General features: G+C 42.4%; 50 protein-coding genes (1 of these 50 cut by a window edge). 28 read left to right on the forward strand and 22 right to left on the reverse strand.

Annotated elements, in window-relative coordinates; genetic code table 11:
- The first annotated feature begins 175 nt into the window (after positions 1-175).
- The 10 genes from KZA12_RS00725 (at position 176) to KZA12_RS00770 (ending at position 10,843) form a co-directional block, all read left to right on the forward strand.
- Positions 176-913 (forward strand): SDR family NAD(P)-dependent oxidoreductase, encoded by a 738-nt coding sequence (locus KZA12_RS00725; RefSeq protein ID WP_218688881.1) that lies wholly within the window; start codon positions 176-178, stop codon positions 911-913.
- A gap of 222 nt (positions 914-1,135) precedes the next feature.
- A complete protein-coding gene (locus tag KZA12_RS00730; protein ID WP_218688882.1) occupies positions 1,136-2,980 on the forward strand; it encodes an NAD(P)/FAD-dependent oxidoreductase in 1,845 nt (614 codons plus the stop codon).
- 70 nt (positions 2,981-3,050) lie between these two features.
- Positions 3,051-4,160 (forward strand): DUF1365 domain-containing protein, encoded by a 1,110-nt coding sequence (locus KZA12_RS00735; RefSeq protein ID WP_218688883.1) that lies wholly within the window; start codon positions 3,051-3,053, stop codon positions 4,158-4,160.
- A 167-nt stretch (positions 4,161-4,327) separates the two neighbouring features.
- Positions 4,328-4,870, forward strand: a complete 543-nt coding sequence (locus tag KZA12_RS00740; RefSeq protein ID WP_218688884.1) for a heme-binding protein — start codon at positions 4,328-4,330, stop codon at positions 4,868-4,870.
- Positions 4,871-5,106: 236 nt separating this feature from the next.
- Positions 5,107-6,525, forward strand: coding sequence for a cyclopropane-fatty-acyl-phospholipid synthase family protein (locus KZA12_RS00745; protein WP_218688885.1), 1,419 nt, complete (start codon positions 5,107-5,109; stop codon positions 6,523-6,525).
- A gap of 31 nt (positions 6,526-6,556) precedes the next feature.
- On the forward strand, positions 6,557-6,967 hold the full coding sequence (locus KZA12_RS00750; protein ID WP_201622438.1) for a DUF2177 family protein: 411 nt from the start codon (positions 6,557-6,559) through the stop codon (positions 6,965-6,967).
- A 381-nt stretch (positions 6,968-7,348) separates the two neighbouring features.
- The gene (locus KZA12_RS00755) at positions 7,349-7,900 is read left to right on the forward strand and encodes an acyl-CoA thioesterase (protein ID WP_201622439.1); all 552 of its coding nucleotides are present in this window, start codon (positions 7,349-7,351) and stop codon (positions 7,898-7,900) included.
- Positions 7,901-8,229: 329 nt separating this feature from the next.
- Positions 8,230-9,342 carry a cation diffusion facilitator family transporter gene (locus KZA12_RS00760; protein WP_218688886.1) on the forward strand — a complete coding sequence of 371 codons (1,113 nt, stop codon included), beginning with the start codon at positions 8,230-8,232 and terminating at the stop codon, positions 9,340-9,342.
- An 85-nt stretch (positions 9,343-9,427) separates the two neighbouring features.
- On the forward strand, positions 9,428-10,180 hold the full coding sequence (locus tag KZA12_RS00765) for a DUF2059 domain-containing protein (RefSeq protein WP_256932763.1): 753 nt from the start codon (positions 9,428-9,430) through the stop codon (positions 10,178-10,180).
- Between the two features lie 90 nt (positions 10,181-10,270).
- Positions 10,271-10,843: a DUF2059 domain-containing protein gene (locus KZA12_RS00770; protein WP_201622441.1), complete on the forward strand. Its 573-nt coding sequence runs from the start codon at positions 10,271-10,273 to the stop codon at positions 10,841-10,843.
- A gap of 133 nt (positions 10,844-10,976) precedes the next feature.
- Here the strand turns inward: KZA12_RS00770 and dps are convergent, their stop codons facing one another.
- Positions 10,977-11,459: a DNA starvation/stationary phase protection protein Dps gene (dps, locus tag KZA12_RS00775; protein ID WP_201622442.1), complete on the reverse strand. Its 483-nt coding sequence runs from the start codon at positions 11,457-11,459 to the stop codon at positions 10,977-10,979.
- Positions 11,460-11,855: 396 nt separating this feature from the next.
- Positions 11,856-12,275, reverse strand: a complete 420-nt coding sequence (locus tag KZA12_RS00780) for a GFA family protein (RefSeq protein WP_201622443.1) — start codon at positions 12,273-12,275, stop codon at positions 11,856-11,858.
- A 310-nt stretch (positions 12,276-12,585) separates the two neighbouring features.
- Here KZA12_RS00780 and uvrB point away from each other — a divergent pair, with 310 nt between their 5' ends.
- From uvrB to KZA12_RS00805, 5 genes are all read left to right on the forward strand, one after another.
- The gene (gene uvrB, locus KZA12_RS00785; RefSeq protein WP_201622444.1) at positions 12,586-14,700 is read left to right on the forward strand and encodes an excinuclease ABC subunit UvrB; all 2,115 of its coding nucleotides are present in this window, start codon (positions 12,586-12,588) and stop codon (positions 14,698-14,700) included.
- A gap of 106 nt (positions 14,701-14,806) precedes the next feature.
- On the forward strand, positions 14,807-15,292 hold the full coding sequence (locus KZA12_RS00790; protein WP_218688887.1) for a hypothetical protein: 486 nt from the start codon (positions 14,807-14,809) through the stop codon (positions 15,290-15,292).
- A 153-nt stretch (positions 15,293-15,445) separates the two neighbouring features.
- The gene (locus KZA12_RS00795) at positions 15,446-16,498 is read left to right on the forward strand and encodes a histidinol-phosphate transaminase (protein WP_373416556.1); all 1,053 of its coding nucleotides are present in this window, start codon (positions 15,446-15,448) and stop codon (positions 16,496-16,498) included.
- Positions 16,499-16,761: 263 nt separating this feature from the next.
- Positions 16,762-17,814: a histidinol-phosphate transaminase gene (locus KZA12_RS00800; protein WP_227677168.1), complete on the forward strand. Its 1,053-nt coding sequence runs from the start codon at positions 16,762-16,764 to the stop codon at positions 17,812-17,814.
- A 235-nt stretch (positions 17,815-18,049) separates the two neighbouring features.
- On the forward strand, positions 18,050-18,430 hold the full coding sequence (locus KZA12_RS00805) for a hypothetical protein (protein ID WP_256932764.1): 381 nt from the start codon (positions 18,050-18,052) through the stop codon (positions 18,428-18,430).
- Positions 18,431-18,570: 140 nt separating this feature from the next.
- Here the strand turns inward: KZA12_RS00805 and KZA12_RS00810 are convergent, their stop codons facing one another.
- Complete coding sequence (locus tag KZA12_RS00810) at positions 18,571-18,957, reverse strand: hypothetical protein (protein ID WP_218688888.1); 387 nt, start codon at positions 18,955-18,957, stop codon at positions 18,571-18,573.
- A 313-nt stretch (positions 18,958-19,270) separates the two neighbouring features.
- Between KZA12_RS00810 and KZA12_RS00815 the strand changes: the two genes are divergently transcribed.
- A complete protein-coding gene (locus KZA12_RS00815) occupies positions 19,271-20,254 on the forward strand; it encodes a hypothetical protein (RefSeq protein WP_218688889.1) in 984 nt (327 codons plus the stop codon).
- A gap of 163 nt (positions 20,255-20,417) precedes the next feature.
- Here the strand turns inward: KZA12_RS00815 and KZA12_RS00820 are convergent, their stop codons facing one another.
- On the reverse strand, positions 20,418-20,933 hold the full coding sequence (locus KZA12_RS00820) for a hypothetical protein (protein WP_201622448.1): 516 nt from the start codon (positions 20,931-20,933) through the stop codon (positions 20,418-20,420).
- Positions 20,934-21,342: 409 nt separating this feature from the next.
- On the opposite strand from KZA12_RS00820, the gene recJ reads away from it, so the two are divergent.
- The gene (gene recJ, locus KZA12_RS00825; protein ID WP_218688890.1) at positions 21,343-23,193 is read left to right on the forward strand and encodes a single-stranded-DNA-specific exonuclease RecJ; all 1,851 of its coding nucleotides are present in this window, start codon (positions 21,343-21,345) and stop codon (positions 23,191-23,193) included.
- Between the two features lie 158 nt (positions 23,194-23,351).
- Here the strand turns inward: recJ and KZA12_RS00830 are convergent, their stop codons facing one another.
- The 7 genes from KZA12_RS00830 to KZA12_RS00860 all read right to left on the reverse strand — a co-directional run bounded on the left by KZA12_RS00830 (position 23,352) and on the right by KZA12_RS00860 (position 31,223).
- Entirely contained in the window at positions 23,352-24,155 is an 804-nt protein-coding gene (locus tag KZA12_RS00830; protein WP_227677169.1) for a trimeric intracellular cation channel family protein, read from the reverse strand.
- A 43-nt stretch (positions 24,156-24,198) separates the two neighbouring features.
- A complete protein-coding gene (locus tag KZA12_RS00835) occupies positions 24,199-24,786 on the reverse strand; it encodes a trimeric intracellular cation channel family protein (protein WP_201622522.1) in 588 nt (195 codons plus the stop codon).
- A gap of 101 nt (positions 24,787-24,887) precedes the next feature.
- The gene (locus KZA12_RS00840; protein WP_218688891.1) at positions 24,888-25,997 is read right to left on the reverse strand and encodes a multidrug resistance efflux transporter family protein; all 1,110 of its coding nucleotides are present in this window, start codon (positions 25,995-25,997) and stop codon (positions 24,888-24,890) included.
- 95 nt (positions 25,998-26,092) lie between these two features.
- Positions 26,093-26,815 (reverse strand): 7-carboxy-7-deazaguanine synthase QueE, encoded by a 723-nt coding sequence (gene queE, locus KZA12_RS00845; protein ID WP_218688892.1) that lies wholly within the window; start codon positions 26,813-26,815, stop codon positions 26,093-26,095.
- Between the two features lie 452 nt (positions 26,816-27,267).
- Complete coding sequence (dapD, locus tag KZA12_RS00850; RefSeq protein ID WP_201622452.1) at positions 27,268-28,089, reverse strand: 2,3,4,5-tetrahydropyridine-2,6-dicarboxylate N-succinyltransferase; 822 nt, start codon at positions 28,087-28,089, stop codon at positions 27,268-27,270.
- Positions 28,090-28,287: 198 nt separating this feature from the next.
- Positions 28,288-29,238, reverse strand: a complete 951-nt coding sequence (locus tag KZA12_RS00855) for an alpha/beta fold hydrolase (RefSeq protein WP_218688893.1) — start codon at positions 29,236-29,238, stop codon at positions 28,288-28,290.
- Between the two features lie 197 nt (positions 29,239-29,435).
- Complete coding sequence (locus KZA12_RS00860) at positions 29,436-31,223, reverse strand: amidohydrolase (protein ID WP_256932765.1); 1,788 nt, start codon at positions 31,221-31,223, stop codon at positions 29,436-29,438.
- 189 nt (positions 31,224-31,412) lie between these two features.
- Here KZA12_RS00860 and KZA12_RS00865 point away from each other — a divergent pair, with 189 nt between their 5' ends.
- The 8 genes from KZA12_RS00865 to KZA12_RS00900 all read left to right on the forward strand — a co-directional run bounded on the left by KZA12_RS00865 (position 31,413) and on the right by KZA12_RS00900 (position 40,515).
- Complete coding sequence (locus tag KZA12_RS00865) at positions 31,413-32,594, forward strand: FAD-dependent oxidoreductase (protein WP_218688894.1); 1,182 nt, start codon at positions 31,413-31,415, stop codon at positions 32,592-32,594.
- 261 nt (positions 32,595-32,855) lie between these two features.
- Positions 32,856-33,836: an arsenosugar biosynthesis radical SAM (seleno)protein ArsS gene (gene arsS, locus KZA12_RS00870; RefSeq protein WP_218688895.1), complete on the forward strand. Its 981-nt coding sequence runs from the start codon at positions 32,856-32,858 to the stop codon at positions 33,834-33,836.
- 59 nt (positions 33,837-33,895) lie between these two features.
- Positions 33,896-36,073: an FAD-dependent oxidoreductase gene (locus tag KZA12_RS00875; RefSeq protein WP_218688896.1), complete on the forward strand. Its 2,178-nt coding sequence runs from the start codon at positions 33,896-33,898 to the stop codon at positions 36,071-36,073.
- Between the two features lie 4 nt (positions 36,074-36,077).
- On the forward strand, positions 36,078-36,923 hold the full coding sequence (locus KZA12_RS00880; RefSeq protein WP_218688897.1) for a DUF547 domain-containing protein: 846 nt from the start codon (positions 36,078-36,080) through the stop codon (positions 36,921-36,923).
- A gap of 20 nt (positions 36,924-36,943) precedes the next feature.
- Positions 36,944-37,528, forward strand: coding sequence for an HAD family hydrolase (locus KZA12_RS00885; RefSeq protein WP_218688898.1), 585 nt, complete (start codon positions 36,944-36,946; stop codon positions 37,526-37,528).
- 155 nt (positions 37,529-37,683) lie between these two features.
- Complete coding sequence (locus tag KZA12_RS00890; RefSeq protein ID WP_373416557.1) at positions 37,684-38,502, forward strand: TIGR04283 family arsenosugar biosynthesis glycosyltransferase; 819 nt, start codon at positions 37,684-37,686, stop codon at positions 38,500-38,502.
- Between the two features lie 132 nt (positions 38,503-38,634).
- The gene (locus tag KZA12_RS00895) at positions 38,635-39,342 is read left to right on the forward strand and encodes a TIGR04282 family arsenosugar biosynthesis glycosyltransferase (RefSeq protein ID WP_218688899.1); all 708 of its coding nucleotides are present in this window, start codon (positions 38,635-38,637) and stop codon (positions 39,340-39,342) included.
- A gap of 87 nt (positions 39,343-39,429) precedes the next feature.
- Positions 39,430-40,515 (forward strand): methyltransferase domain-containing protein, encoded by a 1,086-nt coding sequence (locus tag KZA12_RS00900; RefSeq protein WP_218688900.1) that lies wholly within the window; start codon positions 39,430-39,432, stop codon positions 40,513-40,515.
- Between the two features lie 146 nt (positions 40,516-40,661).
- Here the strand turns inward: KZA12_RS00900 and mtnP are convergent, their stop codons facing one another.
- The 3 genes from mtnP to KZA12_RS00915 form a co-directional block, all read right to left on the reverse strand.
- A complete protein-coding gene (gene mtnP, locus KZA12_RS00905) occupies positions 40,662-41,558 on the reverse strand; it encodes an S-methyl-5'-thioadenosine phosphorylase (RefSeq protein ID WP_218688901.1) in 897 nt (298 codons plus the stop codon).
- Between the two features lie 69 nt (positions 41,559-41,627).
- Positions 41,628-41,897: a DUF4031 domain-containing protein gene (locus tag KZA12_RS00910; RefSeq protein WP_201622462.1), complete on the reverse strand. Its 270-nt coding sequence runs from the start codon at positions 41,895-41,897 to the stop codon at positions 41,628-41,630.
- A gap of 219 nt (positions 41,898-42,116) precedes the next feature.
- Positions 42,117-42,557 (reverse strand): CopD family protein, encoded by a 441-nt coding sequence (locus KZA12_RS00915; protein ID WP_201622463.1) that lies wholly within the window; start codon positions 42,555-42,557, stop codon positions 42,117-42,119.
- A 252-nt stretch (positions 42,558-42,809) separates the two neighbouring features.
- Here KZA12_RS00915 and KZA12_RS00920 point away from each other — a divergent pair, with 252 nt between their 5' ends.
- Positions 42,810-43,637, forward strand: a complete 828-nt coding sequence (locus KZA12_RS00920) for a hypothetical protein (RefSeq protein ID WP_256932766.1) — start codon at positions 42,810-42,812, stop codon at positions 43,635-43,637.
- Positions 43,638-43,901: 264 nt separating this feature from the next.
- On the opposite strand, the gene KZA12_RS00925 is transcribed toward KZA12_RS00920, so the two are convergent.
- The 3 genes from KZA12_RS00925 to KZA12_RS00935 form a co-directional block, all read right to left on the reverse strand.
- Entirely contained in the window at positions 43,902-45,209 is a 1,308-nt protein-coding gene (locus tag KZA12_RS00925) for a lytic murein transglycosylase (RefSeq protein ID WP_218688902.1), read from the reverse strand.
- 273 nt (positions 45,210-45,482) lie between these two features.
- Positions 45,483-46,445: a c-type cytochrome gene (locus KZA12_RS00930; RefSeq protein WP_218688903.1), complete on the reverse strand. Its 963-nt coding sequence runs from the start codon at positions 46,443-46,445 to the stop codon at positions 45,483-45,485.
- Positions 46,445-47,836: a cytochrome c gene (locus KZA12_RS00935; protein WP_201622466.1), complete on the reverse strand. Its 1,392-nt coding sequence runs from the start codon at positions 47,834-47,836 to the stop codon at positions 46,445-46,447. The genes KZA12_RS00930 and KZA12_RS00935 overlap by 1 nt, the downstream gene beginning before the upstream one ends.
- A gap of 428 nt (positions 47,837-48,264) precedes the next feature.
- Here KZA12_RS00935 and KZA12_RS00940 point away from each other — a divergent pair, with 428 nt between their 5' ends.
- Together KZA12_RS00940 and KZA12_RS00945 are read left to right on the forward strand one after the other, a co-directional pair.
- Positions 48,265-50,547, forward strand: coding sequence for a PhnD/SsuA/transferrin family substrate-binding protein (locus KZA12_RS00940; RefSeq protein ID WP_218688904.1), 2,283 nt, complete (start codon positions 48,265-48,267; stop codon positions 50,545-50,547).
- Positions 50,548-50,641: 94 nt separating this feature from the next.
- Positions 50,642-51,298 carry a response regulator transcription factor gene (locus KZA12_RS00945; protein WP_201622468.1) on the forward strand — a complete coding sequence of 219 codons (657 nt, stop codon included), beginning with the start codon at positions 50,642-50,644 and terminating at the stop codon, positions 51,296-51,298.
- A 155-nt stretch (positions 51,299-51,453) separates the two neighbouring features.
- Here KZA12_RS00945 and KZA12_RS00950 read toward each other — a convergent pair whose 3' ends face one another.
- The 5 genes from KZA12_RS00950 to metG form a co-directional block, all read right to left on the reverse strand.
- Complete coding sequence (locus KZA12_RS00950; RefSeq protein WP_218688905.1) at positions 51,454-52,248, reverse strand: ABC transporter ATP-binding protein; 795 nt, start codon at positions 52,246-52,248, stop codon at positions 51,454-51,456.
- 59 nt (positions 52,249-52,307) lie between these two features.
- The gene (locus tag KZA12_RS00955) at positions 52,308-53,207 is read right to left on the reverse strand and encodes an ABC transporter permease (RefSeq protein ID WP_201622470.1); all 900 of its coding nucleotides are present in this window, start codon (positions 53,205-53,207) and stop codon (positions 52,308-52,310) included.
- Positions 53,208-53,671: 464 nt separating this feature from the next.
- Positions 53,672-54,700: an ABC transporter substrate-binding protein gene (locus KZA12_RS00960; RefSeq protein WP_201622471.1), complete on the reverse strand. Its 1,029-nt coding sequence runs from the start codon at positions 54,698-54,700 to the stop codon at positions 53,672-53,674.
- Between the two features lie 87 nt (positions 54,701-54,787).
- A complete protein-coding gene (locus KZA12_RS00965) occupies positions 54,788-55,852 on the reverse strand; it encodes an ABC transporter substrate-binding protein (RefSeq protein ID WP_218688906.1) in 1,065 nt (354 codons plus the stop codon).
- A gap of 323 nt (positions 55,853-56,175) precedes the next feature.
- On the reverse strand, positions 56,176-57,671 hold the 3' portion of the coding sequence (gene metG, locus KZA12_RS00970) for a methionine--tRNA ligase (protein WP_218688907.1). The gene runs 607 nt beyond the window's last position; 1,496 of the gene's 2,103 nt are visible here — the last part of the coding sequence; the start codon falls outside the window, past its right edge — the gene reads right to left on this strand; the stop codon is at positions 56,176-56,178.

Genomic DNA, 57,671 nt, shown 5'->3' on the forward strand with positions numbered 1-57,671 from the left:
TTACCTGCAAAGTGACTACAATAACGACACCTTCACTCAAGATTAATTGGCTATGATAAACCATACTCACATTAGCAATAAAGGTTGCGACTAATTAGCTATTGAGCCCCGCTGGCTTGACCCTTAACGGAAGGTAGGGTGATTATCTTAACCGCCCACTAACAGGAAAATTATAATGACTGACTCTCGCAATAAGCTTAACATCGTTATTACTGGTGCCACTTCTGGCATAGGTAAGCAGTTAGCAAAAGATTATCTTAGCTCAGCTCATAGGGTCTATGCTGTTGGGCGTGATGAGGAGTCCTTGGCCGAGCTTAAAGACTTAGGGGCAGTAGCTATTGCTCTCGATTTGATGGATCGGCAAAAGGTAATTACCGCTTTTGCAGAAATTGAGCAAATCGATTTAGCAATTTGTGGGGCGGGTACTTGTGAGTATTTGGATATGCCAAACTTCGATAGTGAAGTATTTATGAAGGTCATGTCGGTGAACATGGGCACCTTATCGCATGCTATCGAAGGGGTTATACCGAAGCTTATTACCTCAAAAGGGCGCTTAGTCGGTATCGGCTCAGCCTCCGCTTATGTGCCTTTTGCCCGAGCAGAAGCTTATGGTAGCTCAAAGGCTGCTATTCACTATCTAATGAAAACCTTGCAAATTAGTCTAGCACCGTACGATGTTGCTGTGAGCCTAGTAGTGCCAGGTTTTGTAGAAACGCCTATGACTAAGCAAAACGATTTTCCAATGCCGTTTTTGCAAACCCCAGAACAGGCCAGTCAAGCTATTCGAGCCGGTATTAATAAAGGCGATGAGGTTATTGAATTCCCTAAAAAACTAACCATCCCCCTAAAAACTTTAGGCACACTGCCCGATATGGTTTGGCAGCAAGTCAGTCAAAAGCTTAATAAAAAATAACTCGCGGATGACAAGTTTGTTAGCTCACCTTATTACTGTAGTGCTCTAACTGCTAATAAATGCCGCGATAAATTTTACCGCTATATTTTCTCTTTTAAACCCCTGTAACTTCAGTCTTTAAAAGATTGAAATATAGCTTTTATTATAGCCATAGTCTTAGCAAGTCAAAACCAGCCAGCTTAGCTAGAGTGGTAAATTAAAGACAATCAAGGAAAAGTCCGTATGTCGTTTATCGGTGGTAAAAGCAACTCTAAAAAAAACAAGCTTAATAAAGCGGCTCCCATAGCAGCGCCAGATAAACAGGGTAAGTCGTCAAGCGCCATAGCTAGCAGCAATAATAGAGTCAGTAACACTAGCTCAAAAAAGCGTGTAGCCATCATTGGCTCTGGGGTTTCAGGGCTGACTTGTGCTCACTATTTGGCCAAGCTGCATGAAGTAACTATATTTGAAGCTAGCGATTATATCGGTGGTCATGTCAATACTATCGATGTCGAGTTGCAAGCAGGCAAGAAGTCGAAGCAAGTAGAAAAAAGTGCAATTGATACGGGTTTTATTGTCTTTAATGAGCGCACGTATCCGAACTTTTTTCGTTTACTGCATGAGTTAAAGGTGCCTTTTCAAGCTACTGATATGAGCTTTTCGGTAAAAAACACCGCTCTAAATTTTGAATACAATGGCCATACTGTTAATACTTTATTGTCACAACGAAAGAACGTATTGAATCCTAAGTTTTGGCGCTTTATAAAAGATATATTGCACTTTAATAAGCATGTGCAGCAGCTACGTAAAGACTTTGAGAGCGCCCGCATGGCAGGGCAAGATATTAATCAATACACTGAGCAAACTCTTGGTGATTATCTAGCCAGTAAACGTTACGGCAAGTTATTTACTGATAACTACCTACTGCCTATGGTGTCAGCGATTTGGTCAACTAGCTTAGAGGAAGTAGCTGACTTTCCTTTAGTGTTCTTTGCGCAATTCTTCGATAATCATGGCTTGTTAGATGTGGTCAATCGCCCACAGTGGTTCACCATAAAAGGGGGCTCTAAACAGTATGTCAATAAGCTTATTCCACGCTTTATAAAAGCTGGCGGCACAGTGCGGATCAACACCCCAGTACAGTCAGTAACTCGTCAAGACGGTAAAGTTGCTATCGTTATAAACACGGTCTCTAATAGTGAAAGTGATACCGCCAGCACTAATATAAAAGCTAACAAGGACATAAACCGTCCTACTGCTAATACTAGTGAAGCACAAGCCCTTATATTCGATGAGGTGATCTTTGCCTGTCACGCTGATACAGCGCTACGCTTGTTAGCTGATGCTAGTAATATCGAGTCCGAAGTATTGCGTCACTTCCGTTTTACTAGCAATACGGCAGTACTGCATACCGATAGCAGTATATTACCAAAAAGACCGTTAGCTTGGGCGAGCTGGAACTACCTGCTTGAGAAGCCAGCCGATGAAAACCGTCAGCTAGCTAGCAGACCAGCTACTAAACCGGTTCTGACTTATCACATGAATATCTTGCAGCGTTTGACTAAGCAGCACAATTATTTGGTGACGCTTAATCCTGCGACCTTAGATACTTCCTTAAATAAAGGTATTGATGAGGCGCAAGTGATTAAGACTATTGATTATAGCCATCCGGTCTTTGACAATCCTATGATCGCGGCGCAAGAACGATGGGCACAAATCTCTGGCAATGGCTCACATAGCCACTTTTGCGGTGCGTACTGGTTTAATGGCTTTCATGAAGATGGGGTACGCAGCGGCCTACGAGTCTGCCAGTCACTAGGCAGTACTATCACTATCGAAGATGAGGTAGATGCTAGTCACTTACCCGATGCTGAAAGCGCTCACACGCCCTTTCGTTATCAAGACTTACCTATCAAGGCAGACAAGTCAGCTCGTAAGCTCAGCAAGCGTCAAGTGGTTACTGCGACTACTAACCAAGAGCTAAATGACTATATAGCGGCTCTAAAACCTACTGCCGATAAGATGATTGAACAGAAAAAACAAGGTTTGCTGGCCCGCCTTATTAATAAAAAAGCTCTAGCTAAATAAAAGATTTGGCCAAATACAGGTCAGCCCACTTACAATATAAGCTAATAATATCGCTATAAGAGAGAGTTTTATGTGTGCTGATACCTTCTATGCCTCTGATACTGTACTAGACAATAACAGCTGCTTAGACTCGGCTCCTAGTTTGCCTCATTTACTGTTTCATGGCACTACATGGCATAGTCGGCTACTCCCTAGTGTGCACAAATTTGCTTATCCGTACCGCTATTGGGGGGTCAATATCAGTGCTCTGGCAGCAGGACAGCCATTGCCGGAGGTAGGCTTCTACACTGACCCAACAGCAAAGCTTGACTCTGTAAAGTATAGATTACTAAGCCGTCGGCTGTTTACTAATAGCAGACTAAACGTATTAGCCTTATTTTCAGCAAAGCACAGCGCTATCCAACAGTTTTGTCCTAGCGATTATTTACATCAGCCGGACAACGAAGAAGCGCAAGTCGAGCAAGATAAAAATAAGCGTAAAGCTCGGCGTTATATTAACCGTGATAACAAAGTGTCACTGCAAGCTGCCAATGAGCAGCTATTAGCCCGCTTAAATGCGGCATTTATTGAGCAGACGGGTAGTGCCCCTACCGGTGATATGCTGGGCTTAGTGGTGTGTCGTAATGCGGGTTTGTACTTTAGCCCAGTGAATTTTTATTTAGGTTTTGATGAGCTGCAAATACCGAGTCATTTATTGGCTGAAGTATCTAATACTCCATGGGATAAGCGTCACTATTATGGATTTTTATTACAAGGTGCAGATAGCGAGTTCTGTCATGACAAAAACTTTCATGTGTCACCTTTTAATCCTATCGATCAACAGTATTGCTGGCAAGTTTCCATAAAAAACACTATCAATGATATCAAAAACAGTACCCTGAAAAATACAGCGCCCCGTACTAACGCTGACCCTCAAGCCAATGAGTCGCTATTAGGCGGTTTGCAAGTTCGTATCGCTATTAATATCAGCGATGTGCGTGGTGAAGTATTGAAGACGGGTATTAAGATGAGCGGAGTACCGATGAGTGCGCCTGCTGTTCGGGCCAGTTTGGCTAAAAACCCTCTAATGAATATCACCTCGCTAACTCGAATATATTGGCACGCCCTTAAACTCTATGCTATCAAAAAAGTACCTTATGTCGGCTATGATGAAAAGTTGGCTGATAGTAAACAGCGCTAAACCATAAATCTACGACTATTATGTGTAACCAGCACAGGCTATTTGTTAGCAGCACTTACTTTAGTTACATTTTTGATAATTAAAACTAAACAGTTATAAGGTATCCTTTTATTGCGTTCTCATTTACTTGTGCTTTTATATCAATAAGCAATAATCCTAGGATTTTTATGACCCTTTTATCAAAACTACCTAAGCATTTATCTAAAGCTTTATTCGCTGCAGCTGTATTAGCTAGTGCAATGAATGTGGTAGCAGCAACTACAACTACAAGTGCCAAATCTAAATTAGTATTACAACAGTCAAATATTTCATTAGCCTTAGCCAATCAGCTGGTTGAAGCGACTATGGAAGCTTGTCATGCAGAAGGTAAGTCTGCGGTAGTAGCAGTCGTTGACCGTGCTGGCAATCTAATTGCCTTGCAACGTGATGATAATGTTGGTCCGCACAATACTGATGCAGCTATTCGTAAAGCCTATACTGCTCTATCTACTAAAACCGCTTCACGTACTTTGGCTAACAATGCTCGAGCTAATCCAGATTCAAGTAACTTAAATACGGTCCATGACTTGCTACTTATTGGCGGCGGTGTACCGATCAAATTTGCTGGTGAAGTAATCGGCGCTATCGCTGGTGGGGGCGCAGGTGGTGCTGTACAAGATGAAAGCTGTGCCTTACAAGGTATCGAAAAAGTTTTGCCAAACCAAAAATAGTAAAGCGAGCACTGATTATCTATAGGCTCAATGGTGAGACACAATTGAATCACTATAAAAGATTAGGGTAGACGAGTGGTAATTACTCTTAGGGTGATTACCACTTATTTTTACTCCCTTTATAATTATTGATTACCTTTGTTTTATAAGCATTTTTTTATACTTCCTTTAGCATACTATAGCTTTGTACTAAGCTGTATTAATGCCTAGCCAAACTTAGACAGGATACTAGTCATATGCCAGCAAGCCCTACAAATCGTACGCCCACTTCAAGACTAGGTAAGCTCAATGCCCGTTTAAGCCAGACCGTTAATGATAGCGCTGTCCTTAAGCCTATGCTGAAGCCGGTAAGTCTTAGTGTTAATTACTTGGCTAGAAAGGCGATATTTCAGGCATTAAAACATCTGCAGTTTGGTAGTTTGACTCTCATCGAAGATTTTGAGCAAGGGGTGCCTAATAGCCAAACTTTCGGCAGTGCTGAGGCGCAAGCGGTGACTGATACTGTCGCTACCTTAAACAGCTCGACGGTTGGCCGTCATCCATTGCAGGTGACCTTAACGATCCATGATAGCAGTGTCTATCGTCAACTGTTATTCGGTGGCTCTATTGCTTTAGCTGACAGCTATATCAATGGCGAATGGGATACTGAAGATCTGACTGGCCTTGTAAGATTAGCGGCTCGTAACTTGGCAGTACTCAATAAGCTTGAAAGCCGCTTTGCTGGGGTTAGCAGGACGTTTGAGAGGGCGAAGCATCAGCTGCGTAATAATGATGAGTCAGGTTCAAAGTCAAATATTTTAGCCCATTATGATTTGGGCAATGCTATGTACGAGCGTTTCTTAGATGATACGATGATGTACTCATCCGCTGTATATCCAACGCCTGAGACCTCGTTAGCTCAAGCACAGCAGCATAAGCTGGCGTTGATATGCCAACGGCTGCAACTCAGTGCGGACGATCATGTAATTGAGATCGGTACGGGCTGGGGCGGTTTTGCGATTTATGCTGCGCAGCACTACGGCTGTAGAGTAACGACGACGACTATTTCTGATGCGCAATATCAAGAAGCGCAACGACGGGTGCAGCAAGCAGGACTAGAGGACAAAGTCACTCTGCTCAAGCAAGACTATCGTGAGCTGACTGGGCACTATGACAAGCTAGTGAGTATTGAGATGATAGAGGCAGTAGGGCATGAGTATTTACCTACGTTTTTTGCCAAATGTAATGAGTTGCTTAAGCCTACTGGCTTGATGGTGCTGCAAGCCATTACCTTTAATGATCAAAACTACCAAGACTACTTAGGTTCAGTAGATTTTATTCAGACTCATATCTTCCCTGGCGGTTGCTTATTATCGAATCAAGAGCTGAATACTCAGTTTACTGAACAGACTGATATGGTCATCAAGCAATTACATGACTATGGCTTTGACTATGCTTACACTTTGCGCGATTGGCGAGCAGCCTTTATGGATCAGCGTCAAGAGATCAAAGCGCTTGGCTATGATGAAGCCTTTATCCGCTTATGGGAGTTTTATTTCTGTTACTGCGAAGGAGGCTTTTTGGAGCGCACGATTGGGGTAGTACAAGTGACGGCGGTTAAACCTAATAATATTGACACTATGCATCTGTCTGCTCTAACCGCTACTGATAATTGACACTAGGCTGTCATCATATAAGGATATTATTATGGGTTACTTATTTATTTATCTTGCGGCGGTCGCCATCTTTTTGGGCATTGATTTCGTTTGGCTAACGACGATGAAAAGCGCGTTCTATGAACAGCGTATTGGTCATTTGTTAGCTGATGAGCCTAATATGATGGCTGCTGGTGTGTTCTATCTGTTCTATGTCCTAGCGCTGTGCATCCTCATCTTATATCCGCAGATTAAGGCTCAAGCTTCTATTGGCCATATTTTCTTATTAGGCGGCTTGATTGGACTGATGGCTTATGGTACATACGACTTTACTAACTTAGCTCTATATAAAGGCTTCACTCTCGATACAGCATTAGTCGACTTTGCTTGGGGTGGTATCCTAACGGGCACGGTCAGTGCGGTTGTGGCATGGTTGGCCTATCACTTCAATTGGTTAAACTAAATAGTGTTTTTAATAATTATATAGTGCTTAGCGCAGGCTAAGCAGTGGTAGCAGCGGTTAAATAGTTGTATGATGGGAAATTCTTTACTACACTCTTAAATAAAATAAGCGTAGCTCAAGGAACTGAGTTACGCTTTTTCTATGCAGTGTGCGCTAACGTTAGTCTGGTTTTATAGCGAACAGTAAAATTAAAACTTAGTGATAATAGCAGCACTGCTGGCAAGTAGTTTATGGTTAGCCTTATTCAATATTGCCAAAGTTGCAGAGCTGTCAAATCAATATCTATTCACATTGCTAAGTTTTCAATCAGCTACAAGCTAGTAATAAAGCCAAGCTAAACTGCGCCCATCTGAGCCTACCTAAACCTCCCTAAGGACTGCTATGCCACAATACAACACCTCATCTACTGCCAAAAAAGCGCCCCTCAATCACGAACTTTACATGTCAGTATTAATGACCCCTGATATGGCTAACTTCATTGGTAATGTCCACGGGGGCGACTTGCTAAAGATGCTTGATCAGGTGGCTTATGCTTGTGCCAGCCGCTATAGCGGTAGTTATGTGGTTACCTTATCAGTCGATCAAGTTATGTTCCGTGAGCCTATCTATGTAGGTGAGTTAGTGACTTTTGCCGCTAGTGTCAATTATGTCGGTAGAACATCGATGGAAGTAGGGATTCGGGTAGAGTCTGAGGATGTGCGAGCACGTACTATTCGCCATACTAATAGCTGTTATTTCACTATGGTTGCTATCGATGATAACGGTAAACCTACCCCTATACCGCCGCTAGATATTAAAAATCCGATGCAGCAATGTCGTTTTGATGCCGCCTTAGATCGTAAACAGCTGCACATGCAAAATTCAAGTCGCCCTAGCTGTGATATCTCTAGCATGGTTGGTGAACTAGCGGTCAATCATGAAAATGGTAATTAGTCCCATACTGAGTTCAGTAATGAGTCCAAGACTAAAATCGATAGTGACTGATATCCTAAGAGGATTAGTAGCCTACTACTAGTAATAGCCTACTAACAGCCAAGCGGTGTAAGCTTGGCTTATTTAGCTAAGCATTCACCGTTAGCTACTTATACTAATAAGCATTTAGCAATAAATGCTTGCTGATAGACAGGGCTAGTTCGCCCTCTCAAATCACCAGCATCAACTACGAGTCACTAAAAAGTTACTGATAAAATTTGCCACTTATTTTAGGCTAAAGCAACTATAAAGCTTAGTTTGTCTTATCACCATACTTTATTGAGTCTAGCATGAGTCTAAAACCATCAGTCGCCAAACCGCATTTGCATACTAATAATACCGCTGTAACCCATAACGCTCGCGGCGTAGGCGGCATCTACTCTAATAAAGAGTCGGATAACGCCAGCATTACTGATAATACCTCTAACGATGCTCCCAATAACAAGCAACGGCATTCAGGCTCAGTAATCACCGTATTGATCGCTATTGGTGCCAACTTATTGATCGCTATTGCCAAATCATTTGCCGCTTTTATAACGGGCTCCGCTTCTATGATTGCCGAAGCGGCGCACTCATGGGCGGATACCGGTAACGGGGTATTCTTACTTATTGCAGAAAAAAAGGCGGTAAAACCTGCCGATACTAGCCATCCGCTAGGCTATGGAAAAGAGTCGTATGTCTGGTCAATGATAGCGGCCTTTGGCGTATTTATGGCCGGCTCTATTGTCTCTATTTATACGGGTATTAGCGAATGGAATGCGGCCGAGACCGAGACCAATTATACTGTCGCCTTCGTGATTTTGGCAGTCGCCTTTGTACTCGAAGGGTTTTCATTGCTGCAAGCTTATCGACAAAGCAAAGAGCATGGGGCAGCGATAAACGTTAGCGCTATTGATTATGTTATCGATACTTCTAATCCTACTTTACGTGGGGTATTCTTCGAAGATTCAGCGGCAGTCATCGGTCTGCTGATTGCTGCAGCAGCGATGGGGATGCACGCTTATACTGGTAGTCCGATTTGGGATGCTTTAGGTTCTATTATCGTGGGTATATTATTAGGGGCAGTGGCGATATTTTTGATCAGCCGTAATCGGGATTTTTTGGTCGGTTATAGAGTATCAGACAGTATTCATCAGTATGTATTAGACAAATTATTAGTGTCAGACGACGTTGAAAGTGTCTCTTATTTGCATTTAGAGTGGGTCGGGCCGAAGAAGATATTTATGGTCGCCGCGGTAAACTTCGTTGGTGATCAACATGAAGATAGCATCGCTCATAAGTTTGAAACTATAGAAAACCAATTCCGAGCCAATCCTTTATTTCAAGAGGCGATCTTGACCTTATCGGTACCCAACGCTAAGCCTTTATGTACAAAAGAGGTTGAGCTGCTGCAGCACCGATAAAACCAATTATTTATACTAATAGTCAGTTTATTAGCTGCAAAGCAGGCAAATAATTTCAGTTAAACCATCCAAACGAGAGAGTGATATGAGCCCTAGAACTGAGCAGGCACAAGACCTTAGCCTTGATTATTCGCCAGTAGTTGCTAGTCCTGTGACTACTTCATTGCCATCAGCAAAATCAGCATTCAGATCAGCATTGCTAGTGTCAATAGGGGTAGCTTTTGCCAGTACAGCAGTTATGACCCCAGCCTATGCTGAATTGATTGTTCATGATCAGCCCAGTCAAAAGATCAATAGCGTAGGGCAAAACATGGGCTCTCAAGTTTATATTCCTCAAGTTAGCAATAATCGACCGCCCTCAGACACTTCTATTATTAAGCTGATGCAAGTGATGCATATTGATGAGCAAATAACTGCCATCATCAATGGTCAGCAAGCAGCTATTGATATTATCAACAGCCAAGCCGCTAATGCCAAGCAACCAACAGCGGGTGATAAATTAAATAAGCGTCAGCGTGAACTACAGACTAAGATTCAGGGGATTTTAGGTCAGTATACTAAGATTATGGGCGAGGGTATTGATCAGGCCACTGATGCTGAAACTATGACCCAAGCTTATATCACTGCTGCAAAAGCTTACTATAGCCAAGCCGAAGTTGATGCGCAGATTAAGTTTTATGATACCCCAGTCGGTCAAAGTATTTTGGCCAAGCGGCCACAAGTAACGGCCGCCTTTTTGCAACAGTCACTGCCCAATGAGAGAGATATGAGTGCTACTAAAGAGCAGCTTAGTCAATTAATACCGCAAATGAAGCAGATAATTAAAGATATACTGTAGCAAGTGCTAACTAGTTTGTGCTTAACTAAAAACAGCACAAGCTAAGAATTAACAGCCAATAATAGTCAGATATAAAAGCAAGGAAATACTATGAAGTCCTTACTAAGAAATAGCGCAGTCGCTCTCTCATTGACAGTAAGTGCGATGACGGTGATGGCAGTACCAACGCTGTCTGCACAAGCTGCTGTCCCAACCGAAGCCTCTTTATTAAAGCTAATAAAAGTCACTAAAGTGGTCGAAATGATGGATGATATGACTAGCGAAAGCAGAGTGACTGAGCAAGTTATGCAGGGATTGTTAGCAGCGATGCCCAAGGATGATTTGAATGAAAATCAGCGCCAGCAGTTCGATAATATTGTGAATAAGTATAGCAAAGAGATAGCTAGTAGCTTTGACATGCAGAGCTTTAATCAACAAATTATGGGTTTTTATATTGACTCTGCTAAGCAGCATTTTAATCAACAAGAAGTCGATGCTCAAATTACTTTTTATAGTAGCGCTATAGGTCAGAGCATCATTAACAAACAGCCAGCTATTATGGAAGACTACTTAGCAAAAGTAACTAGCCAAGTTATGCCTACTATTATGAAGACTAGTATACAAAAAACTCAGGATATCATGCCGCGTATGGCTGCAGATATTAAAGCACTAACTGCTAAATAGTAAAGCCAGTAAGTTCTATAGCCAGTCATTATATAAAATACAAAAAAAGGTTATCAATGAAGATAACCTTTTTTATTGTCTACGCTTTATTCTAGGTCAGTTATTGATGAAATAAGCGCCCATTAAAATAAAGTTATTTTTTTGGAGCATTAGCACCGATGAACCAAGCATCTTTATCTACTATACGACTAACTTCAGTCAATAAGTCAGCAGTATCTTCATCACCAGCATCACCCGCTGCATCAATACCTTCACGTAAAGTTTTAGCAACTTGCTTATAACGATTAGTCAGTTCACGTACATGCTGATCAACGTCAGTAATATCAGTAGGGTAAGTCTCTAAAATAGAATCTTCAACCACACGTTTAGAGATACCATTGGCCTTACCGCCTAGAATAACAATACGCTCAGCAACAGTATCAAAGGCTTCAGTCAAACGGCTATAAGTATCATCTAGTAACTGATGCACACCAATAAAACCATTACCTTGTAGATTCCAATGACATTGTTTGCTATCCATACTTAAGTCAATTAAGTTGGCTAAGTTAGCATTCAATAAGTTAATCATTTTTTCTGCAGTTGCGTCGTCTATTCCACTTGCGTAACGTTCTCTCATTTTAAGCTCCACTATTTATTAGATTATTAGAATTTAAATTATTATAGGTTGTCATTTTAACTCAACAAAGACGCTAAGATAATGCTCACTTTTGATAATTGCAGTAAGCAGCTAGTAATAGAATGCTTTGTTGTCATTGATTAATTCAGTACTGATAATAGCAGCTTGTATCGATGATTAAACCCCTAAGCGTTAGGAGTTAGTTAGTGGTCGTGTAATGACTTTGTTAACCGTGAAAAGCTTTGTAAATTTGACGGCCAACTTATAGATACTATGTAATCAAAGTAAGCCGATCAAGGTAATAAAATCAGCTAAGAACAGCTGGTTAATTAAAATACATAAGGCTTAATATATAACCCTTAAACTTATGAATAATTTTAGCTGCCAATCAGTCTCTTAATCCTGTGGTCTAATGCCTTTATCAGCGAACTTATCAAATAGTTGCTGTTGAGTGAGGTTTTCGGTGTCGTTAGCGAACTCGTAGTAGGCTGGCTTTTGATCGACAAATATTTGACTGGCAAAATCGAAGTTCGGATGATCTTGGAATAAGCCTAAAGATAGTACATAGCCTTCAGCACCGAGCTGATGGTAATACAAGTTAGTACCACATTTATTACAAAAGGCGCGCTCTGCCCAAGCTGAGGATTGATAAACGGTCATCGACTCTTGACCGGTAAAAGTGACTTCTGAATTACTATGTACGGCCATTAGAGGACCGCTACCCCAACGTCGGCACATACTACAATGACAAGCTTCAAAAGTATTGATGTCTTCTAACTCTACAGTGATGCTACCGCACAAACAATGGCCTTTCATAATGTATTCCTTGCTGGTTATTAAATAATAATGGCCTCTAAAATATAACTCACTTTTTAAGCGCTCCTTTTGTAATATAGCACCTATACGACGCTAGTACGCTCTAGTTATTGTTTACTATTAGTGACGCTGATTTTAATATTAATAGCGTTTAAAAGTTAGTATTAACCGCCCTTACTAGTCACTATTAACAAGCTTTAAACAGTACGCTATTTATATACTTATAATCCTGATAAACGCTATAAACTACCTTTAAAAATAATGCCTTAGCCCCCACATTGTTATAAACCTATTGACGAAGAAAGACCTTATGCGTATGCCCGAACCGCGTTCATCGCGTCAGTTAAATCAATTAGCCACTCAGTTGCAAGGCGAAGCTGAAATTGTTGGTGTTAATGCGTCAGGAACGCAGATATCGAGTCGTGCCTTTGAGATGGTTACCGACTTTGAGCCAGCAGGAGATCAGCCACAAGCGATTGAAAAGCTGGTAAAAGGTATTAATAGTGGCATGAAAGAGCAGCTATTATTAGGAGTAACCGGCTCTGGTAAAACCTTTACGATGGCAAAGGTCATCTCTGAATGCCAGCGTCCCACTATCATTATGGCGCATAACAAGACGTTAGCGGCGCAGCTATATGGTGAATTTAAGGCGTTCTTTCCTAATAATGCTGTCGAGTATTTCGTCAGCTATTATGACTACTATCAGCCGGAAGCTTATGTGGCGGCTAGTGATACTTTTATCGAAAAAGACAGTGCCATCAACGATCATATCGATCAGATGCGTCTATCGGCGACGCGCGCCCTGCTAGAGCGCCGTGATGCGATCATTGTAGCTTCGGTATCTTGTATTTATGGTCTGGGTGATCCAGAAAGTTATCTAAAAATGCTACTGCATATCGTAGTTGGCGATATGATTGATCGTACAGCGATGATTAAGCGTCTGGTTGAGATGCAGTACACTCGTAACGAGCTGGACTTTGGCCGCGGTACTTATCGTTTGCGCGGCGAGATCTTAGATATCTATCCAGCAGAGTCTGAACAATTGGCCGTGCGAGTGCATTTATTCGATAATGAAGTGGAAAAAATATCTTGGTTCGATCCGCTCACTGGTAAGACGGTGCGTAGCGTGCCCCGCATTACCATCTATCCTAAATCGCATTATGTGACGCCACGCAATAAGCTGGAGGCCGCCAGTCATACTATTCGTGCTGAGCTTGAGCCACGTTTGGAGTATTTCCGTCAGAACAATAAGCTAATCGAAGCGCAACGTCTCAAAGAGCGTACCCAATACGATTTAGAGATGATTCAGCAGCTTGGCTACTGTAACGGTATCGAAAACTACTCACAGCATCTATCGGGTCGTCCACCCGGAGAGGCACCGCCGACGTTGTTCGATTATATTCCAGACGATGCTTTATTGTTCCTCGATGAGTCGCATGTGACTGTATCGCAAGTAGGGGCGATGTATAAAGGCGATAGATCACGTAAAGAAAACTTGGTCAATTATGGCTTCCGTCTGCCGAGTGCTATGGACAATCGGCCGATGAAGTTTGAAGAGTGGGAGCGCATCAAGCCGACGACTATCTTTGTCAGTGCCACACCTGCCGCTTATGAGCTTGAGCATAGCGAGCAAGTGGTGGAGCAGTTGGTGCGCCCGACGGGTCTGATTGATCCTGAGATTGAGATTCGTCCAGTACTGACCCAAGTCGATGATGTGTTATCAGAAATCACTAAGCGCAGTGCCAAAGATGAGCGGGTATTGATCACTACTTTGACTAAGCGTATGTCAGAGGATTTGACGAGCTACCTAAAAGAATACGATATCAAAGTCGCTTATCTACATTCCGATATCGATACCGTCGAGCGTACGCAGATTATCCATGAGCTGCGTACTGGTGTTCACGATGTGTTAGTTGGCATTAACTTGCTGCGTGAAGGTCTTGATATGCCTGAAGTATCGCTGGTAGCGATCTTTGATGCGGATAAAGAGGGCTTTTTGCGCTCTGAGCGCGCCTTGATTCAGACTATTGGTCGTGCGGCGCGTCATCTAAATGGTAAAGCCATTCTCTATGCCGATCGTATTACCCCAAGTATGGAACGGGCCATTGAGGAGACTGATCGTCGCCGTGAAAAGCAGATCGAGTTTAACCTTGAGCATAATATTACGCCGAGGGGCGCACGTCGTAATGTCACTGATAAGATTGATACTGGTGAAGACCTCGATGCTAATGATAACCAAGCGATACCGGTTAAGAGTAATCTGCCTGACGTCGATATTAGTATCTTACGCAGTCCTGATTTGCTCGCAAAAGAGATCAATCGTTTAGAGAAGCTAATGAAGCAATTCTCACGTGATCTTAAGTTTGAGGATGCAGCGAAGACTCGTGATAAAGTGCTTGAGCTTAAAGCGCATTTAATACAGTAGCATTAGAGTTTAGAAAAGTAGGGCGGGTTGCGAAAGTGACCCGCTTTTTTGTGCTATCTTTATTTATTTGGCAGCTGTATTTCGTTATTTTAAAAGAGTAAAAACAGTGAATATAAATATCAGTTATTTCTTAGAAGAACAGGGTTGGAGTTATTGTTGGCTATATGCCAATGGTGATTGGTATAAGATTGTGATAACTCACTCTTTTAACGATCCTATTATAGAATGTATTGATGCTTTAATTGAGCTGATGAGAGGTGATAAAACAAGTAGTTTTAATTGGCATGGCGAGCCTGGAGGGGTAAGAATAATAATAGATGAAATATCGACACAGCAAAATTACGTTTGGCTAAAGGTAGTAGAGTTCAACGAGGATTATCTGTTTCATACTAAAGAGCTAATTACACAAAACAAAGAAGCTGTTATGGAGTTTCAAATCGCTAAAATTCAATTAGTCCGAATGTTTTACTATGAGTTCAAAAAAATATCTGAGCTTATGAAAGATAAATATTTTGCACTCAATAGGAAACATGAGTTTCCTTTCAAACATTTTTTGGAATTTGAGACTATTGCTTTAGAATATATGAATTGATGTGGTAAGTTATAACAGCTTGTTTCGGTGCGCGCGGCACACCCTACGACTAGCCTAAAGCGTCAGCCTACGATAAAGTTAGCCTTATATCAGCAATGCTCCTAATCAAATTAAATCCCATAACCTACCAAAAACTAAGACGGATTATTCATCGTGCATACTAATCATTTACTAGAGTTAAACTCTAATGAGAACTCACTAGGCATGTCAGCTTGTGCCAGACAAGCTATCATCGACTCTTTAGATATCGGCTTTCGTTATCCAGACGATCAGCGTGCTAAATTAATTAGCAAAATCGCTGAGATAAATGGCGTAGCAGAAGACCAAGTGTCTTTAGGTAATGGCTCAATCGAAAACGTCGGCACCGTAGTACATATGCTGCAAGATAAAGCCTTAAATACAGCTCAGCAGTTACAAGTTGTAGTGCCTGATCCAACTTTTGACTGTGCACAGCGCTATGCAGAATCTATAGGAGTAGCCGTAGTAAAAGTGCCGCTGACTGCTGATGATTACCAACTAGATTTTCACAACCTGCAACAAGCTGCCGAAGAATTTGAAGGTATTAGTCTATTTTATCTTTGCAATCCTAATAATCCAACCGCCACTATCACGGCAACAGCAGAGTTAAAAGCTTGGGTGGAGAATGCCCCTGATAATCACTATTTTTTATTAGATGAAGCTTACTCAGAATATATTACTGACCCAAGTTTTGAGAGCGCTATCGAGTGGGTCAAGCAAGGGCTATCTGACAATATTATTGTAGTCCGTACTTTCTCAAAACTATGTGCGCTAGCGGGTATGCGTATAGGTTACGCTATTGCCAATGCACCAACTACGGCTGCTATCAGCTCATTTGTGTCGTTGGACAATACTAATTTAGCCGGTGCGGTTGCAGTGTTAGCAACGTTAGAGGACCAAGCTTTCTTACAGCTAAGTTTGCAGGTTACCAATCAATCGCGTCAAATGATTGAGACTGAGCTACAGAAGCTAGGTCTGCGTTATTTGCCTTCACAAGCCAATTTTATCTTCCATGAAATCAAAGGCGATGTAAAAATCTATATCGATAGAATGAGAGAAAACGGCATCTTAGTGGGGCGAGAGTTTTTGCCTATTACTGGCTACAGCCGCCTGACACTTGGCACTGCTGATGAGATGCAAGTATTCGTCAAAGTATTACAATCTTTTCGGCAAAAGGGCTGGGTCTAATAATTGTTTTAGAAAGTAGCACTCTTAAAAGACTGATAGGTTAAAACAGGGTAAGAGAACTTAAAAAGGTGAGTTGCATATTTGTAGCTCACCTTTTTTGTGCTCTGCTAAGTGGTTGAAAAATATTGATTTTTGCTTATCGGGATTAATAACTAATTTTTAGGTAATACAACACTTGTATTCATACCAAATGCTCCTTAATATGATATGAAATAATATTGTTAAGCTCATAAACCAATAACAAATTAGGCGGATCATATATTGTGCATACGAATAATCCCATAGAGCTAAATGCTAATGAAAACTCACTAGGCATGGCAGATTCTGCTAAACGAGCGGTTACAGATTCTTTAGGTTCGGGTTTTCGATATCCGGATAATCCAAGTGCTGCTCTGATTAGCAAAATTGCCACTCTTCATGGCGTGGCAGAGAATCAGATCTCACTAGGTAATGGCTCAACTGAAAATATTCGAGCTATCTTACAGATGCTGCAACACAGAGCATTAGAGGAGGGCAGAAAGTTTCAAATGGTGATTCCTGTACCAACGTTTGATTGCGCCGAAATGTATGCAGACTCTATTGGCGCACTTGTAGTAAAAATACCATTAACAGCCGAAAATTATGATTTAGACCTGCAAAGATTGCAAGAAGCTGCCAATGATTTTGACGGGATTAGCTTACTTTATCTTTGCAACCCTAATAATCCGACAGGGACGATTACATCAACGGCAAAGCTAAAAGATTGGGTAGGTAATGCACCCGATAATCACTACTTTTTATTGGACCAAGCTTACTTAGAATACGTCACAGACCCAAGCTTTGAGAGTGGGATTGAGTGGGTAAAACAGCAGTTATCTGATAATCTTATTGTCATTCATACTTTCTCAAAGCTATATGCGTTAGCGGGTATGCGAGTCGGCTATGCCATTTCTAACCCGCAAGCTATTGAAGATGTTGAAGCCTTTATGTCGATGGATAACACCAACCTGTCAGGTGCAATTGCCGCTATTGCAACGTTAAATGATGCAGAGTTCTTAGCGCTAAGTTTGCGCACGACCAATCAATCGCGTCAGATGATTGAAAGCGCATTGGACGAGCTTGGTCTTCGCTACTTACCCTCACAGGCCAATTTTATTTTTCATGAAATAAAAGGCGATTTGAAAACCTATATCGATAGAATGCGAGAAAATGGTATCAAGGTTGGTCGCGAGTTTCCTCCTGTTAAAGGTTTTAATCGCTTGACGCTTGGCATACCTGAGGAGATGGAAGTATTTATCGAAGTGCTAAAGTCATTTCGTAAAAAAGGCTGGGTTTGATTGGATGCTTTCTGCTATTAGCAAAGGACAAATAACTTATATTAGCTTTTGCCTACAGGCTATATTTTACTAAGCATAAACGCAGTTTTACATATTAGCTGTTAAAAAATAATAGACTTTCAAATACTATATAATAGACTCTCTCATACTATAAATGAGTGCCAATTAAAACTGATTTAGAGTGTCAGAACCTTACTTAACCTGTTAAATTTTGAACTATAAGGATATAACTATAATGGACGTTGCCTCGTTATTTAAAAAAGGTATAGAGAAACAATTACTTGATGTCGATGACTATATTTTTAAGCCTGAACGCATAGATATGGTTATTGATAAAGGCGATCTAAGCTGTGTGCTCAATAGTGATGGTAGTGTTAATATCTTTTACACTAAAGATGGCATTACCGATGTAAGAGCAGCCGCTCGTAAGCATCCTTTTACTAATTTTGATACTGAATTGCATCATGGTATTTATGATGATGTTATCGAAGATTTGGTCGATGGTGTCAATGATATTCTCAAAAGTCATTCTAAGTATTTTCGTATGAGTAAGATATTGCCAATGGCTGCTGCTTTAGGTAGCCAAGCCATTATCACAGAAGCAGACAAGTATTAGATTGTCGGTTTAAGATGGCTTTGTTTTATAGTTAGTAAAGCTGTGATGTTCTGCATAAAAAAGGCTGCGTGGTCATTAACGCAGCCTTTTTTATTGACTGTTTTTCAACAACGGGCAATTAGCAGTTAGCAACCAGCAGTTTACTTAGTGAAATTGGCATAACAACTTTGTAGGGATTTGGCGACAACTTTAGTCACTAATTGACCTCGGTAATTGGCATCTATAGCAGCATTACCTAATTCAATGAGAGTTACTTGCTGCGGTGCTTGTTCGCTTACACAGCCACAAACTTTGCTCTGTACTGCTTCTTTTTGACTTTCGGTCATAGCCACACTAGCGATGCGCCAAGCTGGCTGCTGTTGAATTTGGCTACGGCATTGGTTATCGATAGCTGCTTTGAAGACATTCATGCCGATTTCGTTTGCAGTACCGATAGCTGTGCCTGCATTATTGTTGGCTCCAGTAGTCGCGCACCCAGCTAAAGCAAGAGTAGCTAGCACTACAGTTGAGGCTAAGAGTTTTTTCATTGGTTTGTCCTTTAAGGGGGTTGAGTAAGTAGGAGCTTTTAAAGATTTTGCATATTGTCCCATCTAATTCACTGACAATAATGTGCGATTATAATACCTTTTTATAGCTTATAGCGTTCACTTATATCAGCCTAATCACAAACCGTTAATAAGCAATCAATCGATATAGTCACAGCAAAGCGCCTGTTTCGACAGTGATAAGCTTCGCTAGAGTTCTTTAGGCTAAAGCCGGTTATTTTATTTACATCGCTTTTAGCGAAAACTAAAGCCATACTATACTAATCATAATCCGCTATTAGTATTGGAGGCAAGTATGCAACGACATAATCTTCTGTTATTAGCCGTATTAATGGCGACTAGCTTGAGTGCTACTGCTGAGGTAAAAATCCCAAAATCTATTATCATCGATTTGATCGAGAGTCGCTGTGATAACCCTGATCCTAATCCTCGCAAGACAGCCGCATTAGAATACGACTGCTCAGAGAAGTATGAAGATGATGATGGCGAGCAGCAGAGCATGAATTATAGTTTACGCTTACATCCTTTACTAGCTATGGATTTTAATCAAGATAGTATAGAAGACTTAGCCATTGAGGTTGAGTCTATGGGACCACTAGGCGGCAGTGTATTTAGTGACAGTACGGTAGAATATCTACTTTTGGATAGTAAAAAACAAATCGTTGGCAGCCACGAGATATTGCTTTATGCGCCCTTTAGTGAGCACATCGTAACTTACAAAGTGCTAGGCAAGCAGATTAATTATAGCGCTGTGCCCAATTTTCGCTCGCATCCTGAAGCTTATGAGGATGGTGAGCTGATAGATCCGGCTCTTAAGTTCACTGTCAATTGGCAGGGCGATAACCCTATAAGCAGTTATTATCGAGATCATTGCCGACTAGCTAATAGTAAAGATAAGGGCTTATTAGACCTCAGTTTAGGTGGCGCCAGTCATGTTGATATCGATATGCATGAGTATACCCAAGTGGTTACGGAAACGGTTCAAGTAAAAGGCTTGGATATTGAAGCCACTTTATCTGGCTGTGATTTATCTAGCGTGACATACGTCATCACTGCGCAACAGGGACACTCATTGCCAGTATTATCAGAAGTTTTAAAAATATTAGTACCTGTAGCGCATAATAGTAAGCCGCTAAAAACCCTACAAAAGCTAGAGCAAAGATCAGAACTTAAATTCGCTGAAAAAGTGCCTTTACACAAAGGCTGGCAAGGTTATGTGTTTGTTGATAGAAAGGATAAGATAGCAAATATACGTATTATTATTGAACAAATTGAGTAGCGTAACGATTTAAAAAGCTAGGGCTAAAATGAGTTGCTCTAGCCATTACTGCTTTTGTCCTACTTGCAACTGTTAAAGCAAATAAAAAGCCAGCTAAGATAAATAGTCTTAGCTGGCTTTATGCTTGTAAACGGTAAAGAGCTTTTAAATAAGCTGCTAAAAGTTAAACGTTTTTACTATGTTGCTTAGTTTGAATATCTTTTGCCAATTCATAGCACTGATTGATATGATCAACAGCGATTTTTTTGAAAATCATATAGCCCATAGTAGCGGCGACCAATTGACCACCAAGTGGGATAAATTTAGTGACTTGCTTAGCGGCGATACGACCACCAAAGCCTTGCACTGTCTTTTTGACGATGCCACGAGTAGCCATTAAGCCTGCAAAATCAACCGTACGATTTTTAAGCTCATTCCAATGTATTTCACGTGACTCTAAGTCGACAGCGCCCTGACGGTTTTCGAGCAAGCCAAAACGTTCACTAATATCAGGTAGCAGTTGGGTTAACATCCCAGCATCGACGGCGACATCAAAGAAAGGCACAGGAACAACCGCTACACCAGCAGAATATCTAGCACGTTTTTTCACTAAGGCGATACATTGCTTTCTAACTTGTTCAAGATCTAAATTGGGATCAATAGTGTTGGGTAGCTTTTCAACAGCTGGGGTGGTTTTCATATAGTTATCCTTAAGATCGTTCAATAATTTTGGTTTAGTAGCTTTTAGTTTAGTAAATTTAGCTTAATGGCTTTTAGCTTAATACTTTTTAGCTTAATGAGTAGGGTTGAAACAAACGCTAAAAGAAGATTAAGGCTGATATCAACACTATCAAAGTTAGTTATCATTTTAGGGATTTATGCGCGCTATACAATCATAGCTTTGTATCAAAATAATAAGAAACCGCTTATCTTTATACGGTTTTTGTAAATAATACTGGCTAGAGCCACTAAGCTGTATAGGGGTGTCAGTATCAAAAATAATAAACTCCAATCACAATTACTATCGTCAACAGTCTAGCAATCATCGCTAAACGAATTGCCTATAAATTCACATTGAGACCTGACGTCAAAGCCAGTAGAATGGCCCTATGCTAAATTTAACTCCCCGATATACTGGCACTCGCATCGACGAGCTGCCCACTGCGCTACAACCACTAGCCGCCCAATCCTTCACTCTAGCTCGCCTCTATGCCGGTCGTGGTATCGTGCAGCCTGATGAGCTCGAAACGGGGTTAGCAGGTTTGTTGCCAGCCGAAATGCTCCATGGCGTCACTGAAGCGGTGCGCCTGCTAGATGTGGCAATTGACCAAGGGCAACGTATTTTGATCGTTGGCGACTTTGACTGTGATGGGGCGACTAGTACCGCGCTGATGATGCGAGCGCTGACTAAAATGGGCGCAGACGTTAATTTCTTAGTGCCCGATCGCTTTAAGTACGGTTATGGCCTGACCCCTGAAATCGTCGAATTAGGTATTGAGACTTATCAGCCACAAGTGATTGTCACTGTCGATAATGGCATCTCTAGCCATGAGGGGGTAGCACGGGCCCAAGCTGAGGGTATTATTGTTATTATCACTGACCATCATTTGACTACTAAGCAAGTGCCACCAGCAGAAGCGGTAGTTAATCCTAATCAGATAGACTGTGACTTTAGTAGTAAAGCATTAGTCGGAGTCGGGGTAGCTTTTTATGTGCTCGGTCGTCTGGCAAAACTGCGCCGTGAGGCAGGTAAGTCAACCGTACAAGTGAGTCAATATTTAGACTTAGTGGCCTTAGGAACTATTGCCGATGTGGGGGTTTTGGATAAAAACAACCGCATCTTAGTGCATCATGGACTGAATGCTATCCGTCAGGGGCGGTGCTGTATAGGTATCTTAGCATTGCTCGAGCAGGCTGGTCGTGATCCTAAGCAGTTGCATGCGCAAGACTTTGGTTTTGTACTAGGCCCACGTATTAATGCCGCTGGGCGTATGGACAATATGCGTATCGGTATTGAGTGCTTATTGACTGATGATTGGGGTAGCGCCCAACGTTTAGCCCATGAGTTAGAGCAGCTTAATCGTAATCGCCGGCAAGTTGAAGGCGAGATGCGTAATCAAGCCGATAGCATTGTCGAGCAGCTAGCTGGCAGCAATGAGTCTGACAATAATGCTGTTGATGGCAGTAATGAAGTCGATGACAGTAATGACTCAATCTTAATGGATAAAACTACCAGTCAGCCAGTGGCTGCTAATGATCAGCTTAATAGTCAGCGCAGTATTGTGCTTTATCAGGATAACTGGCATCAAGGAGTTATCGGGATTGTCGCTGGACGCTTAAAAGAAAGCCATTATCGGCCCAGTATAGTATTTGCCCCTGCTGACACTCAAAACACTGGTGGTGATGATGCTATCAAAGGCTCGGCACGTTCGATCGCTGGCGTGCATATTCGCGATGCTATTGAGCAAGTTGCTGAGCAAAATCCTGCGTTGATCAGCCATTTCGGTGGCCATGCTATGGCAGCAGGCTTGACCTTGAAACGTAGCAATTTTGAGAGTTTCGTTACGGCCTTTAATGAAGTAATGGCGCAATTAGATGCTGAAGTGTTCGCTGAGCAAAAATTCACTGATGGCGCTCTACAAGCCTGTGACTTTAGCTTGTATTTCGCTGATAACTTAGCTGATGCTAGCATTTGGGGTCATGGTTTTGCACCGCCAATATTTGATGGGGTATTTGAAGTATTGAGCTTTAAGATACTCAAGGATAAGCACTTAAAGTTGTCGCTACGTTATCCTGATGTACAGTATCCTATCGATGCTATTTATTTCAATTATGATAGTGCCGCTTGGGACTACCGAGCTGAGCAAGTGCATATCTTATTTGAGCTAGGTATCAACGAGTGGAATGGTAAACAGAGCTTACAGTTAATGGTCAAGGATTTAGCCGTTATTAGCGCTTAGCTTTACTATGATGGGTGCAACATGCATCAATAAACACTGCTGATAGATCAAGCGCTTGTAGAGCAGGGCAGCAGTTATAGTTAGGCATAAAATAAGGGCACTTGATTATCCAAGCGCCCTTATTTTTTTATCAAAATTTATTCTATACCAATATAGAATTACATATTAGGCTTTTTTATCAGTCCAATATCTGGAAAGTGCCAATCATAATGCACAGCCAGCATACGAATCACAAAGATAGTAATCATAGTACAAGATTCGGTAATCCAAGGAGTCACGCCCATGCCATCCATCGCAAAATACAAAATACCACCTATGATCGCTGCGGTAACGTAAATCTCGCGCTGTAATACTAACGGAATCTCATTACACAGCATATCGCGGATGACGGTACCAAACAAAATATTCAATACCCCAAGCAAGATACAGATGGGGATATTGGCGCCCATTTCTTGCGCTACTTGAATACCAATCAGAGTGAAAATCGCCAGAGCCATACCATCAAATAGTTTTAGTAAACCGTCGACATGGCGAGCTTTTGGATTACAGAACATCTGAAAGCCAATAGAGGTAATAGTGATAATTAATAGATAGTTCATGTTGACCATCCAAAACAGTGGATAGCGATCTAAGATGATATCACGTGCAGTAGGGCCGCTAATAGCAGCAATCATCGCCACCAAGATACAGCCAAAAACATCGAATTTTTTATATTTAGCTAGGATAGTTCCTGAGACACTACAAGCAAAAATACCAAACATCTCTAACCAGAACATAAACGAGGTTGGCTCGAATCTAGTTACAAATTCTGGAGTAAGAGCAGCACGATTATCGGTTAAAAGGGCTGTAGGTGCGGTTACAGCAAGAGCAGGGGCCAATAGCATATCGAAAGATTTGCCAAATATTGCCATACAGTAAGTGTTGAGCACAGCATAAAGGTTGACACTAATAATACTGATCATAAGGATTCACATAAAGAATTCACGCAAGCCAACAGAATGAAGGTCAGTTGACCAAGCGAATGGAGGGAAGATGCCAATCGAAGCGCAGTGCTAACATTCGCACCGCAAAGATGACGCCAAGCATAATAAATTCATTGAAGCTTGAATTAAAGCCCCAGTATTCCAGTAGCAAGTAAGTCACTGAACCGGCGATACTAGCAGAGATATAGATTTCACGCTGAAGAAGCAGGGGTATTTCATTGCAGATAATATCGCGTAGTAAGCCACCAATAATAGCTGTCCAAACGCCCATCATTACCGCAATCATTGGTGATAAGTCTTGATCCAAAGCAACCTTAAAACCAATGACGCTAAAAGCGGCCAGCCCAATTGCATCGAACAGTTTGAGGGCATTATCAATTTTGGGATAAAGATGAAAGAATATTTGCAATATGAGCGAAGTAGCAGTGATTACTAGGACGTAATTAAGATCGGTCATCCAAAATAACGGGTGTCGATCTAATGCCATGTCACGTAAGGTGCCACCGCCAATAGCATTAACCATAGCCACTAAAATGCAGCCAGCAATATCAAAGCCTTTGTGCTGCGCTAGTAAAGTCCCAGCGATAGCGCAAGCGACTATACCAATCATATCTAATAAATACAGCAGAACATCAGGAAAAATTAAATTATTGATCACAATGCTTCTTCCTGTAGCTGTCTTATAAATAATAGTTTTTATAAACAGCGCTATTAGCCATCCTTAGCAAACAGTACCAATCCTAACATAATTAATCCGATACCAATTAGACCCATTACTGACGGTAAGGCATTATTTAACAATAATATACCGCCGATTAAGGCAAAGATTACTTCACTGGCTTGAGTGGAGTCAACGCCAGCAACTTCGCTGGAAGTCTCAGCACGCTCACGAGCATATAAGAAGATACTGGTAGCCCCGACGCCTGCGAGTAGAGCTACTAGCAAGGTGTTAAAAACTTGTGATGAGCTGGGTGCTTCAGGGTGGACTATGATGCCTAAAATTAACCAAAATGGCAAACTACCAAGGGTCATGAGCCACACTTTATTAAAAGCGTTTTGTAGCAGCTCAGTTTCGATAGCTGGAATGCGGCTAATTAGCTTTTGTAGCGTAGATTGTGCTGCGGTTTCAGCCACAAGTAATGGATCGCTATTAGCGCTATTGCTAGACGCATAGCTTTGGGTGACTGAGCGGGCATTATCGTTATGATCGCTATTACTTTCTTGCCACTTACGTCGCTCAGCATTTTGCATGCGAGTATTATAAGACACTTGCCAAACTAACTGATTGCCGATGGGATAACAAAAAGCGGCTACTAATGCAGGCAATGCGCCATAAAGGAGCATTTCTAGCATCGGCGTAGAGGCAACCTCAGAGGCAGTTAAGCCTTCGCTAACGTTAACTAACAATACCCCTATAAAGACTAGCAGGGCATAAAAAATAAACTTCTTATCGAAGCGCTGACCAAAAGCTATCAGTACTAGTAAGCTTGTGACCACCGTAAACATAAAAGTCGCCGCTACTACCCAGCCGGCAACGTGATCCCCAGCGTAGCAAATACCCGTATAGAATAGGCCAAAGCCGATACTGCCAGTAATGCACCAAAAGCGCCAATGGGCAGAAAAAATAGCCGTCAGCTCTTTGATGCGGCCAAAGCCATGCTGCATGGTGATAATAACCGTGAGCAACAACCACATAAACAAGTAACGTAGGCTAGCTGACCAAAACCAATGACCGCCAGCGCTGCTCATAAATTCGTTTAAGATAAAGGTTGAGCTAAATAGCGCTCCTGCTAATAAGCCGAATAATATTAACTTAACCATCCCTGCATCCTTGCACTTTTTAGCTTTGACAATCATGATAGCAACTTATAAATAATCAGCTATCTATAGGTTTCTATTAGCATTGACGGTATGTTTTATTTACCTTTGGCATCAGCCCAGATGATCTTGTGCAATTGCAATTGGAAGCGAACCGGCAGCGCATCAGCCAATATCCATTCAGCCAATTGGCGAGCCAATACTGGCACCTCAGGACTACTGTCATTTTCTTCGACATTGAACATTGGCGAGAACCATACTGTACCGACGAGTTTGTCTAGCTGGTGCTCAACTAGTTTGGCTTTCGCCCAGTCGTAATCAGTGCGATTCATGATCACGAACTTTAACTGATCATGTTGGGTTAGATAAGCCAAATTTGACCATAAGTTTTTATCGACTTCCCCTGAGCTTGGGGTTTTCAGATCCATAACTTTGCTTACTGCTGGCGGTACCTTTTGTACCGATAACGCCCCTGCAGTCTCAAGCGATATCTCACAGTCATCGGCAAGCAAACGTTTAATTAGCTCAATGGCATTAGGCTGGGCTAAAGGTTCGCCACCAGTAATACAAATACGCTTACAAGGGAAGCTTTTGATAGTCGCTACGATAGTCTCTAGCGACTGACGCTCGCCACCACTAAAGGCGTATTCAGTATCGCAATAGACGCAGCGTAGGGGACAACCAGTCAAGCGCACGAATATCGTCGGCAAGCCTGAGGTTAGCGCTTCTCCTTGTAAAGAATAAAAAATCTCAGTAATTCGTAACCCAGCTTCAGGGTCAGTGACAGCAATAGCGGATGTGCGTAGTGATAGCTCAGTCATAACAATTTCAAATAAGGTAAGGTGTCGATCATCTATCTCGACAAAAAGATTAAAAATTAACGTTTTTTTATAACAGAAAACAATAAAAATACCGCGATAAGGGCGGTATTGGATAAGTTTCTTTCATTGCGCTAAATTATAGCGTAAGCCAGCATATTAAGCTGTAAAAATCTCGGCGCAATTGCATTAGCGCTCTAACTAGCAATAGTAGGATATTTATGACAGCTGCGACTTAATAGAAGCCGTTCTAGGCTAGTGCTTTTGGCTCAGTATTCTGGTTGCTGTATTTTGATGGGCGTATCTGGTTGCTATGTTTCAATAGCGCACAGCATAGGGTTTATTCTAACAGCTATCTTTTATGCCTTTGAGCGTTTGATTTAGCTACAAAAAAAGGTGCTTAGACATTCTAAGCACCTTTGAGTAAGCGGTCAGCGATTAAGCTTTGCTGGTGATTAATCTAAGCGCAATAACTCATTAACGGCAGTCTTAGCGCGAGTTTGTGCATCAACTTTTTTTACGATAATAGCGGCATATAAGCTATGAGTGCCATCTTCAGAAGGTAAAGAGCCAGGCACTACTACTGAACCGGCTGGTACACGACCACGATGAATCTCGCCAGTTTCACGATCATAGATACGCGTTGATTGACCGATGTAGACGCCCATAGAGATTACTGCACCTTCTTCAACGATAACCCCTTCAACGATCTCAGAGCGGGCACCGATAAAGCAGTTGTCTTCAATGATAGTAGGGTTAGCTTGCAATGGCTCTAACACACCACCGATACCTACGCCGCCAGAGAGATGAACGTTTTTACCGATTTGAGCACATGAACCAACAGTAGCCCAAGTATCGACCATTGCGCCTTGATCGACATAAGCGCCGATATTGACGTAAGAAGGCATCAAGATAGCACCCGGTGCGATATATGATCCTTTACGAGCGACAGCGGGTGGTACTACACGTACGCCAGCTTCTTTGAATTGAGCTTCAGTCCAATCAGCAAATTTAGTCGGTACTTTGTCATAAAACTGTACGTGCTCACCAGCAGCCATCACGTAGTTGTCATTGAGGCGGAATGATAAAAGCACGGCTTTTTTTGCCCACTGATTAACTACCCATTCGCCATCTTTCTTTTCAGCGACACGTAAAGTACCGTTATCAAGTTGCTCAAGTACTTGTTCGATAGCCTCTCGGATATCTTGCGGCATATTGGTTGGATTGTATTCGTTGCGGTTTTCAAAAGCTTGTTCAATCGTTTGCTGTAATGACATAAAAATTCCTAAAAAGAGTAAAGATAAAATAATAGAAGATTTTGCTCATAGTAGTCATTAGCCTCCAGCTAGCCTTTCAATTATAACCAGCCTGACTAACTAGCATCAATGAACACTAAGTTAGCTTAAATACAGATGCTAAAGACAACGGCTTTTATTGTCGCTAATTTATTGCCCTTTAGCAAATGCCTGGCTAAGCTAAATAGATAAATCATCTATCCAGTGCAGAATATCATCATATACCAAGTTACTGTCTTGCTCATGTAAAGGCTCGTGACGCATGTTGGGATAGAGTTTGGTGCTTATATTAGCGAACCCTTGCTTCTGTAATCTATTGTCGATAGCGCGAATACCACGACCCATATTGCCGATAGGATCATCTTTACCGCTGATAAACAGCATAGGAAAATCTTTAGTAATGGTTCTAGCCCAGCCTTTATCCAGTCCTGCCTGCATAAGCGCAAATAGGGTATAAAAGCCATTATTGGTAAACACAAAACCGGCTAGTGGATCGGCTTCATAGGCGGTGATATTAGCCTTACTTTCGCTCAGCCAAGCAAATTCAGAAGAAGAATCAGTAGCAAGCTTACTATTAAGCAGCTTATTCATCAAATCAGAAAATACGCTATTGGGCTTTTTAGCCGCCGCTTTTGCCAAGATCTTATTGATAGGGAGCAAAACCTTTATCAATGGATTGGCATCGGCAGTACCCATTAAAATAGCCCCTGCAAAGTTATGAGCGTGATGCTTGAGCACGGTACGCACGATAAAAGATCCCATCGAATGACCCATGATGAAGTGGGGCACATCAGGATAGCGAGACTTTATGCTGTCCGCCATAATAATGACATCTTTTAATAACGACTGCATAGGATGTTCGCTACCAAAAAACCCTAATTCGTCAGGCGATTTAATAGTCTGCCCATGACCGAGCTGATCATAAGTTACTACGGCAATACCGTTATCCGCCAAGAACTGCGCAAAGCTGGCATAACGACCACTATGCTCCGCCATACCATGAACAATTAATAATGTGGCTCTAACGGTTTTGACGCTATCAGGCTCACTATCAGAGACAGTGGGTTCAAAAAAGGTATGATGCAGATAATGGCTGTTGTCAGAGGAAGTGATTTGCTCGTAAGTACTCATAGGCCTCTCTTTAAAGGGATAGGTTAAGCAATTGACAGTTTAAAGGGTTCAAAATTAAAAAGGTAAAAAAGTTAGTCATTATCAAGACAGAAAAAAGAAAAACAGTCGAATAACTAAAAGATCCGACTGTTAATGCTAGCCCGCAATTTTAAAAAGTTATCTAGCATCAGGCAAGCATTACTCACCTACTAATAAAGCTAGCGACGCTGATAAATAGTTTTGCCTGCTTTAATAGTAGTCATCACCTTAATGTCCTTTATCTTACTAGCATTAATAGTCAAAGGGTTACTATCTAAGATCACTAAGTCAGCCAGTTTACCTGGGGTTAGAGACCCTTTGCTGTCTTCTTCATAATACTCATAAGCTGGGTTAATAGTAATGGCTTTTAGGGCTTGATAAGGGCTGGCACGCTCATCCTTACCGATGATCTGACCGGAGCGTGAAGTGCGATTCACTGCTGACCAAACCGTAAATAAAGGACTAACTGGGGTCACCGTATCATCAGAGTGGTTAGTGTATCTTAGACCCATCTTATCAGCAGTAGCTATCGGACTAGAAAAATTAGCTCGTTTTTCGCCTAAGTTTTTGACATGGACATCACCCCAAAAATAAGCGTGATTAGTAAAGAATGATGGCAGCATATTATACTTTTTAAAGGCTTGTAGTTGATCAGGACGAGCAAATTGCGCATGGATAGGAATAGTACGACGATCTTTATCGGCCGCTTGCCCAGTCTTTTTTACCGCATACTCATGCGCTTTGATCACCATATCAGTGGCACCATCGCCATTATTATGAATAAATAGCTGATTGTCACGCGCATAAGCTTTGGCAAACATCTCGTTGAGCTGGTCTTGGCTGACACTAGGCAAACCACGGCAGTCCTTTTGGCAATCTGGTACTGGTGTTAGGTAAGGCTGACTGAAATAAGCCGTTTTACCTTGTGGCGAGCCATCAGCGACGATCTTAGTGCCTTGAACTTTAAAACCATGGTTGTAAGTCTTCCAGCTAAAGTTTTTATCGGCCAAGTTTTCATCTAAGTCACTAACGCCTGCTAGTGCTACTAAATCGATTTTGAGCTTGCCAGCATCTGCCTGCTTTTGGAAGAAAGCAATAGTATCACGAGTCGTCGAACCGTTTTGGGCGGTAGTCAGACCATTTTCAGCATAATAATCTTGCGTAGACTCAAAGAACTTAGCTTGATTGGGCTCCAACACTTCTAGCATCTTGCGCACGAAGGGGTACATCGCGGTTTCTTGTACTAGGCCATTAGGCTCGTTCGAGCCTTTAACTCGTGCAATATTACCACCTTCAGGAGCTTTACTATTAGCCGTTATCTTCAGTGCTGCTAGAGCTTTGCTATTTGCTACGCCCATATGACCACTAGTATGTTGTAGATAGACTGGGTTATTAGGCAGTACCGTATCGATCTCATCTTTAGTAGGATGGCGATCCTCACTCAATTGAGTTTCATCATAACCCCAGCCGTAGATCCACTCACCATCGGCAATATTATTGTCTTTTTTATAAGCTTTGAGTGCTTGGAGTATGTCATCGATATTAGCCACTTTGCCGACAGGTGACGGGTTAAGATTAACTTGCCCCATAGTGTTCGACACCATATCGAAATGGCTATGCGGATCGATGAATCCTGGTAATAGAGTTTGGTTTTTTAGATCGACTTGTGCCGCATTAGCGTATTTTGATTGAGCCGTAGACAAGTTACCAACGTAAGCAATTTTACCTGCTTGTGTCACTAAGGCTTGTACCATTTGTGGCTGATCGCCTTCCATAGTGATGATATTGCCGTTGTAATATACAGTGGCGGCATTAAGCTCAGTGCTGACAGGATCGGCGCTAGTATTCTGCATAGCGGTACAACCCATAATGCTCAGTAGCGCTACACTAAGTAACGTCGGTTTGATCAAAGGGTTCAAGGTGATTGTCTTATGCATCGTTTGCTCACAATTTATCGATTTAGTCATGACCTTATCCTTAAGGGTTTAGTTAGTATATTTCGCTATTATTGTTTATTAGCCCTTATTAGCATAACGTATTTTCAATCATAAATATGCTTAGTGGTTATTTGCCTTATCCTTACAAGAGTATGACTCAAAATTTTATAATTCATGTTCTAATTTGGCTCATCTTAGCTATTAGTAATGGGGCTGCTTATGAACTGTGTATCGACCAAAAAACTGCTATTAGCTGGAGCCGGTCATGCTCATATTGATCTACTGCGCAGTATTATTAATAGTAGTGAGCCACCGAAACATTTGCAAATTACTTTAGTTACTGAGCAGCCACAGACTATCTATTCAGGGATGTTGCCGGGTTGGATGGCGGGGCACTATAACCTTGCTGATATCAGTATTGATGCCCAAGCACTCTGTGAGCAGGCAGGGGTGACTTTCATCCAACAGTCACTAGCCAAAGTAGATGCTGCCTCTGGCATAGTAACGACTGCTGACGATAAGCAATTGGATTATGACGTCTTGTCTTTAAACACCGGTGCCAATACAGATTTGCGGTGGCTCAACAAAGCGCAAGATCAGCTGCCAGCTAATACTGAAACAGCCGTAGTTCCTACACAATTTCCTACACAACTTCCTACACAAGTGGTTGCTGTGCGTCCGATATCGTTGTTTATCGAGCGTTGGCAGCAGATTATCGAAGAGGCTAAACAGTCTGCATGCTACCAGCTGGCTGTAGTCGGTGCTGGGGCTGCTGCTACAGAGTTGGTACTGGCAGCACAGTATGCTTTGCGGCTTATCAATCCTAACCACCAAGCTTATTTGGTCTGTGGGGACGAGCTATTATCGGGCTTTAATCAACGCTTTAAAAAACAAGTTATCAAGCAGCTACATAGACATAAAGTACAGATAGTTTATGAGCGTGCTTTGGGCTATAGCGAAGGTCAGTTGCATACTAGTCGTCAACCATTAGCTATTGATGCGCTGATAGCTGCTACGGGAGTCACTGGTTCTGCTTGGACAAAACATACTGATCTTAGTACTGTCGATCATGGCTTTATCGCCGTCAATAAGGTGCAGCAAAGTATCTCGCACCCGAATGTATTTGCAGTGGGCGATGTGGCTACTCGAGTGGACCAAAAGATGGCGCACTCAGGGGTGCATGCGGTACGTGGCGGGGCAGTAGAAGCGGACAACTTGCTCGCTTATTTAGCAGATCAGCCTTTACATAGCTATGATCCAAGGCTCCGTACTTTGTACTTATTATCTTGTGGGGATAAATATGCCATCGCCAGTTGGGGCCGTTATAGCTTACAAGGCCGTTGGGTTTGGCAGCTAAAAAAACGTATTGATAAACGCTTCGTAAAGGCAGGATTTAACTAAAAGGTGGCTAGCTAGATAGAAAAAATAACGTTATTAGACATAAATTGTCATTAACAATAAGCTATTATTGATTAGATAAACTATACATTAGTTAAGATCCTTAGTGCCTTTTTTTCATATTTTTTTGTGTGCTTTTTTATACATTTTAGCTTTGTGCTAATAAAGTTTGTACGCTACTGGTTATAACTAATTACTAATAGCCGCGGCTAAAAGGCTATCCTGTTATCATTAAATATATTATTAATAAGGTTTTATACCATTATGAAATCTACCATAAAGTTACTAGAGCATACTGATTTCCCTGCTATTAAACGACGAGAGTTAAAGATTCTGCAAGTTAATATGGGGTATTTGTGCAATATGTCCTGCGTGCATTGTCATGTCGCAGCTAGCCCTTATCGTACTGAAATGATGTCACGGGCATTAGTGGAGCTAATACCCCAAGTGCTACAAGCGCAGAATATCGATACGTTAGACTTAACCGGCGGTGCACCTGAGATGCACCAAGACTTTAAATATCTAGTCAAAGCTGCCCGAGCCTTGGGGGTGAAAGTAATTGACCGTTGTAACCTGACTATTCTGATGGAAGAAGGTTATGAGGATATGGCAGGTTTTTTAGCTGATAATCAAGTGGAAGTAGTGGCTTCGCTACCTTGTTATTCGCTAGAAAACGTCGATAAACAGCGTGGCAAAGGGGCCTTTGATGGCAGTATTTTGGGCTTACATAAGCTTAATGCTTTGGGTTATGGAAAAGCGGACTCTGAGCTTGTCTTAAACTTAGTCTATAACCCGCAAGGGGCTACATTGCCACCTAATCAGCAACAGTTAGAAGATGATTATAAGCATGAGCTAAAACAGCATTTCGATATTGAGTTTAATCAATTATTTGCGCTAACCAATATGCCTATTCAGCGTTTTGGCGCCGTATTATTGGCTAAGAATGAGTTTCATCCTTATATGAACTTGCTCAAAGATAATTATATGGCTGACAATCTAAAAGATGTGATGTGCCGTGAGACTATTAGCGTTAACTGGCTGGGGGAGCTATTCGATTGTGATTTTAATCAGCAATTAGAGATCCCAGTGGCTAATAAATCGCGCCGACATTTAGCTGATTTACTGACTCAGAACCCTAGCGGTGATGATATCGCTATTGCTGATCATTGCTATGGCTGCACTGCTGGGCAAGGCAGTAGCTGTGGCGGCGCTCTAGACGAGGAAGCGGAGAAAGCTCAAGCCTAGTTTTATGCTCTATAGCAATAATCTAGGCCTACTAATATTTTATATATAAAGGACAACCTATGAAAAAGCTATTGATTGTCCTAGTGGTTATTTTGGTTATCGCTGGATTCTTTTTATCTGGCTTCAATGATTTGTTAACCTTAGAGGGTATCCAAGCGCGTTTAAGCCAGTTCTATCAATGGCGCGATGACACGCCACTGCTTGTTGGTGGTCTATTCTTCTTAGCTTATGTACTCATCGCCGCCTTCTCGTTACCGGGCGCTGCGCTGATGACGTTATTGGCTGGGGCGTTATTTGGCTTGTGGTGGGGTTTATTGTTAGCCTCATTCGCTTCTAGTATTGGGGCGCTGTTTGCATTTTTAGCCTCACGTTATCTGTTACGTGACAGCTTTCAAACGAAGTTCGCCAGCAAACTAGATAGTATCAACCAAGGTATAGAAAAAGACGGTGGCTTTTATTTATTTACCTTACGACTGCTACCTTTATTCCCATTTTTCTTAGTTAATATTTTGCTGGGTCTAACCAATATTAAGACTTGGACTTACTATTGGGTCAGTCAATTAGGCATGATCGCAGGTACTTTTGTCTACGTCAATGCTGGAGTGCAGTTGGCACAAATTGATAGTCTTAAAGACATCATATCGCCAATGTTACTGGTCTCCTTTGCCTTATTAGCAGTGTTTCCATTACTTGCCAAAAAAGGTCTAGATTGGTACAAAGCTCGGCAGGTCTATAAAGGCTGGCATAAGCCAAAATCTTTTGATCGTAATATGGTGGTTATCGGTGCCGGTGCGGCCGGATTAGTATCGTCGTATATTGCCGCTACCGTAAAAGCTAAAGTTACTTTAGTCGAAGCGCATAAAATGGGCGGCGATTGTCTAAATTACGGTTGTGTACCTAGCAAGTCGCTGATTAAGAGTGCCAAAGTGGCTCATGACATGCGTCACGCTACTGATTATGGTCTACAAAATGTAGCCGTTGAATACGACTTTAAGTCAGTGATGGCAAGGATAAAGCATATTATTGCGACTATTGAGCCGCATGATAGTGTCGAGCGTTATACCAACCTTGGTGTCGATGTGGTCAAAGGCTATGCAACTATTATTGATCCTTGGACAGTAGAGATTGCCAAGGAAGATGGTACTAAGCAGCGACTGAGCGCTCGTAGTATCGTTATCGCTGCTGGTAGCCAACCCTTTATACCACCGATTGTAGGGCTTGAGAATGTTGATTATCTGACCAGCGATACGCTATGGGAGGCGCTTAGTCATCAATCAGCGCCTCCTAAGCGCTTAATCATCGTTGGTGGCGGTCCGATTGGCTGTGAGCTGGCGCAAGCTTTTGCCCGTTTAGGCTCTAAAGTGTCCCAAGTACAACGGGGTACGCAGCTACTGAATAAAGAAGACAGTGAAGTTGCGGATTATGCCAAGAGTTGTCTAGAAGCGGATGGCGTACAAGTACTATTACAGCATGATACGCTGCGCTGCGAGCGTGTCGATGGTAGGCAGTATCTGATAATCAAAGATGCTAGCGCCGCTGACAGTATTGCTGATAACGACACTGAGATCGCACTTGAATTCGATGCGATGATTATTGCTGTTGGCCGTAGTGCCCGTATGAGTGGTTATGGGCTTGAAAGCTTAGGCATTGATACTAAAAACACCGTCGTCACTAATGACTATCTCGAGACTAAGTTCCCTAATATTTTAGCGGCAGGTGATGTGGCGGGCCCTTATCAGTTCACTCATGTCGCCTCGCATCAAGCTTGGTATGCGGCGGTTAATGCTTTGTTTGGTAGTTTTAAAAAGTTTAAAGTTGATTATCGAGTTATTCCTTGGGTGACCTTTATCGATCCTGAAATTGCTCGGGTGGGTCTTAATGAATACCAAGCTAATGAAAAGAATATAAAGTTTGAAGTGACTCGTTACGATATTAGCGATCTAGATAGAGCTATCACTGACACACAAGCTACTGGTTGGGTCAAAGTGTTGACAGTACCCAATAAAGACAAAATCTTAGGCGTGACGATCGTTGGTACTCATGCTGGTGAGTTGCTCGCTGAGTATGTGCTGGCTATGAAACATGGTCTTGGACTGAACAAAATCTTAGGGACTATCCATACTTATCCTACTATGAGTGAAGCGAACAAATACGCAGCAGGTGAGTGGAAACGCAATCATGCACCGCAGAAGCTATTAGCCTGGGTAGAGAAATATCATCGATTTAAACGGAGTTAAAGATATGTTATCAGTTACTCATCTAGTTAGTCGTTCAACCCCACTTGTAGTCAGTAGCATAATAGCAAAAACGGCTATGGCCACTTCTATACTGCTAGCGAGTGCCGCCGCTTATGCTGACTTTAATCATAGCAGTTGGGATAGCTTGTTAAATAAAAACGTTACTATGACCAACAGTAGCAAAGCCTCAGTAGTTAATTACGCGGGCATGAAAGCTGATAAAAGCAAGCTTGATAGCTATATGGATGCCACTAGCAAAGTCAGCCAGTCAGAATTCAATGCTTGGAGCAAAGATGAGCAGTTGGCATTTTTGATCAACGTTTATAATGCGGGCACCGTAGAGCTAGTGTTGACTAAATATCCCAATATTAAGTCTATCAAAGACATCGGTGGGGTGTTTGGCTCCCCATGGAAGCAGAACTTTATCTCCCTATTAGGGAAAACGCGTTCACTCGATGATATAGAACACAATCTCATTCGCGGCTCTAAACGCTATAACGAACCACGCATTCACTTTGCAGTAAACTGTGCTAGTATCGGCTGTCCGGCGCTATTAAACGATGCTTTTACTGCCAGTAAATTGGACAAGCAGTTAGAGCAAGTGACTAGTAGTTTCTTAGCAGATACTAGCCGTAACCGTCTCCAAGGCAATACATTACAGGTCTCGCCAATTTTTAAATGGTATAAAGAAGATTTTGCTACTAGCTGGCGTGGTACTAATGATTTAGCAGGATTTTTGGCTCGTTATAGTCCTTCTTTAGGGCTTAATAGCGGCCAAGCAGCCCAGCTAAAAAACGGCAAAATCAAAATTGGCTATAGTAGTTATAACTGGAATTTAAATAAAAAATAATTTACAAAAGTAAAATTACTATGGATTTAGCGTTATTCGACTTTGATGGCACTATTACTGATAGCGATGCTTTCACAAAATTTGTATTTTTTGCTGCTGCTAAACAGCGCATAGCTACCGGTAAGCTGTTGCTATTACCAGAAATCATAGCTTATAAAGCTCGGTTAACGACTGGTAAACGTATTCGGCGCAAGATATTTAGCCATGGCTTTAAAGATACTCTTGCTGTGGATATAGCAGCGCAAGCTGAGAATTTTGCCGCAGAAATTTTGCCAAATTTAGTACGCCCAGAGGCATTGGATAGAATCTATTGGCATCAAGATAGGGGCGATGAGGTTAGAGTAGTTTCCGCCTCGCTAGATTTGTATCTAACGCCTTGGTGCGCGCAACATAATATCGCCTTATCCTGCAATCAAGTTGAAGTAATCAACGGCAAGCTGACCGGTAATTTTATCGGTAATGATTGCAGTGCTGAGGAAAAAAGACGCCGGGTTGAAAGCGCTTATGAGCTAGACGCTTACGCAAAGGTTTATGCTTATGGCGATACTTCTGAGGATAGAGCGTTGCTAGAACTAGCGGATTATGCTTTTTATCGTCATTTTTAGAGCATTACTTTTAGAGCATTACTTTTAGAGCAGCACTTTTATCGAGGATTGCAGGCTATGCTGGTGTTAAATATAGAATGGGTATTATGCTGATAAAAAAAAGCTGGCGCTGTTTTACAGTATTACCGCCCTCAATGGCTAAATGGATAGCGAGGGTGAATAACAATTCGGTAACTGCCCAAGGTAGCAGTAGTCAAATTAACAGCAGCGCCTTTAATAGCAGGGCAGCAGAAGCAAGCGGCGTGTCCATTATTATCCCCCTCCTTAATGAAGCGGATAATCTGCCTCGATTGTTTAATAATATCACTAGCCTCAAGCCATTAGCGCAGCAAGTATTACTAGTCGATGGCGGCTCTACAGACCAATCGCTTAGCGTTGCTGAGCGCCTCATTAAGCAGTACAACCAGCAACTAGCTAATAAAGACTCTACTATTGAGTGGCAAATTATAGATTCTGCTGCTGGTCGGGCTATGCAAATGAATACTGGGGCTGCACAAGCTACAGGCTATATATTATTGTTCCTACATGCCGATACGCAGCTGCCAGAAGATGCTATTAGTCATATCAAGCAAGTACTGAATCAAGCTAATAGTAATTATAAGTGGGGGCGTTTTGATGTGCGTCTAAACAGTCGCCAGCCGTTGCTATGGCTAGTCAGTACTATGATGAATGCTCGTTCACGCTTGACTGCAATTGCTACCGGCGATCAGGCTATTTTTATAACAAAATCGCTATTTGAGCAAATCGGTGGCTATCCTCAGCAGCCTTTAATGGAAGACATACAGCTATGCAAAAATTTAAAAGGCATAGCTAAGCCTGCTTGCTTAACCCGTAGAGTGACTACCTCAGCTAGGCGTTGGCAGCAACACGGCACTTGGCGAACGATACTGCTCATGTGGCATCTGCGCTTTGACTACTGGCGTGGCGTGTCAGCTGAAGCGATAAAACAGCGCTACTATAAAACTAATAATTAGAAAACAATAACTAGAAACTAATGATTAGAAATTAGAAATTAGAAATTTTAATGCTCAGCTTATAAACAGCATAGTACTTATATCGAGTGCAGGAGCAGCGGTGAGCAGAGAAAAACAGGCAACAGGATAGCTATGGCAAAACCAGTCGCAACATCAATAGCGCAAACTAAGGTGCAGCAAATAAATAACCGAACTTGCATCATCATCTTCGCTAAATATCCAGCTAAAGATAAGGCTAAGACCCGTCTACAACCAGCATTAGGTATCGACGGTGCAGCAAAGATGGCACGGCAGTTATTATTACATAGTATCGAGCAAGCAGTAGCTAGCGGATTTAGCGTAGAGTTATGTGTCAGTCCAGCGCCAACAGATCGCTGCTGGCAAGACCTTGAGTTGCCGGCAAGCTTATGCTGGTCAGCACAAGCATCAGGTGACTTAGGATTACGTATGCTAACTGCTAGTGAGAATGCCTTAAAGAGCTTTGATAAGGTGTTGCTAATAGGTAGCGATTGTCCTGATTTGACAGCCGAACGATTGCAAAAATCAGTGCAACAACTACAGCAGCATGATACGGTAATGATTCCAGCGTTCGATGGCGGTTATGTGTTACTTGGCTTTAAGCAAGTCGCTGCTAGCTTATTCTCGGATATCATTTGGAGTACCAGTAGCGTCGCTACGATAACTCAGCAGCGTATTGCGGCGCTGCATTGGACATTAGCGCTATTAGAGCCTTTGGCTGATATCGATGAGCCTACCGATCTACAATATTTACCACTAGGCTGGCTCGATAGCGAGATTAAGGTTAATAACCATAGTGAAGTTAATGCCCCTGTTCATTGATAATGAAGGAAGTAATTTGACCCTATCGTCTGGATGAATAAAGTATTTCACTAACTGAAATCAATACCCCTTAAAAGGCAATGCAATATGTATGATGTTGTGCAAGATTATTATGGCAAACAGCTACAGAGCACTGATGATTTAAAAACCTCGGCTTGCTGTGATGTCAGCAATATGCCCAGTTGGCTCAAGCCGCTACTAGCTAATATTCACCCTGAAGTACTAAGTCGCTATTATGGCTGTGGTTTAGTATGCCCGGCGCTGCTACAAGGCTGTCGAATCTTAGATTTAGGCTGTGGCTCAGGACGTGACGTTTATGCTCTAGCCCAATTAGTGGGTGCGACTGGGCAAGTAGTGGGTGTCGATATGACCGCTGAGCAGTTAGCAATCGCTAAGCAGTATCAGGACTATCACAGTGACAAATTTGGCTATGATAATGTGACCTTCTTAGAAGGTTATATTGAAAAGTTAGATGAGCTAGGCTTAGAAGCTAATAGCTTCGATATCATCGTCTCTAACTGTGTGATTAACCTATCGCCTAATAAAGCTGCGGTGATGGCTAGTGTCCAGCGTTTACTTAAGCCTGGCGGCGAGTTCTATTTCTCTGATGTCTATGCCGATCGACGCATTCCGCAGCAACTTATAAACGACCCTGTGCTTTATGGCGAATGTCTCAGTGGTGCATTATACTGGAAGGACTTCGAACGTTTAGCCGCTAATGCGCAATTCTTAGACCCTAGGCTGGTTGAAGATCGCCCATTAGAAATTACTGATCCCGCCCTAGCGGCTAAAATAGGCAATATTCAGTTCTTTTCAGCAACTTATCGTTTATTTAAGAGTACGGCGATAGAGGATGCCTGTGAGGATTATGGGCAAGCGGTTATCTATAAAGGTAGTATCGATCAGTTAGCTCAGCGCTTTGATCTCGACAAGCATCATCGTATTGAAACTGGTCGGGTGTTTCCTGTTTGTGCCAATACTTATAATATGCTCAAAGAATCACGTTTTGCGCCGCATTTTGAGTTTATTGGTGATACTAGCCAGCATTATGGAATTTTTGCCGGTTGCGGTGAGGCCCTACCTTTTGTTCAGCAAGCAGCCATTGAGCAATCAAACATAGCACCAGCACTTAGCCTCTCTAGTAAGTCGAATACGTCAAGCAGCTGTTGTTAATTGTTTATGGGTAACTGTCTATTTTGACAAGCTTATTACTTATGCTGTTTTTGCGCATTGATGGTTAGCTAAAAATTGCATAGTGCACAATAAAAAAGGCCATCGATTAATTTGATGGCCTTTTTTGCTACATAGTAGAAGTTAAATTACTCAGGCAATAGGGCAATGAGCTTAGCTTTAATGGCTTCATCCATATCTTGAACAGGAGTGACTAACGCTTGTGCTAAAGCATTATGAGCAATGGATTCGGGCTGTTCAGCAGCTAGTAATGCTACTGCTTGTTTGATCACATGCTGAGCATTGTCAGCATTTTTTATAAGGTTTTGAATAGCGTAATCAGCACTGACTGCTTGCTCAGTAGGATGCCAACAGTCGAAGTCGGTGACTAAAGCTAAGGTAGCATAAGCGATGCTAGCTTCGCGTGCTAATTTGGCCTCGGGCATATTAGTCATACCGATAATATCTGCTTGCATCTGTCGATACCAGTGCGACTCAGCACGGGTAGAAAACTGCGGGCCTTCGATACAGACATAAGTGGCTTTTGCATGGCATTGACCGTCGTTGATTTTGGCTTGCGCATAAGCCCGTTGCAAAATATCGGCTACCGCAGGGCACAGAGGATCAGCCATCGACACATGAGCCACTGCACCAGTACCGAAAAAGGTGCTAGCACGGTGTTTGGTTAAGTCGATCATCTGATCAGGTACTACCATATCTAGAGGCTTTATCTGTTCTCTCAATGAGCCAACCGCTGACACTGAGATTATATAGCGCACCCCCAAGGTTTTAAGGGCGTAGATATTGGCACGATAAGGAACCTTAGAAGGAGTGAATCTATGCCCTTGACCGTGGCGAGTCAAAAAAGCGACGGTAACACCATTTAGTTCACCAAGGACGATATCGCCTGATGGCTTACCATAAGGTGTCGCTATACTAAAGCTACGTTTATTGGTTAGATCCTGCATTTGATACAAGCCGCTACCACCAATGATGGCAATCGTAGCAGTATGTGGCGCTGGGTCGTCGATTAATGGAATGGTCATTAAGGTTTTCCTAAGGATGAATAAGTGACTACTCATTCTCGCACAGAACAGACAAAAAACAGATGTTATTTAACACAGAGCCTTTAATTCCACTTTTAGCTTTTTAGCGCATTCAATTATCTTTTTTCTATCGGCAGCAAGGGCACCATTTTCGATAGCGGTCAGTCGCATTTGTAGCGTGATATCATAATGAGGATAGCTAGCGTTACGATGAAATAGGCGCTTATCTACTTCGATAAGCTCAGCAAAATCATGCAATTCTTGCAGGCTGTCCGCTAGCATATGGCACCACTTATGCCCTTTAAATTCTATACTGACAAAATCTACATAGATGGCCATTTGCTTACTTCCTATATGCTTACCAGCTTGCTAATGATCAAACTGATCAAAGTGCCAGCCTGTTTACCTAAGATTTGACTGTTGATAACTCTTAACAAATACTAAGTAAAACAATTCAATAAAAGGGCCGAACTGTCGTCATAGCAAAGCGCTAATCTAGTGGCGAAAACGATCAGTCTGAGCGGGTTTTTATTAGATATTATTTAACTTACTACCAAGCTAACTCAATCCGGTACGAAATAAGCTACCGACAATCAGCAAGCTTACTGATAGAAGAGTAATCAAAATAATATTAACAGAAAAAGCCTTTAGCGTATTAGCAGATAGGGTTGGAATCACCCAAAAGCGGGCATGTAGCGCTACTAGAATAGTCGCTAATAACAATGATAATTTAAGACTAATTAGAATGCTCAAGTCATTATCTAAAGTGAACCAAGCGCTAAAAGTAGGCATTATCCGCTGTGCCATCCACAGACCAGTAACTATTTGTACCGCTAAAGCCGGTAGACCTACTTTTTCGAACTGCTGCTCGAATTGTAGCAGCATTGCCAGATCACGGTTAGCTAGGACTTTAGGTAAAATGGCTAGTGATAAAATCAGATGACCACCAGTCCAAATCGTAGCTCCTAATAAATGCGCAATTAATATATAGTTGAGCATAGCTGCAAATTCCTAAAATTGGATGTTGTCAATAAAACAGCAAGTTATAAAGCGTACTATAAAATTTACTAAGCAATTACCGCCTTTGTCACCGCCGCATTATTTTGGCTGATAAGATGTATTCATTGCACTGCTAAGCCAATCTGATAAATAGATAGACTAAATAGCGACTTTGTAGGACACTATAAAAAATACTGATCTACTGTATTTCTAAATAACAGTGCAAACATAATACTAACAAGGATGACTATTATGACTAACTACAGCTCTGCTAACCATACTAATAATGCTAACCATACTAATAATGCTAACCATACTAATAATGCTAATAATGGCAAAAATATCAAAACTAGCCAACAACGACCTGCTTTTTCTACTATTAAGCTAATGGTAGGTGGCGCAGCCCTTAGCGCCCTCTTAGCCAGTTCAGGCTGTGCCACTAACGAATTATTAGAAAGTGGTACTAGAGTCAGTAGCAAAACCGTTAACAGCATCATATCTCAAGATCAGATTATCGCTTTTGGCCGTCCTGCAACGGCCTTACCTAATGTGCCAATGGCGAGTATGGTGATCGTCGGCGCTAAGAACAGTTATGTGCTGACCCAAGGCGGTACAGAAATGGTCAATCTGTTGACTAATTTGTCAGCGAAAAATATTCAAGTCGAAAATGACATGACTTTTAATGTGCCAAAGAATGATGGTTATTTTCAAGGTCAAATGAAAATGTCCTATGCTAAGCTCAAGGATGAGTTTGCCCGCTCAGATTATCAGTTCTTCTTACAGAATGGCGGCAAAGAGTGTACTTCAGCTAGTGACTTGCGCATTAATGCTCAGCGTTTTTGTTTTACGGTTCCAGTGCAAGGGGCTATCTATCCGCAAGTTAGTAACTTGAGTATGATTCAGTCAAAGTATCAGCCATTAAGCAAACCTTATACCGTGACTTTTTATGGTCAAACTCAGCAGACTCAAGCTACTAGTAGCGGGGCTAATACCGGGCAAAAATTAGTCCTACTACCGTTTGCATTGGCCTTTGACGTCATAACTCTACCGTTCCAGATTTTAGGTGCTGTTGCCAATTAACTCCATCTCTAGCGCAGTTAGCATAAAAAAAGCACTCAATCTTGAGTGCTTTTTTAGCGGGAATTTTTACCATGTTGTTTAAGGCTAAGTAGTCGATTGCTATTACTTAGGTTTTAGTACGGAAGTTTTACTACTTAGCATGCATGACTTAACCTTAATTGATTAGCTTTTATTACCCCACATCTATCATCTTGAAGGGCAGTTAAACCTGAAAGCTAAGTTCTACCAATAATCACTTTTAAACAACCATACTAACCACTGGCTTCACCATGAAGTTAAAGATGAGGCGCTGTTTTGAGTGATGAATCCATCTGGCGTTTGACCATTAACGGCTTGCCAGCGTTGAAAAGCTTTGCGGGTGTTAGAGCCGATAACCCCATCTGAACCTTTGGTGTCGAAACCTGAACTAGTCAAACGCTGCTGCAAGCGCATAACTTGCGAGGTTGATAGTGGACGCTCATAGCGCGGCCATGATTTGCGCAGACCGCTTTGACCAGCAATAGCTTTGCCCAGTAAGCTTACGCCGAGCGCATAATTTGAAGAGTTATTATAGACTTTGATCACGTCAAAGTTAGGGCTTAGTAGTAGCACAGGACCGTCTTTACCAGCGGGTAGCCATAGCTCCATCTGAGTATTGGCATCTAAAGATATATTATCTATAGTGTCGACACCTAGCGCTGCCCATCTAGCGGCAGATTGCTTACTACCAACAGTATTATAGTCAAACGAGGCGGGCAAAGATGCCTCATAAAACGGAGCAAGGCCACGTACCCAACCCGAATTACTTAGATAGTTGGCAGTAGAGGCCAGGGCGTCAGCAGTAGACCATGGGTTACGATGTCCGTCTCTATCGCCATCTACCCCGTGCTTGAGCCACGTATCTGGGATAAATTGCGTCTGTCCCATGCCACCGGCCCAAGAGCCATCGAGCTGCGACCAAGACACATCACCACGTTGTAATAGAGTCATTAACGCTAGTAGTTGAGACTCAGCGAACTCTTGACGACGCCCATCATAAGCTAGGCTCGCCAGCGAACTTGGGATATGACTGTTGCCAGTTACTGCCCCAAATGAAGACTCCATACCCCAGATCGCTGCTATTATTTCGCTACTGACCCCATATTGTGACTCTAAGTTTGAGAGGTATGAGCGCTGCTGTGAAAACTTACTTTTGCCACTGCTGACTCTACCACTAGATACCGCAGAGTCCGCATAGTCCCAAGGCATCTTAGAAAATTCTGGCTGGCTGGAATCCAGAGAAATAACTTGTTGATTCAGATAAGTGGAGTCGAGCAAGCGTTGCACATCTGAAGGGCTTTGACCGGCAGCGATAGCCCGCATTGAAAAGTCTGACTTCCAATCTGCAAAGTTACGATAACTAGGCTGCGGAGCTGGTATTGGCTTTACTACGGCAGGCTTCACAATGACCGGTCTAGGCTTGATGGTCTGCGTTTGAGTCACTTCAACCGTACCCTGACGTACAGGTTTGCTTTGCTGCTGCATTGCTTGCTGGCCAGTACAACCAGCTGCTAAAAGGATAGGGAGAATAGCAATATAATGCTTGTTTAACATAACAGGAGTCTCGTGTATTGATAGGAGGCTATAGGCCAAGCGCTATACAAATAGGTCAAATTTAATACAAGATAAAAACTAAAGAGAGCTTATAGTAAAGGTATATATTCACTAAGATCGAAATTACTTTAGCAATAAATATCCTTAAAGTCGATAACTAAGTAAAGTTGTGGTAGACATAGTTGCTAGAGTAATCCTCTAAACCCAAAAAACCTCAAGGCTTTTAAGCGCGTGAGGTTTTAGTAGATAAGAGCACTAACTGATATCTCGCTATCAGTAACGAGCATCTTTTGGTTTTTTGGCAGTAGGCCAGTCGCCGTCTTTTTTGGCGAAGTCAGGACGTGGCTTATGAGTAAAAAACTCAGCTACGTCGACTGCATCTTGATCGGTTAACACATTACCATGACCCCACAATCCTTTAGTTTGGATACCCATTGGCATGTTGTACTTAACGAAGGCAGCAGCCTTATAAGTGCGCGCTATACCAGCACCTATATTAAAGGATTCGTCGCCCCATAGTGGCGGGAAGACAATGTCACCACGGCTGTCTTTTATCCCTTCACCGTTGTCACCATGACAAGTAGCACACTGAGCATAATAGATCTGCTCACCATGTATAGGGTCTGGAATCAATGACTCATCTACCTTACCAGCATTATTAATAGCAACCTTTTGCGTCTTAGGCGTTTTCTGCGCTAACCATTCCATATAAGCCAAGATGGCGAGCATCTCCTCTGATTCAGGTGGCAGAGGCTTCCCATTCATTGAACGCTGGAAACAACCATTGATGCGTTGGGTTAAATTAATCTCTTTACCAGCTCGAGGCATCACGCGCGGGTAGAAGTTGGCACTATTAATATAAGGGTCGCCAAGAGGAATTTTACCTTGCGCAATGTGGCAGCTATTACAGTTCATTTCAGCGCCAACGTGATCAGGCAACAGACGCTTAGTTTCGTTTAACAAGCGTTTACCATAGATAATCTGCTGAGCATTAGGCTCATCGGCAATAGAAGTATCTTGTGGTAGCACATAAGTACCAATATCTTGGTTAGCATCGTCGGCGGTTACTAGCTGGTACTCAACTGGGTTACGCTCGGCAGGTTCGGGCTGCGAGCAACCGCTGACAGTCAGGGCTATAAGAGCAGCAGCTAATAGGCCAGCGTTCAAATGATGAAGAGTGGCTTTACTACAGTCAGTAGCAGCAATATTAGGCAAGTTACGTGAGTGCTTTTTCATTATTTTGCTCCTTTTGCAGCAGCATCAAGGCTTAGATCTGGGGCAATGTCTGTACCTGTTTTTGGCTTCTTGGCAAGGAAAGCTCGCATTTTTACTACATCAGTAACGCTGATGTCTGGTGCTTGGTTGCTCCAACTATTACGCACATAGTTAACCACTTCTGCAATGTCAGCATCGGCTAAATTAGTGAACTCTGGCATAGTAAATGCCATACGGTCATGCGGTGTATCGGGCATGCGGCCACCACCTAGAGTTATTTGCAGCACAGAGTCAGCATTTCTAGCGAATACCGCACTATTGCCATCGAGCGCTGGGAAGATGCGTGGTACGCCTTTACCGTCAGCACGGTGACAGACAGTGCAATACTCAACATAGAGTAGAGCGCCACGTGAGTCATAGTTACCCGCCAATAGCTTTTCGGTAGTAACGTCCTTTTTGATAGGTAGCGTTACCTCCTTATTAGGAGCAGGAGACAAGGTTTTTAGATACGATGACATAGCATTCAAATCATTATCAGTCATGTATTGAGTACTGTGCTCAACCACTTCAGCCATAGCACCAAAGGCGGCTGTAGTATCGGTACGACCGGTTTTGAAAAATAGATTTAAATCAGCGACATTCCAAGTACCTAGACCGCGATGCTCACCGCGAATACTTTTTGCCCGCCAGCCATCGATAACGGCACCGCTTAAGTACTCTGCAGAGTCAGCGTTGGTCAAGGCAATCTCTTGGAAGCCAATACCGCGTTCTGTATGGCAAGAGCCGCAGTGACCAGGACCTTCAACTAAGTATTGACCACGAGCTAAGACCACATCATCAGTTTCAGCAACGAAGTCACGCTTAGGGTCAAATAACAGTTGCCAATAAGCCAAAGGCCAGCGCCAATTGGCAACGGGTGGTAGTTCACTTTTGATATTTGGCTCATTTACGGCTTTTACTTCGGACATAAAGTAGGCGTACATCGCTGCCATATCTTCATCAGGCATAATTTGATAAGAAGGGTAAGGCATAGCAGGATATAAAGCTTTATTACCAGGGGCTACACCGTGTTTGACTGCATTAGTGAAGTCAACAAGGCTATAATTACCGATACCAGTGTCTTTATCTGGAGTAATATTAGTCGAATAAATTGCCCCAAGTGGCGTTAGCATCGGTAAGCCACCAGCGTAGTCTTTACCACCTAGCGTAGTATGACAAGCGACACAGTCAGCCGTACGTGCCACGTATTCACCCTGCTTAATCAACGCCGGATCCTTTACATCGACAGCAATAGTATTGCTTGTCGTACGCATATTTGGTAAAAGCTGTCCAATAATAAACGCTACTGCCAAGCCGATAATTGCGATCATCAGGATAATGAATGGCCATTTCTTCGCCAGCCCCTGTCTCATAAGCCAATCCTCTGTAATAATATGTTTTTCTAGCATGATATCGCTTACTAGTTAACGATTACCATACTGGGTGTGATACGGGTTGTTAGAGCGGTTTACTGCAAATATTTTCTAGTCAACATCTAATCAATACTTTTTATACTTAAGCTTTGCTAAATAAAACTTGTACTGTTGCTATTTAGTATAGATTAGCTAACAGAAGAGTGATATTGTGGAAAACCACATTATTTGTAGGGCTATATTTTTATAAGGAATTTTCTTTAGGTTTGCCCCAAAATGGTCTATAAAAACCAGCGCTAAAGAATGACGAATAGCGAAAAAGGGTGAAAAACAGCAGCAAAAAATGGTGAATAAAAATGACTTAGCGGTTGTTTATAACCCTAATATTTGCAGTCCATTGAACAAGTGATGTTTTGAAATAGTGAGTAATGATGCATATTGAGGACTACGGGCAACGCCCCAACTTATCAAGCACAGTGAAGATCTTTAGGGCAACATCTGCCCCGGCTATTCATATGAATGCCGTGAGCGCTATGGCGTCGTTGTTGTCGATTGGTTTTTCAGTAATTGCTTTTTATGTGACTGCTATGTCCATTATGTCAACGCTTGCTGTTTTAGCGCTAATGCCTACGCATAAGGCCAATGCCCAGACTTATTACTTAGGAGTGTTAGCACCGCAAGGAGAAGCGGCCGCTCAACAGCGTTGGCAGCCTTGGTTGGACAGTGTTAATGCTAACTTAGCAGATGACACCTTAGTGTTAGTACCATTAGCGCTTGAGAATTGGCAGCAGCAAATAGAAGCGCAGCAATTCGCCATGGTATTAGGCCCACAAGTACAGCTGATAAAAATGGATACCTTAGGGTGGCGTTGGCTAGCTACTTTACAAAACTATAGTGCAACCGCTAAGCCAACAATATTTAGGATGGCTGATGTCAAACAGTCTGATTTTCAAACTGATGAACAATATAAGTTATATAAGCAGCTGCAAGCTGAGTTGGCACTAAGCGAAGGAGTCGAAGGGCAACCATTAGCTAATGAGACCAGTGCTACTGAGCAAATTGCTAGCGCATTATGGGTGGCTAGAGACAGTAATATTGAGCAAATAAAAGATCTTCAACAGCGTAAAATAGCGGCGGTCACCGCTGATGCTTTTGGGGGTTATTTACTCATAGCCCATTTATTACAAGACAATGGACTATCAGCAAATGATTATCAGGTGCAGTTCGTCGGTTATCCTATTGAGCTGACTTTATATAGGCTTGCTAGTGGCGCAGTAGATGCGGCCATAGCACCCTTATGTTTGATGGAGCAGATGAACCGTCAGGGCAAAATCAATTTGGCCCAATACCGACTCCTTAATCCGGTAGCAACAAGTTCTAACTGTCAGTCTTCTACCAAAATTTATCCCAACTGGACTTTAGCCGCGACAGCGCAAGCCCCAGCGTCCTTAGTAGAACAGATCAATCAGCAGTTATTTGCTGTACAGCTGTCCAGTAAGGCTAATGACAATACTAATGCTGGTGGCAATACCCAACGTAATACTGAGAGCAGTGCATTACGTTGGTTACCACCAGAGTCTAGTATCGAGGCTGAGCGTATCTTATATGAGTTAGGTCGTCACCCCTCACAGCAGACGCTAGGCGCACAAGTGCTGGATTGGATACAATCGCATCGTTGGTGGATGAGCGTTATAGTTTTTATCGTTTTGATATCGATGATCAATTACGCTTGGATGAGTTGGCTGGCATGGCGTCGTCGGCAACAGTTAATCAAGCAAAATCGTCTAATTAGTGATTATGATCAGCAGCTGCGGCGCTCAGAGCGTTTTGCGGTTATTGGAGAGATGAGCGGGGCTATCGCTCATGAAATTAACCAGCCGTTAGCCACTATTCAAAACTATGCACAAGGCTTACTAATACGTAGTCAAAACTCAAATTCTTATCAAGAAATATCAGCAGAGCAAATACTAGCAGAACGGGTAGCTGAAAGACAAATGTCAGAAAAAGCCTTACAACAGATTGTCAGCGAGACTGAGCGCGTCGCCGCAGTGATCACTAATATTCGACGTTGGGCAGGGCGCTCAACGACTGATGAAACCAAGGTCAATATTGCCGAGACTTATCAGCAGTGCATCATCCTTATGGGAGATAAGGCTATAGATATTAGCTTTGGCTACGCTAGCAACTATCAGTATTTGCAATTGCCCAGCTTAGTACTCGATCAGCTATTGATCAATGTCATGCTTAATGCGCAGCAACAAGGGGCCAAGCATGTAATGCTGCGTTGTCAGAAGGTAGTCTATAAAGAGCTAAGTTGGTTGGCTTTGATCCTGTCTGATGACGGTGGCGGCTTTGACCAAGATCGTTTGACGGCTAAGCAACCCACTACTATAAGTAGTCAGCAGCCACACTATGCCGCGCCCTCAAGTAAAGCGGAAGGTCTAGGGTTAGGGTTAATGATTTGTCAGCGCTTATGTAAGTCGCTTGGTGGTATGATGCAGCTAAGTAATATTGATAGCCAGCAAGAACTTGCTGATATGCAAAAATTAGCTATTCATTATCAACTGCATCTTAAACACCCTTCATTAAATCGACAAATACAGCTGAGTAAAGCGATTGATGGCTCGTCCTTAAATAACCAAGTCGGGGCGCAAGTTAAGATATATCTACCATTGAATTTGGTGAGAGATAATCAAAATATAACCGACTAAAAGTACTCCCTTACAAAATACTATCTAAAAAATTGCTCCTATTAAAAACATTACCCTTATTGAAAATATTGATATAAAAAGTAACAGGTAGCCTATGACTTCTTTGCCTACGCCAAGCGACCCGCCTGATCCTTTGACGGGCGATGATAGATTTTATGATGAGCAGCTGCTGATTCATATTATTGATGACGAGGAGAGTGTGCGTACTTCTTGCGAGTTTTTGTTGAGCAGTCTAGGGTTAGTGACCCAACTATGGGCGAGCGCAGTGACGTTTTTGGCTGAAGTAGATATTTATAGTCCTGCGGTCGTTATCAGTGATTTAATGCTGCCTGATATGAGTGGGCAGGAGCTACAAGCTCATCTTAATAATAAAAAAAGTCCTATAGCTTTGATTGCTCTAACGGGCAATGGTGAAATTAGCGATGCAGTAATGATGTTGAAAGAGGGGGCGGCAGATTATTTAGAAAAGCCTATTAATAGCCGTCGTTTGCAAGAAGCACTGGCCAGTGCGCAAGCCTTGACCTGCAAACGTGCCAAGCTTTATTATATTCGTAAGCTCTATACTCAGCTGACTGATAAAGAGAAACAAGTCGCCAATGAGCTTATGCAAGGTAATTTAAATAAAATAATTGCTGATCATCTAGATATAGCAGTACGCACAGTAGAAGTGCATCGCTCACAAGTAATGAAGAAGATGGAAGCGCAGCACGTTAGTGAGTTAATTCAAAAGTTGGCACTATTGGATTTGTAATTGCTGATTGCTGATTGCTGTTTGCTGTTTGCTAATAAATACAAAAAACCTAAATATAAATAGTTATACCTTTTATATTTAATATGACTAGCAAATAAAAAGCCCATTTTCAATTTAGAAATGGGCTTTTGGTTAAGCGGATTATTGGGCTAGATCTAGCTCAATATCAAACTATCATCTTCTACTTTTTCACCACGGGTTTGCTCAAACATATCGAGCAAATCGTGGACAGTCATCCCTTGGCGAGCATTTCCTGCCACATCCAAAACCACTTGTCCTTGGTGTAGCATCACCGTTCTAGTGCCATGCGCTAAGGCTTGCTGCATAGAGTGGGTGACCATCATTGTCGTCAGCTTATTGTCAGTTACGATCTTGTCGGTCAGCTCTAATACAAAAGCAGCAGTCTTAGGATCAAGAGCCGCAGTATGCTCATCGAGTAATAGGATCTTTGAGGGTTGTAAAGAGGCCATCAATAGGCTGACTGCTTGACGTTGACCACCAGAGAGTAAACCCATACGATCGGTCAAACGGTTTTCAAGTCCCAGTTTCAATACTGAGAGCTTTTCTTTAAATAGCTCACGGTTAGTGGCGTTAAGAGCGAAGCTTAGCCCACGTTTGCCACCGCGTTTATAGGCCAAAGCCATGTTTTCTTCAATAGTTAGCGCTTCACAAGTTCCAGCCATAGGGTCTTGAAACACGCGAGCCACCCAATGAGCACGTTGATGAGCACTCTTTTTGGTCACATCAATGCCATTGAGTAAAATGGAGCCACTATCTACCCGTGTAGTACCGCTGACCGCATTCAAAAACGTCGATTTACCAGCACCATTAGTTCCAATGACGGTGACAAATTCGCCATCAGCAATATTTAAGTTGATACCGCGTAGCGCAGGGTTTTCAATAGGTGTGCCTGGATTAAAGGTCAAGCGCAAATCTGTAGCTTGCATCATAATCGTGATTCCTTCTACTTGCTTATATACAGTGGCTAATAGGCTAAAATGGATAGATGCTAAGCCCGAAGTTTGCGACTCAAGAATTTATTTTTAGCTTTGGGTAATACTAAAGCAATGACCACCAATAGGGCAGTAATCAAGTTTAAGTCTTGTGGTCCAAAGCCAATACTACGTAGAGTATCACTTGATAGCGCCACTTGAATAAATAGCTTATAGAGTATCGCGCCAACGATAACCGCTAAAGTAATCAACCAAATACGTTTGGCTGGAATGATAGTCTCGCCAATGATAACCGCAGCTAAACCGATGACGATAGTACCAATACCTATAGAGATATCTGCACCACCTTGCGTCTGTACAAACAGCGCACCCGCCAAGGCAATCAAGCCATTCGATACTGCCATACCAGTGATAGTCATCCACGAGGTATTGATACCTTGCGCTTGTGCCATGCGCAAATTGGAGCCAGTAGCCCGCATAGATAGACCGGTTTCTGTACTATAAAACCAATCTAAAAACAGCTTAGCGATGATGATTACTGCGCCGATAATCACACAGCGCATCCAATAGCCATTGCCATCGGTGACCAATGAGCTAAATACCGTATTCTCACCCAATAGCGGTAAGTTTGGCGCACCCATGATACGTAGATTGACTGAATAGAGGGCGACCATTACCAAGATACTGGCTAGCAACTGTAGAATACCCAGTTTGACATGTAGCCAAGCAGTGACGATACCAGCAACAGAACCAGCGAGCATGCCAAGAGCACAAGCCAACCAAGGATTGATTCCAGCAACGATGGAAATACCCGCAACTGCGCCGCCTAATGGAAAACTACCATCAGCAGTTAAGTCGGGGAAGTCTAAGGTTCTAAAGGAGATCAGCACACCTAGTGCTACTAAACCATAGATTAGGCCACTTTCAAGCGCGCCAAAAAAAGCAATTAAAGACATAAGGAATCAATAAGTCATAGCTACAAGCTACTGAACACTCTCAGTCGCTATTGAGCGGTAAGTTTAACAGATCAGACAATCTGCAGTTATAGTGAACCAAAACAGTTTACAGTGAGGAATTAACATAAATTTTCAGTTTTAAACCTTAAAAAACAAGCCCAGTCTATTAAAGGATAGCTGGGCGGCTTCTATATTTTGTGAACTATATTATAACGCTAAAATAGATAATGATAAGAGTAAATATTATCCCTTTTAGGGCAATTAACCGTTAATAGTCGATAATGACTGGTTAGTGCTATTACTAGAGCTATTAGCTGCTAGTAACAGCAAGGCGTGGATTGAAAGCGGTTAAACAACTACCTCTAACTTTAAGCTTGCAGCAGTAACCTTTTCAAGGGCACTACTATCATAACTCGGCCCACGCCTCTTCTATTAATTACTACTCAGGCAGTAATGACGGTGAGCTATTTTACTACTTCTTTAGCTTTGTCGATGACCGCTTGTGGCAAAGTAATACCTTGCTCAGTAGCATGTTTTGGACTGACGTATAAGTTAAGCGCTTGCGGCGTATAAACAGCGATTTCACCTGGTTTCTCACCCTTTAAAATACGCGCTACAATTTTGCCTGTTTCGCGACCTAGAGCATAGTAATCAACCCCTAAAGCAGCAATAGCACCACGCTCAACAGAACTAGTATCCGAGGCAATCAATGGAATTTTGCTTTCTTTAGCTACTTGATATAAAGACTCATAAGCCGAAACCACGTTATTATCCGTTGAAGTATAAATCATATCGACTTTACCTTCTAAACTACGAGCAGCCATAGCAATATCAGTACTGCGCTGAGCAGGAGCTTCTAATACATTGATACCGAGCGGCGTAAGCTTCTCTTTAAGATTCTTTAAGATAATCGTTGAGTTGACTTCACCTGGGCTATAAACATAACCGACATTCTTAAGACTTGGGATAATTTGGCGCATCAATTCGATCTGTGGCTCATAAGGAAGCGCATCAGAACCACCAGTAACGTTAGTGCCAGAACCGTCAAGCTTAGAGACTAGTTTAGCTTCTACTGGATCGGTAACGGCTGAGAATACTAAGGGAATGGTACTAGTAGCAGCAGCTACTGACTGTGCTGACGGGGTACCAATAGCGACGATAACATCTGCCTGATCTGCGACAAACTGCTTAGCAATCTGACCTGCAGTAGCGGTATTGCCTTGCGCACTTTGGAAGTTAACCTTTAAGTTTTCGCCCTCTTTAAAGCCAGCTTCTTTTAACTCATCAATAACGCCTTTGCGCACTTCATCGAGTGCTGGATGCTCAACGATAGCAGTAATGGCTACTGTTTTCATAGCTAGGCTAGTGTCAGCACTTGCGGCGCCATCGGCACTCTTAGCATCCTCTTTTGGTGCTTGGTTGCAGCCCGTCAAGATAGCAGTACAAACACCGCCCAATAATAAAGCTTTCGCAAAACGATTCTGATAGAACATGGGTGTTACTCCTAAAATAATAGTGTATCCATACGATAAATGAAAAAGCGCTAAACTCTAAAAAAGGATTATGGTAACTCCTAGCTGCTACTTAGCAGCGGTCTCAGTACTACTTTTAGTATCAACATTGATAGCTTTTTTGAGCATGTCAGCAGGTAGGCTTACCCCTTGTGCTTTGGCATGCTTAGGACTGACATATAAAGTCAGATCATTCATAACTTGTGGCTTAATAGTATTGACCGCTTCACCATTTAATATGCGGTAAACCATCTTGCCAGTGACTCGACCGAAGTCATAATCATTAACCCCAAGAGCTGCTGTTGCACCGCGCTGAACGCTGAACTCATCAGAAGCTACGATGGGCATACGCAGCTCATTAGCTGCTTGAGTCATCGCTTCAAAAGCAGAGGCTACATTATTATCAAATGAAGTATAGATGATTTCTGCCCGTCCTTGCAGGCTGCGAGTTGCCATCCCTATGTCAGTTGGACGATTGGCTGGGATATCTAGCAACTTGAGACCACGTGCTGGCAGCGCTGCTTTTAGATCATCACGTAATGAAACTGAGTTGGCCTCACCAGGGCTATAGACGTAGCCGATAGTCTTAAGATCAGGCTTAAGCTGTTGCAGTAGATCCAATTGAGGCTCTAATGGTAGCTGGCTTGATAGACCGGTTAAGTTATCCTGAAATGGCTTACCATCAGCAGTGATAAGTTTAGCGCCTAGCGGATCAGAAACCGCAGTATAGACGATAGGTATCGTGGTGGTGGCCGAAACTATAGACTGGGCTGATGGGGTGGAGATAGCAACGATAGCATCAGGGTTGTCGCCAACGAATTGTTTGGCGATCTGTCCTGCTGTGGCGGTATTACCTTGCGCACTTTGAAAGTTGACTTTTAGATTCTTGCCTTCTACATAGCCATTATCTGCCAGCTCATCAATAATGCCACGACGCATATCATCTAAAGAGGGATGCTCAACGATCTGAGTGATGGCTATGGTCTTAATGGGCTTGTCCGCTGTAGTGCTGCTTTGATCAGCAGCCACAGTAGTTTCGGTAGAAGAGTTCGAGCAGCCAATAGCAGAAAATATGCTAAGGGCGCTGATGGTAACTCCGTATAAGCTTAGGCGTAGAGTAGAGGCAATAGTCATTTTATTAGGTTAACTCTTAAGTTGGAAAGTACTAGTCAGTCATCTAGCAATACCATAAGTAGATATAAAGTTTTGCTGATGGGCGACCCTTAAAGTAATCGTTTCGTTAATCTGAATAGCTATATTATGACAGTAATGTAACTAATCGCAATAAGTAATTGAGCCATAAGGCTTATTGAAGCCAATAGCTGACTATAAGAACATAACCGACCTGATAGTAGACCTAATAATTATTAATTTATAATAAATTATCAGCCATAAAAAAGATGCCACAGCGGGCATCTCATTTAGTGTTTTAGGGTGTTTAGCTGCTATTTAAGCCATTAAGCCAAAAGGTCACCAATGACACAGTTGTCAGGTAGAGTAATAACCGTTAGCTGGGTCTTTGGATTACCAGTAGACAGTACCATACCTTCAGATATGCCGAACTTCATCTTGCGTGGTGCCAAGTTAGTAACGCAAATCACTTTTTTATCTACCAGTTGTTCAGGCTCATAAAATTTACGAATACCACTAAATACATTGCGTGGCTTATCTTCACCAACATCTAAGGTGAATTGCAATAACTTATCTGCACCTTCGACATGATTACAAGCAATGACATGAGCGACTTTCATCTCAACTTTGCTGAAGTCATCAATACCGATATAGTCAGTTTGCTCAGCATCAGCATCAACATTATTGTCGGCTTTAACCGCCGCCATAGTAGCACTAGTAGAAGCCAGCGCAGCTGCCGCATCAGGGGTAGGGGCTAACGACGCTTTTGAAGCTTCTACCATAGCCTCTATATCTTTTTCTTCGATACGCTGCATTAAAGGTTTGAACTTATTAATCTGATGGCCTAGCAACCATTGGTTACGACTGGCAAAGCTTAGGTCATCGATATTTAAGAATTCTTTAGCGTTAGCAGTAAGCTCAGGCAATACTGGCGCCAAATAAACCATCAGTTGGCGGAAGATATTGATAGCTACTGAGCAGACATCTTGAACTTCTTGTTCAGCACCTTCTTGTTTGGCTAGCGACCAAGGTTTTTTCTCATCGATATATTCATTAGCTTTGTCAGCACATTGCATAATTAAGCGCATGGCTCGGGAGAATTCACGGTTTTCATAAGCTGCCGCAATCTCATCACCGGTCTTAGTGATGTCTTCTAATAGGCGCGGTTCTGCGCAGATCTCTGATAATTTACCATCGTATTTTTTTACTAAGAACCCAGCACTGCGACTAGCAATATTGACCACTTTTCCGACTAAGTCAGAATTGACTTTTTGCATAAAGTCTTCTAAATCGAGGTTGATATCCTCAACTTTATCAGACAGCTTACTGGCAAAATAATAACGCAAGTATTCAGGATGTAAGTGTTCAGCATACGTTTCGGCTTTGATAAAAGTACCGCGCGATTTACTCATTTTTTCGCCATTGACCATCAAGAAGCCATGAGCGAATACTCCAGTCGGGGTACGGAACTCACTACCAGCAAGCATCGCTGGCCAAAACAGCGCATGAAAGTACACGATGTCTTTACCGATGAAGTGATAAACCTCGGTTTTGTGTTCGTTCTCTTGCATCCAATAGCGGTCAAAATCTAGAGCATTCTCTGTACCTGCTCGCTGCTCACACAAGTTCTTAAAGCTGGCCATATAGCCAACTGGTGCATCTAGCCATACATAAAAGTATTTGTCAGGCTCACCCGCTGGCGTATCGGGTATTTTAAAACCAAAATAGGGCGCATCACGAGAGATATCCCAACTGGCAAGACCAGCATCGAACCATTCTTGTAACTTGTTCGCAACTGACGGTTGCAAGCGCTTATCAGTAC

It is taken from the genome of Psychrobacter sp. BF1 (genome assembly GCF_019279065.1).
Classification (GTDB): Bacteria; Pseudomonadota; Gammaproteobacteria; order Pseudomonadales; family Moraxellaceae; genus Psychrobacter; species Psychrobacter urativorans.

What these genes read in the sequence shown, in the direction of transcription:
- KZA12_RS00725 (WP_218688881.1), top strand. Translation starts at nt 176, where the DNA reads ATGACTGACTCTCGCAATAAGCTTAACATCGTTATTACTGGTGCCACT.
- KZA12_RS00730 (WP_218688882.1), top strand. Translation starts at nt 1,136, where the DNA reads ATGTCGTTTATCGGTGGTAAAAGCAACTCTAAAAAAAACAAGCTTAAT.
- KZA12_RS00735 (WP_218688883.1), top strand. Translation starts at nt 3,051, where the DNA reads ATGTGTGCTGATACCTTCTATGCCTCTGATACTGTACTAGACAATAAC.
- KZA12_RS00740 (WP_218688884.1), top strand. Translation starts at nt 4,328, where the DNA reads ATGACCCTTTTATCAAAACTACCTAAGCATTTATCTAAAGCTTTATTC.
- KZA12_RS00745 (WP_218688885.1), top strand. Translation starts at nt 5,107, where the DNA reads ATGCCAGCAAGCCCTACAAATCGTACGCCCACTTCAAGACTAGGTAAG.
- KZA12_RS00750 (WP_201622438.1), top strand. Translation starts at nt 6,557, where the DNA reads ATGGGTTACTTATTTATTTATCTTGCGGCGGTCGCCATCTTTTTGGGC.
- KZA12_RS00755 (WP_201622439.1), top strand. Translation starts at nt 7,349, where the DNA reads ATGCCACAATACAACACCTCATCTACTGCCAAAAAAGCGCCCCTCAAT.
- KZA12_RS00760 (WP_218688886.1), top strand. Translation starts at nt 8,230, where the DNA reads ATGAGTCTAAAACCATCAGTCGCCAAACCGCATTTGCATACTAATAAT.
- KZA12_RS00765 (WP_256932763.1), top strand. Translation starts at nt 9,428, where the DNA reads ATGAGCCCTAGAACTGAGCAGGCACAAGACCTTAGCCTTGATTATTCG.
- KZA12_RS00770 (WP_201622441.1), top strand. Translation starts at nt 10,271, where the DNA reads ATGAAGTCCTTACTAAGAAATAGCGCAGTCGCTCTCTCATTGACAGTA.
- dps (WP_201622442.1), bottom strand. Translation starts at nt 11,459, where the DNA reads ATGAGAGAACGTTACGCAAGTGGAATAGACGACGCAACTGCAGAAAAA.
- KZA12_RS00780 (WP_201622443.1), bottom strand. Translation starts at nt 12,275, where the DNA reads ATGAAAGGCCATTGTTTGTGCGGTAGCATCACTGTAGAGTTAGAAGAC.
- uvrB (WP_201622444.1), top strand. Translation starts at nt 12,586, where the DNA reads ATGCGTATGCCCGAACCGCGTTCATCGCGTCAGTTAAATCAATTAGCC.
- KZA12_RS00805 (WP_256932764.1), top strand. Translation starts at nt 18,050, where the DNA reads ATGGACGTTGCCTCGTTATTTAAAAAAGGTATAGAGAAACAATTACTT.
- KZA12_RS00810 (WP_218688888.1), bottom strand. Translation starts at nt 18,957, where the DNA reads ATGAAAAAACTCTTAGCCTCAACTGTAGTGCTAGCTACTCTTGCTTTA.
- KZA12_RS00815 (WP_218688889.1), top strand. Translation starts at nt 19,271, where the DNA reads ATGCAACGACATAATCTTCTGTTATTAGCCGTATTAATGGCGACTAGC.
- KZA12_RS00820 (WP_201622448.1), bottom strand. Translation starts at nt 20,933, where the DNA reads ATGAAAACCACCCCAGCTGTTGAAAAGCTACCCAACACTATTGATCCC.
- recJ (WP_218688890.1), top strand. Translation starts at nt 21,343, where the DNA reads ATGCTAAATTTAACTCCCCGATATACTGGCACTCGCATCGACGAGCTG.
- KZA12_RS00830 (WP_227677169.1), bottom strand. Translation starts at nt 24,155, where the DNA reads ATGATCAGTATTATTAGTGTCAACCTTTATGCTGTGCTCAACACTTAC.
- KZA12_RS00835 (WP_201622522.1), bottom strand. Translation starts at nt 24,786, where the DNA reads ATGATTGGTATAGTCGCTTGCGCTATCGCTGGGACTTTACTAGCGCAG.
- KZA12_RS00840 (WP_218688891.1), bottom strand. Translation starts at nt 25,997, where the DNA reads ATGGTTAAGTTAATATTATTCGGCTTATTAGCAGGAGCGCTATTTAGC.
- queE (WP_218688892.1), bottom strand. Translation starts at nt 26,815, where the DNA reads ATGACTGAGCTATCACTACGCACATCCGCTATTGCTGTCACTGACCCT.
- dapD (WP_201622452.1), bottom strand. Translation starts at nt 28,089, where the DNA reads ATGTCATTACAGCAAACGATTGAACAAGCTTTTGAAAACCGCAACGAA.
- KZA12_RS00855 (WP_218688893.1), bottom strand. Translation starts at nt 29,238, where the DNA reads ATGAGTACTTACGAGCAAATCACTTCCTCTGACAACAGCCATTATCTG.
- KZA12_RS00860 (WP_256932765.1), bottom strand. Translation starts at nt 31,223, where the DNA reads ATGACTAAATCGATAAATTGTGAGCAAACGATGCATAAGACAATCACC.
- KZA12_RS00865 (WP_218688894.1), top strand. Translation starts at nt 31,413, where the DNA reads ATGAACTGTGTATCGACCAAAAAACTGCTATTAGCTGGAGCCGGTCAT.
- arsS (WP_218688895.1), top strand. Translation starts at nt 32,856, where the DNA reads ATGAAATCTACCATAAAGTTACTAGAGCATACTGATTTCCCTGCTATT.
- KZA12_RS00875 (WP_218688896.1), top strand. Translation starts at nt 33,896, where the DNA reads ATGAAAAAGCTATTGATTGTCCTAGTGGTTATTTTGGTTATCGCTGGA.
- KZA12_RS00880 (WP_218688897.1), top strand. Translation starts at nt 36,078, where the DNA reads ATGTTATCAGTTACTCATCTAGTTAGTCGTTCAACCCCACTTGTAGTC.
- KZA12_RS00885 (WP_218688898.1), top strand. Translation starts at nt 36,944, where the DNA reads ATGGATTTAGCGTTATTCGACTTTGATGGCACTATTACTGATAGCGAT.
- KZA12_RS00895 (WP_218688899.1), top strand. Translation starts at nt 38,635, where the DNA reads ATGGCAAAACCAGTCGCAACATCAATAGCGCAAACTAAGGTGCAGCAA.
- KZA12_RS00900 (WP_218688900.1), top strand. Translation starts at nt 39,430, where the DNA reads ATGTATGATGTTGTGCAAGATTATTATGGCAAACAGCTACAGAGCACT.
- mtnP (WP_218688901.1), bottom strand. Translation starts at nt 41,558, where the DNA reads ATGACCATTCCATTAATCGACGACCCAGCGCCACATACTGCTACGATT.
- KZA12_RS00910 (WP_201622462.1), bottom strand. Translation starts at nt 41,897, where the DNA reads ATGGCCATCTATGTAGATTTTGTCAGTATAGAATTTAAAGGGCATAAG.
- KZA12_RS00915 (WP_201622463.1), bottom strand. Translation starts at nt 42,557, where the DNA reads ATGCTCAACTATATATTAATTGCGCATTTATTAGGAGCTACGATTTGG.
- KZA12_RS00920 (WP_256932766.1), top strand. Translation starts at nt 42,810, where the DNA reads ATGACTAACTACAGCTCTGCTAACCATACTAATAATGCTAACCATACT.
- KZA12_RS00925 (WP_218688902.1), bottom strand. Translation starts at nt 45,209, where the DNA reads ATGTTAAACAAGCATTATATTGCTATTCTCCCTATCCTTTTAGCAGCT.
- KZA12_RS00930 (WP_218688903.1), bottom strand. Translation starts at nt 46,445, where the DNA reads ATGAAAAAGCACTCACGTAACTTGCCTAATATTGCTGCTACTGACTGT.
- KZA12_RS00935 (WP_201622466.1), bottom strand. Translation starts at nt 47,836, where the DNA reads ATGAGACAGGGGCTGGCGAAGAAATGGCCATTCATTATCCTGATGATC.
- KZA12_RS00940 (WP_218688904.1), top strand. Translation starts at nt 48,265, where the DNA reads ATGATGCATATTGAGGACTACGGGCAACGCCCCAACTTATCAAGCACA.
- KZA12_RS00945 (WP_201622468.1), top strand. Translation starts at nt 50,642, where the DNA reads ATGACTTCTTTGCCTACGCCAAGCGACCCGCCTGATCCTTTGACGGGC.
- KZA12_RS00950 (WP_218688905.1), bottom strand. Translation starts at nt 52,248, where the DNA reads ATGATGCAAGCTACAGATTTGCGCTTGACCTTTAATCCAGGCACACCT.
- KZA12_RS00955 (WP_201622470.1), bottom strand. Translation starts at nt 53,207, where the DNA reads ATGTCTTTAATTGCTTTTTTTGGCGCGCTTGAAAGTGGCCTAATCTAT.
- KZA12_RS00960 (WP_201622471.1), bottom strand. Translation starts at nt 54,700, where the DNA reads ATGTTCTATCAGAATCGTTTTGCGAAAGCTTTATTATTGGGCGGTGTT.
- KZA12_RS00965 (WP_218688906.1), bottom strand. Translation starts at nt 55,852, where the DNA reads ATGACTATTGCCTCTACTCTACGCCTAAGCTTATACGGAGTTACCATC.